Source organism: Spirillospora sp. NPDC127506 (assembly GCF_040302145.1).
Classification (GTDB): Bacteria; Actinomycetota; Actinomycetes; order Streptosporangiales; family Streptosporangiaceae; genus Spirillospora.
On sequence record NZ_JBEORG010000048.1, the window covers coordinates 1 to 45,373 of the forward strand.

Genomic DNA, 45,373 nt, shown 5'->3' on the forward strand with positions numbered 1-45,373 from the left:
ACGCCCTTGCCTCCGGCTCGGAGTTAGCACCACCTCTTCCTCCAGGGGACTTTCACCCCCAAGCAATCGCCCATGCTGGGCGCACCATGCGAAAGGGCCGGCGGTGCGGTCACCGCCAGCCCTCTCAGCGTGCCCGGTCAGCTGTTCTTGGCCGACTCCTCCTCGGTCGCGGGGGCCTTGGAGTCGGCGCCGACGGCCGCCTCCTCCGGGGCCTCGACGGCGTCGGCGTCGCCGGCGTCCACCGCCTTGCCGGGCTGCCCGCCCTCGACGGCCGGGTCGGCGGCCGGCTCGGCGATCGGGTCGGCGCGCCGCTTGGAGATGACGATCGCCGCGACGACGACCGCGACGGCCAGCACGGTCACCACGACGCGCAGCGCGGTGTTGCCCGCGTAGGTCACCACCGCGTCCGCGATCAGCAGCGCGACCAGGTTCATCACCTTGATCAGCGGGTTGATCGCGGGGCCGGCGGTGTCCTTGAACGGGTCGCCGACCGTGTCGCCGATGACCGTCGCCTCGTGCGCCTCGCTGCCCTTGCCGCCGAGGTGGCCCTCCTCGACGAGCTTCTTGGCGTTGTCCCAGGCGCCGCCGGAGTTGGCGAGGAACACCGCCATCAGCACGCCGGCGGCGATCGCGCCGCCCAGGTAGGCGCCGAGCGGCGCGTACCCGAGCGCGAACCCGACCGCGATCGGCGTCATGATCGCCAGCAGGCCGGGGGTGGCGAGCTCGCGCTGCGCGTCCCGGGTGCAGATGTCCACGACCCGGTCGTAGTCGGGCTGCTCGGTGTAGTCCATGATCCCGGGCTTGGTGCGGAACTGGTCGCGCACCTCCACCACGACCCGTCCGGCCGCCCGGCCGACCGCCATGATCGCCAGGCCGGAGAACAGGAACACCACGGCCGCACCGACGATCAGCCCGATCAGCACGTTCGGGCTGTCGATGGAGAGGTTGAAGTTGACGAACTCGTCGCCGATCGCGTCCTTCGCGCTGCTGGACGCGTCGTTGAGCGCGGCGATCACCGTCGTCCGGAAGGAGCCGAACAGCGCGGTCGCGGCGAGCACCGCCGTGGCGATCGCGATGCCCTTGGTGATCGCCTTGGTGGTGTTGCCGACCGCGTCGAGCCGCTCCAGGACGGCCGCGGCCTCGCCCTTCACGTCCCCGGACATCTCGGCGATGCCCTGGGCGTTGTCGGAGACGGGACCGAAGGTGTCCATCGAGACGATCACGCCGACCGTGGTCAGCAGCCCGGTGCCGGCCATCGCCACCGCGAACAGCGCGACGGTGGTGTTGCCGAAGCCGAGCAGGAACGCCCCGTACACCGCGCCGCCGATGACGAGCGCGGTGTAGACGGCCGACTCCAGGCCGAGCGAGATGCCGGACAGGATGACGGTCGCCGGGCCCGTTCGGGCGCTGTCGGTGACCTCCTTGACGGGCTTGCGGTTCGTCTCGGTGAAGTAGCCGGTGAGCAGCTGGATGACGCTCGCCAGCACGATGCCGATGATGACCGAGCCGAGGGCGACCCAGCGCGGGTCGGCGTCCAGGCCCCGGATGGCCTGGTCGGTGACGCCGCTCAGGTCCGCGAAGGACGAGGGCAGGTAGGTGAACGCGGCGATCGCGACGAGGATCGCCGAGATGCCCGCCGAGATGAAGAAGCCCCGGTTGATCGCCGTCATGCCGGAGCGGTCGCCGGAGCGGGGGGCCACCGCGAAGATGCCGATCACCGCGGTGATCACACCGATCATCGGGACGATCAGCGGGAACACCAGGCCCTCGGTGCCGAACGCCGCCGTCCCCAGGATGAGCGCGGCGACCAGCGTGACCGCGTACGACTCGAACAGGTCGGCGGCCATGCCGGCGCAGTCGCCGACGTTGTCGCCCACGTTGTCGGCGATCGTCGCCGCGTTGCGCGGGTCGTCCTCCGGGATGCCCTGCTCGACCTTGCCGACGAGGTCGGCGCCGACGTCCGCGGCCTTGGTGAAGATGCCGCCGCCGACTCGCATGAACATGGCGAGCAGCGCGGCGCCGAACCCGAAGCCCTCCAGCACCTTCGGCGCGTCGCCCTGGTAGGCGAGGACGACGATCGCGGCGCCGAACAGGCCCAGGCCGACGGTGAACATGCCGGCGACGCCGCCGGTGCGGAACGCGATCCGCATGGCGGTCTTCTCGCCGCCCTCCTCGCGCGCCGCCGCGGCGACCCGGACGTTGCCGCGGACCGCGAGCCACATGCCGGTGAACCCGGTGACGGCGGAGAACAGCGCGCCGATGACGAAGAAGACCGACCGGCCGATCCGCTCGCTCGTCGAGTCGGCGGGGAGCAGCAGCAGGACGAGCGGGATCAGCACGACGAATATCGCGACCGTGCGGAACTGGCGTTTCAGGTAGGCGCCCGCACCCACCTGCACGGCCCGCGCGATCTCTTGCATCTTGGCGGTGCCCTGGCCAGCGGCCAGGACATCGCGGACGAGACCCGCGGCGACGGCCAGTGCCAACAGTGCGATCACAGCGACGACGACGACCAGGGAGAGGTCGCCGCCGCCGAGATCCACTTCTGCGCTGGCCGGGCTTGACAGGGAAAACCCGGACATCCGTCCTCCTCGACAGGGGCATTGCGACTGGATCGTCACCTAGAAGACGATCTTTACCGCGTACCCCGCGAGTCATGATTTCGAACGCCTCGCACGGCAACGCGGGTGCCGGGAGTCTACGCAGGCGCAAGTCGAATGTTAAGGCCGCCCGGCCCTTGATGAAGATGTCACCGAAATGCAATGGCCGATACGCCGGAAATGGAGCCTAAGACCCGCACAGGGGTCATTGTCCCAGGTCAGCCTGGGTTAGACAGCCCTCACCCGGCGGCAACCTTCACACGCGCACGCGCCAATCGGCGCCGCGCCCCGGCGGCGGGCGTCGCATTCAAGGTAGGCATTAACACGAATTTTGTCCAGCCCCAAATCGCCCGAACCGAGTTCATCCGCCTGAGAATCTCACAACATCGGCAACACGGGCCCCACCACACCCACCCCGGTGACCGACGGCACGGCCTCCAGGTCCGGGGCCGGAAAGACTGAGGCCCCGCCGGTGGCGGGGCCTTCGGTCGTGTGGGGCGGGCGCGCGGCTAGATGGTCGCCTCGGCTTCGGCCGGCCAGCTCATCCGTATCTGGACCCCCTTGGGAGTGGAGGCGATCTCCACGTCGTCGGCGAGGCCGGCGATGACCGCCAGCCCCAGCTCCGCCGTGCCCTCGCCCCAGCCGCCGTCCTCGAACTCGCCGTCGTCCACGGCCGTCTGGAGGTCGCCCGGCGTGTCGTCGCCGGGGACGGTGTCGCTGACGGTCACCTCGAAGCGGCGGTCGGCGCCGCTCAGTTCGAGGCGGACGGGCTCGTCCGGGCAGTGCCGGCGGTGCGCCTCCACGGCGCGCGAGCACGCCTCGCCGACCGCAAGCCTGACCTCGTCCAGCAGCGGCTCGGCGACGCCACTGCGGCGGGCCACGGCGGTCACGATCAGGCGGGCGGTCCGCACGTGGACGGGCAGCGCGCTGAAGGACAGTTCAACGGTCGACATCTCAGCTGCAGGCCGCCTACTTGGCGTCCTTGCGCTTCGCCTCGGCATCGGCGATGGAGTCGTGGATGCCGAACACCTTGGTCAGCCCGGTGATCCGGAAGATCTTGAGGATGCGCTCCTGGGTGCACACCAGTTCCAGCGAGCCGTCGTGCGCGCGCACCCGCTTGAGCCCGCCGACGAGGACGCCGAGCCCGGTGGAGTCGAGGAACTCCACCTTCTCCATGTCCACGAGCAGGTGGAACTTGCCCTTGTTGACCAGGTCGATGAGCTTCTCGCGAAGCTTCGGCGCCGTGTAGACGTCGATCTCGCCCTCCACGTTGATGACGGTGAGGCCATCGTCGGTGGTGTAGTCGTTCACCTTCAGGTCCACAGATCCTCCACGCGCCGTGCAGCACTATCCGATCCCGATGCCCGGGCCACCGGACAGTGGCCGGCCATCGAGACTTCGCCGTGATTCAACCACGCTCCGGCGTCGTGCACGCACGTAATCGCCCACTCGGGCGAAAGTTCGCGCCATCCCGTCTGACCTGCTGCTCTACCGGCCAGGGCAGGGGGTACGGGCACCTCGGCGCCGGGGCGTTCCCGTAGTTCTGCCCAGGCTGGCAAACTGAAAACCTGATGGGCGTCCAAAGATCTTCAACTCCCCTCGACCGGCTCCTCGCCGACCCGTCGCGGCGCGACCGCATCACCCATGTGGAGCGCGTTCCCGCACGTCGGGGCCGCCGTGCCGGGTGGCCGGCCTGGGCGCCTCCGCTGCTGGTCGAGCGGCTCGCGGCGGCGGGCATAGAGGCGCCCTGGGAGCACCAGGCCGCCGCCGCCGAACACGCCCGCGCGGGACGCTCCGTGATCATCGCCACAGGCACCGCGTCCGGGAAGTCCCTCGCCTACCTGCTGCCCTGCATCGACGCGATCTATGCCGGGGAGGAGAATCCTCGCCACGAGGGGACGATCCTCTACCTGTCGCCCACCAAGGCGCTCGCCGCCGACCAGCTCCGCGCGCTCCGCTCCCTGCACCTGACCCGGGTCCGCGCCGCGACCTACGACGGGGACACCCCGCAGGACGAGCGGACGTGGGTCCGGCAGCACGCGAACTATGTGCTGACGAACCCGGACATGCTGCATCGGTCGATCCTGCCGGGGCATGCGCGCTGGTCCTCCTTCCTGCGCCGCCTCCGGTACGTCGTCATCGACGAGGCGCACGGATACCGCGGCGTCTTCGGGTCGCACGTCGCGCATGTCCTGCGCCGCCTGCGCCGGCTGTGCGGGCGGTACCACGCGTCCCCCACCTTCATCCTGGCGTCGGCGACGGCGTCCTCGCCCGCGGCCGCCGCGTCCCGCCTCACCGGCCTGGACGTCGTCGCGGTGGACGACGACGCCTCCCCGCGCGGGCCCGCGACCTTCGCGCTCTGGGAACCGCCCCTCACCGAACTCCGCGGCGAACGCGGCGCCCCCGTCCGCCGCACGGCCACGGCCGAGGCGGGCGACCTGCTGGCCGACCTCGTCGTCGAGGGCGTCCAGACGCTCGCGTTCGTCCGGTCCAGGCGCGGGGCGGAGTCGGTGGCGCTCGGCGCCAAGCGCGCGCTGCACGAGGTCGCGCCGTCCTTGGCCGACCAGGTGGCCGCCTACCGCGCGGGCTACCTGCCCGAGGAGCGGCGCGCACTGGAGGCGGCCCTCCGCTCCCGCTCCATCGTCGGCCTGGCGAGCACCAACGCGCTCGAACTCGGCGTCGACGTCTCCGGCCTCGACGCCGTCCTCGTCTGCGGCTGGCCCGGCACCCGCGCGTCGCTCTGGCAGCAGGCCGGACGCGCCGGACGTTCCGGGCAGTCCGCCCTGGCCGTCCTCGTCGCGCGGGACGACCCGCTCGACACGTACCTCGTCCACCACCCCGAGGCGATCTTCGGGACGCCGGTCGAGGCGACCGTGCTCGACCCCGACAACCCGTACGTCCTTGAACCGCACCTTTGTGCGGCCGCGTCCGAGATGCCGCTCACCGAGGAGGACCTCCCCCTCTTCGGCCCGGCGACCGCCGACCTGCTGCCCGACCTCGTCCGCCGGGGCTTCCTCCGGCGGCGCCCCGCGGGCTGGTACTGGACGCGCCGCGACAAGGCCGCCGACCTGGCCGACATCCGCGGGGCGGGCGGCGCACCCGTCCAGGTGGTGGAGATGTCGACGGGCCGGCTCCTCGGCACCGTGGACGAGGCGTCGGCGCACACGACCGTCCACGAGGGCGCCGTCTACATCCACCAGGGCGAGTCGTACATCGTCCAATCACTCGACCTGGACGACTCCGTCGCGCTCGTAGAAGCGGCCGACCCCGACTACTCGACGACCGCTCGCGACATCACCGACATCAGCATCGTCGAACGGCTCCGCTCGACCTCCTGGGGCGAGGCCACGCTCTGCTTCGGAACCGTCGAAGTGACCCGCCAGGTGGTCGCCTACCAGATGCGCCGCCTGCAGACAGGGGAGATGCTCGGCGAGAAACCCCTGGACCTACCGCCCCGCACCCTCCGCACCCGCGCCGTGTGGTGGACGCTCTCCGACTCGCAGATCGCCTCCCTGGGCGACCTCGACCTGGCGGGCGCGGCCCACGCAGCCGAACACGCCTCGATCGGCCTCCTGCCCCTGTTCGCGACCTGCGACCGCTGGGACATCGGCGGCGTCTCCACGGCCGTCCACCCCGACACGGGCCTGCTCACCGTCTTCGTGTACGACGGCCACGAAGGCGGCGCGGGCTTCGCCGAACGCGGCTACGCGGACGCCTCCTCCTGGCTGCACGCGACCCGCGACGCGATCGCCTCCTGCGAGTGCGACTCAGGCTGCCCGTCCTGCATCCAGTCCCCCAAGTGCGGCAACGGCAACGACCCCCTGGACAAACGAGGCGCGCTGACCCTCCTGGCGGCCCTACTGGCCCAGGCCCCCAAGTAGCACCGGCCCCGGCGGCGGGGCCTCCATCAATTCGGCGCGACGCGTTGGGCCGGAACCGACGGCTGGTCGCCCATCCCGCGGCGCGCCTGGGCGAGCGCCTGCTGCAGCCTCCGCCGCTCCATCTCCAGCGTCTGCAGGGACTCCTCGTGCTCGTCCCGCAGGTCCCGCAGCTCACGGCGCATGTTCATCGCCCGGCGGAAGCCCAGCGTCGCGACCGTCAGACCGGCCATGAACACGATCGCCACCACGGCGCCGGCCATGAAGACGTGCCACTCCTGCGTGATCCCCGGAATCTCGTGGCCGAACGCGGACATCTGGGCGCTTCCCGTGTTGTCCAGCACCACGGCGACACCCACCACGGCGGCGGCGAGCGCGACGATCAGCCCCAGGAAGATCATGCGGAGGGTCTCCTCTCCATCAGGCCCCCACTGACAGGGCCGAGGTCTCGGACGACAGTGACGCATTGCCGGACGATCCGGGCGATCCAGCACCGCAGCCTAGACCCTGCCCAATCCACCCCGCCAGCCTCCCTGATCAACCCACCTCCACCCTCACCACGCACATCACCCCAGACCGAAGCAACCCCAGGACAGCCGCGTCTTGCCGCCTGACATGCATGAGGCCGAGAGTACGGACGCAGGGGCGCCGACTCCTGGAGTCGGGACGGGCTACTTGCGGCGGTGGCTGCGCTTGGTCTTCTTGGGGGCGGGCTCGGCGATGCGGACGTTCACGCCGCTGGACCCCTTGCCGAGGGTCGCGGGCCGGCGAGCGGGCTTGGCCTTCGTGGCCACGCCCGACTTCTTAGCGGCCTTCGACTTCTTGCGTCCGGCGGACAGGACCGGGGCCGTCTTGGCGACGGCCTCGGCGCGTGCGATCTGCTCGCGCGCCTTGGCGACCCGCTTGCGGCCGGTGCCGCTGCGCGCGGCCCGGGCCGCCATGCCGTTGCTGCTCGTGCCCGCCTGGGCGACGCGCAGGCGGCGCGTCCACGTGCCGAGGTGAGCGGCGACGATCAGCAGGATCAGCGCGATGCCCACGCTCTTGCCCCACTGGAGGCGGTCGGTGGCCGCGACGTTCTGGGCCTTCGGCGAGTCGGTGGCGATCTGCGGCGCGGGGTAGGTGAGGCCGGGCGTCGCACCGTCCGGCTGGACGGACGGGAGCGTGACCGGCGACTCGTCGTTGAACGGCGTCAGCGGCGTATTCGCGCTGGGCACGGTCGAGTTCGTGGGGAGGGACGGAGCGGTGCCGCCGGGAAGGGCCGCCGACCCGCCGCCCAGCGTGGCGGTCGCGGTCGAGGTGCTCGAGTACAGCGACCCGCCCGTCCCCGTGGCCCGCCGTGCGCGGACGCCGACGGAGACGGCGCCGCTCGACCGGGTCAGCGAAAGGGTGGCGGAGCAGCTCGTCCCCTGGCAGAGGGAGTCGACCGAGCCCGACTTGCCCTTCACGCCCGACCCCGAGATCGCGTAGCCGGTGAGGTCGTCCTCCAGGCCGCGGTTCCACTTCACGACGAGCTTGCCGCCGGACGCGCTCGCGGACACTCCCGTCGGGGCGGCCGGCGCGATCCGCACGGTGAAGGTGTTGGAGTCGTAGATGTGGCCGGTCTGCTTGCCCTTGAGGAAGACCTTGTAGCGGCCGTTCCGGGTGATCGGGAAGGTTCCGGTCAGGTCTCCGGAGAGGCCGCGCTCGGCGAGGAACGTGTCGCCGATCCCGGGGCCGCTCACCCGCAGCTGCATGGTGATCGCGAAGTCGAAGTGGGCCTTGGCGGTCAGCTGGGAGCCGCTGGTGATGACCGCTCCGTCGGCCGGGGAGATGACACTCGTCGTGGCGGCCTGCGCCGGCAGGGCGCCGAGCACCGGGAAGCTCATCGCAAGGGGCGCCGCGAGCGCGACTGCACCGATCCTGCGAATGATGGTCACGCCTCAATCCCTTCGACAGCGTTCTGCTCGTCTCGTCCCGCTGAGGTCAACGCGGGGGGCTCACGCGTCCGGTGGTAACCATGGGCTTACAGCAGCGTAACGTACCACTGGGTAGCAGAAGTCACAGGACGATGACAATGCGCCGTTCGCGCGATTCCCCCACCCTATTGACATTGAGTGCAACGAACTGTGTCGCGTCAGGGTACGCCGTCTCGTCCCACAGGGCCAGCTTTTGCCCGGGAAACGACTCGCAGGCGTCCGATGCCCATCGGCACCCTCAGGCGGACGGTCACCGAGACGTCGACGACGCCTCCGCTCACCCGGCACCGCGACAGCCGGGCGCCGGACGCCGCCGCGATGTCGCCGGCCCGCCCGCAAGCGGATCCGCCGCCTTCCGCGATCCGCGCGGCCGCCGCCAACGCCGCCATGTCGGCCGCCGCATCGCCCCGGTGCCGCGCCGCCCGCACCCCGCCCACAGCGATCGCCGCCGCTCCGGTGATCCACACGAGAGCCGCGAACGCCACCACCCAAACCGTCCCCGACCCCCGATCCCCACCGCCGCCCCAAGCCCGCCCCACCAACACCCGCCTCCTAGCCATCAGGCCGATCCCCCTCTCCCACGCCGTCACTCCGCAGAGCTGCCCCCACTCCTCCTCATCCCTGCGGTCGGCGGCACTCCGGGTTCGACGGCGGCGGCTGTGCGGGCGTGGACGATCAGGGGCGGGAGGCCGACTGCCGCGGGAGGCGCGACCGGGGCGGAGACGTCCACGTGGACGGTTGCCTCGTCGCGGCGGACCCGGACCGTCGCGCCCTTCGGGACGGCCCTCACCACGAGTTCGCGAACCGCGGTGAGGGACTCGCCTCGCGCCGCCGCGCGGGCGCCGGACCGGGCGGCGTCCGTACAGGTGAGCTGCACGGACACCGCCGACAGCCCCCACAGCGCGACGGCCGTGATCAGCACGAGGGCGGGGAGGGCCGCGGCGACCTCCGCAGTCGCCGTCCCGCGATCCCTCAGCCCGCGAGTTTGAGGGCCTTCTCGATGATGTGAAAGAGCAGGGTCTTCACCTGGGAGCTCGTCACGATCTTGAACAGCAGGCCGGCGAAGGCCGCCGCGGCGATCGTGCCGACGGCGTACTCCGCGGTGGACATCCCCCGGTCCCCGCGCAGACTGGTCCATCGCCGCACCACCATCTTCATCGCCCGCATGGGGCTCCTTTCGCTCGTCGTTCTCCTCAAGGCTGGGGGGCGGCGGCCCGGCGCGGCAGGTGAACGCGGTTCTGTGGAAAACCCCGGATGACCAGGCAGCAGGGTGACCAGGCAGCAGGGTCACCAGGGCAGCAGGGTCACCAGGGCAGCAGGGTCACCAGGGCAGCAGGATCGTGGCGGCGATCCCCGCGATGGCCGGGACCACGCCGAGGAGCACGAAGGCGGGCAGGAAGCACAACCCCAGCGGGGCCAGCGCCCGGATGCCGGCCGCGCGGGCCCTGGCGGCGGCCGCCGTCCGCGCCACGCGGCGCTGGTCGCGCGCGAGGCGGCTGAGGGAGGGCGCCAGAGCCGCACCCGTGGACGCCGCCCGCACCGCCGTCCGCGCGAGCGGCGCGAGAGATGGCTCCTTTGTCAGCGCGAGCCACGCCTCAGCCGGGTCCGCGCCCAGCCGGATCTGCACGGAAACGGCCTGCAGCTCCTCCCCCAGCGGCCCTCCCACCGCTTCCGCGACAGCGGTGACGGCATCGTGCCAAGGGGCGCCGCCGCGTAGGCAGGCGGCGAGGAGATCCACCGCGATGGGCAGGTCCGCGATGAGGCGCGACTGCCTGCGGCGGCGTTCCGCGCTCCCGAGCCGGCCGAAGGAGAACCAGACGGCCGCAGCGGCGAGCACCCCGACCACGCCGCCCGTCAGACCGCCCAGCGCCACCAGGCACAACACCCCCGCGGCGCCTGCGGCGGCACGCCGGAGAAGTACCTCTCTGCCTCGGCCCGCCTGTGAACGCTCGCGCTCCTCCGAGCCGGCGGGAGACGGCCGCCCTTGCCCTCCCAGCCCCCGGCCTGCTTGGGCAACGTGTTTCTCCGGGGGTCCTCGAAACTGCCCCGCCAGCCTCCTCGCCGCGACGTTCGTCCCCCTGGGCAGTAGAAAACCCGACACTGCCGCGCAGAGCACCGCCGCGAACACCGTCATCACTCACCTACTTCCTTTGGGGGGGTGGGGCGGGGGCTGGTGATGGGTGCCGTTGCTCAGGGGTTAGGGCGGGTGCTCAGGGGTTAGGGCGGGGATTCAGCGGACTTGGCCAGGTGGCGGGTCCAGTGGAGGCCCAGGAGGTTGAGGGTTGTGCCTGTGATCAGGCAGGCCAGGCCGGGGAGGGTGCCGCAAAGGAACGGGATCGGGTGGGCGCCCAGGGCGGCGGCCATGGCCAGGCCCAGGAGGGGGAGGAAGGCCAGCAGGCGAGCCGTGGCGCGGGGGCCGGCCAGCTGGACCGATACGTCCTGGCGCTGGGCCTCTTCGTCGCGGAGGGCCCCGGCCAGGCCGTCCAGGACGGTGGCCAGGGCGCCGCCGCGTTCCGCGCCGATGCGCCAGCAGGCCGCCAGCAGCCGCAGCCCCTCGGCTCCCGGTCTGGTCGCCAGTTCGTCCAAGTGGTCGGGTGGCGGACGCGGGATGTGCAGGAGTTCCCGGGACACATGCGAGTCCAGGACGGCGGCGGCCGACTTGAACGCCTCGTCGGGGGTTCGGCCGGCCGCCAGCTCGGCGGCCATGGCGTCGCAGAGTTCGATGACGGACGTCCGCCAGCGGTGCGGCCGGGTCCTGCGCTCGCGGACGGCTTCGATCCTGGTTCTCACGGCGCGCCACGGGTCGGTCGGCGGGGGTGGTGCCAGGCGGTTCAGGCGGCGGCTCGCGGGAGTGGGGCCGAGGAGCGTCCAGATGGCGGCGGCTAAGCAGAGGGTGGCGAGTGCGATGGTCATCCGGCTCCTCGCAGGCAGGCTTGCAGGGCGTCGGCGCCGTGGGACGGGACTACCTCGCCGGTTGCGGTGAACGAGACGGCGGGGACGACGCCGACCAGGCCATCAGGCGCCCGGTGCAGGAGGCAGATCTCCGCTACGCGGCGGCGGCCCCCGCCCGGGTCGCGGACCAGGTGGACGACGACGTCCAGCGCGGCGGCCAACTGGCTGTGGACGGCCTCGCGGCTCAGCCCCGCCGCGCAGGCGAGCGCTTCGAGCCGGGCCGGCACGTCCGCGGCCGTGTTGGCGTGGAGGGTGCCGCAGCCGCCTTCGTGTCCGGTGTTCAAAGCCTGAAGGAGGACTACCACTTCCGAGCCGCGGACCTCGCCGACCACCAGACGGTCGGGGCGCATGCGGAGTGCCTGGCGGACGAGGTCGTTCAACGTCACGCCCCCGGCGCCCTCCACGTTGGGCGGGCGGGCCTCCAGCCGCACCACGTGCGGATGGTCGGGTTTCAGTTCGGCGGAGTCTTCTACGAGGAGCAACCGTTCGTGCTGGTCGGCCAGCGAAAGCAGGCTGCTCAGGAGTGTGGTCTTGCCGGTTCCCGTGCCGCCGGTGATGAGGAAGGCGGCGCGGGACTCGATCAGCGCGGCGAGCAGCGCGGCCCCTTCGGGCGGGACGGTCCGCGCCGCGACCAGCTCGTCCAGGGTGAACGCGCGGCGCCGGGGCAGGCGCAGGGACAGGCAGGTGCCTCCCGCCGCCACCGGCGGGAGGACGGCGTGGAGCCGGACCCCGCCCGGCAGCCGGGCGTCGGCGTACGGGGCCGCGTCGTCGAGGCGCCGGCCGGCGGCGGCGGTGAGGCGCTGGGCCAGGCGGCGCAGCGCCGCCTCGCCGGTGAACCGCACCGGGGTGCGGACGAGGCCGGACCCGGTGTCGGCCCAGACCTCGTCCGGGCCGTTGACCAGCACGTCGGTGACGTCGGGCGAGCGCAGCAGCGGCTCGAGCGGCCCGGCCCCGACGAACTCCGCGCACAACTCGTCCGCCAGCGCCAGGACCTCCCGGTCGCCGAGCAGCCGCTCCTCCGCGCGCAGCGCCGCGGCGACCCGGCCGGTCGTCGCCTCCCCGCCGCTGCCGGCCAGCCGGTCGCGCACCGCGCCGGACAGGCGGGCCGCCCTCATGCCGCTTCCCGGTAGGCGTAGGGCTGGAGGGCCAGGTCGGCGAGGGTCTTCGCGCAGAAGTCGGCGAGGGGGCCGCGGCGGCAGGCCCGTTCCAGGTCGCCTTCGTCGGTGGCGGCGGGAAGGCGGCGGTCGCGGTCGAAGGCGCCGGCGGACGGGAGGTCCAGGGCCTGGGCGACCGCATCGGGGGTGAGGCCGCCGGGAGCCGGGCCCTGGACGACCAGCCGCAGGTCGGCGGTGTCGCGGCGGAGGGCGGCGGCCAGGCCGTCGGCGGCGACGGTGGCGCGGACCTCGGCGGGGACGAGCAGGAACGTGACGTCGGCGGAGCGCAGGGCGGCGCGGCCGACGTCGCCCGGGTAGCGCGGGACGTCCGCGACGACCAGGTCGAAGCCGCGGGCGGCGGCGTCGAGGAGGGCGCGGACGGCCTCGTCGGAGACCGGGACGGGTTCGCCGCGCCGCCAGGAGAGGACGGACAGGTCGCCCGAGCGGGGCAGGGTCTCGCGGAGCGTCGCGGTGTTGAGGCGGCCGCGGCGTTCGGCGAGGTCGTGCCAGCGGACGCCCTCGTGCTCCTCCAGGCCGAGCATGAGGTCGACGCCGCCGCCGAACGGGTCGGCGTCCAGCAGGAGGGTGCGCAGCCCCTGGCCGGCGGCGGCCAGGCCGAGCGCGGTGGCGAGGACGCTGGCGCCGGCGCCGCCGCGGGCCCCGACGACGCAGAGCGTGGTGGCCCAGCCGCCCTCGGGTTCGCAGGCCGCGGCGAACGCGTTGATCAGCCAGTCCTCGTGGTCGGGCAGCGCGGCGACGTCCTGCGCGCCGGCCTCGACGGCGAGGCGGTACGCCTCGGCGGTGGCGGAGTCGGTGACCAGGACGACGCCGGGGCGGCGCTGGAGGCCGGCGGCCGCGACGTCGGCGGCCATGTCGGCGCCCACGAGGATGAGGGCCGGCCACGTCCAGGCGGGTCTGGCCTCGTCGGCCCCGTAGGCGACCTCGGCGTGGGCGTCGGCGGCGGCCGCGAGCCGGAGCAGGCCGTCGGCGAGGGCCTGGTCGCCCGTGACGATCAGTGCCGCGAGGTTCATCGGATGCTCCTTCGACGTTCGGAGGCATCCACCTTGCGGCGCGGCGCGGGGCGGGCGAAGAGGTTCGGCGAACTGTGGATAACTTCGCCGGGCGGCGGAGCGGCGGGCGGCGGCGGTGACCGCCGCCGCCCGCCCGACGCCTGGGCGACCCCCGCCGGGGGGGAGAGCGGAGGTCGCCTTACGGTCCGGCTCCGGGGGGGTAGAGCCGGTCCGTTTTCCCAGGAAAGTCTCGGTGGGAGTTCAGCATGAGCCGTGCGTAAGTCCGCCCTATGGCTGAGGCAAACTCACGACCCAGTCTAGGCAGATACAACATATGCTGCCCGATCGTCGAGAGTTCCGTCGAGGCGCAAACTCGTCCGGTGCATGACGATTTTTCTCATACTGCCGGACGGCGCGCGCTGGACGGCGCGATCCCCCTCCCCCGCACGGCCGCAAGGGGCGTCGCACGGGCTCGGAAGTGGGAGCGTACAGCAGAACTGGAGATCCTTCCCGCCGCACCGGTGATCGGCCGCCTAAATGAAACGATCACGGTGAGTGATCAATTTCGCGACCCCCAACGGAGTTACGGATAGTCCGGAATATCACCCGGCTGCCTCATCCGGCACCGGTGTCCCGTCCGGCGCCGCCGGCCACAACGGTCCGGCCTTTCCGAAGAGGGGCTTGTCAACTGCGCAGATGAGGCGTAGACAGGTTGCTACGGACCACGTGTCCGTGCACGGCAGCCGGGCACCCACGCGCGACCAGCCGCGGGAGGCGCGTCGAGACGGGCTTGACCCGATCCGACGGATTTGAGGTGCACGCTTGGTAACCCGGTGTGACGTGACTGGCGGCGGCGTCCCAGCGCGGGGCGCCGTTCGCTTCGTGTCGGGCGGGTGCTACTCGCGGACGTCCAGCCCCAGGGCCGCCGCCAGCACGACCGCCTGATACGGGTCGATCACCGCGCGCTTCAGCTCGGCGGCGGACGGGTCCAGCGCCGAGAGGTCGCTGCCGCGCAGGTCGCAGCCGGAGAAGTCCGCCCGGTGCAGGTACGCGCCCGACAGGTCGACGCGGCGGATCTCCGCTCCCGCGCAGCGCGCGCCCGTGAGGTCGGCCTCGCGCATGCGCACGTCCGTGAAGGACGCGCGGCGCAGGTCGGCGCCCGGCAGGCCCGTGAACGACCAGTCGCCGCCCTTCACCTTCAACAGGTCGTATGTACAGGCGTCGAACATGCTGCCCACGAGCTTGCACCCCGAGAAGGCGGCGTCGAAGAAGCCGCATCGCACGAACGTGCAGTTGACGAACGCGGCATCGGTATGGGTGGACGCGTTGAAACGCACCCCGCGGAACGTGCAGTCGGTGAACACGGCACCGGTGCCGGTGGCCTCCGTCATATCGACGTCCACGAACAGGACGTTCTCGTGGTTCTCGCCCGTCAGGTCACGCGAATCCCAGTTCGCCGACGAGATCGTGGTGTCGGTGGGCGCGGCTGGACGTCCGTGCATGCGTTCGGCCATGCGCACAGCATGGCGGCACCGGCCGACAGGATCAGCCCCGCATGAACGCTTCGCAGATCGCCTGCGAGTCCCGCGCGGCGGCGGCCACCGCAGACGAGCAGTGGGCGATCCACCGCACGACGCCCTCGGACGTGCCGGACGCATAGTCCCGCAAGGCCGACCGGTACTCGTCCTCCAGTTCCAGGTGCCCGACCTCGGGCGCGACCAGGGACTTGGGGTCGAGCCCACGCGACACCAGGGTGAGGCGCTGAGCGGCACGGGCGACCAGCCCGTCCCCCCAGCCGAAGGGGCGCAGCGCCATCAGTTCGCCGTGCACGATGGCCGCGACCACCAGCGCCGGCGCCTTCGTCGGGGAAGTCAGCAGCCCGCTGAGCGCGTCCAAGCGCGCCGCCACCTCGGACGGCGAGGGCGCCTCGCCCAACCCCAGGTCGTCCTTCACGGCACCCTCGTCCGTGCGCGGACGTCCCAGGTCGGCGCTGTCGACGGCGTCCGCGGCGGCGAGGACGTGCAGCCGGGCGAGCGCCTGCCGCGGCGCCTTGCGCCAGGTCTCCGTCAGCGTCCCCAGTTCGGCCGACACGCGCAGCGACCCCTGGACGACGGGGTCGGACGGGCTGTCGGCGGTGCGGAGCTCGTCCAGCGTGACCGCCGCCCCCTCCAGGACGGCCGACGCGCGGGCGCCCCGCAGCGCGGACTCCGTGGACACCTCGGCGCTGCGCCGCCGCAGGATGCGGTGGCCGAGCAGCCGGTCGACGGCCTTCCGCGCGTCGTCGACGGCACCGGCCACGCCGGGCAGGTTCGCTACATCAGCAAGGGCATCGGTCACGGCCCGACCCTATGCGGTCCGCGCGGACGCCCGGGAGACGCCCCCGGCCTCGCGAAACGTCCCCGGCCGCCGTGCGAAACGTGCCCGGCCGACCCGTGAGACGACCCGGACACTCGCGAAACGCCCCACAGAAGCGTAGAACGGAGACGGTTCCCGGATAGCGGACCTGGGAAGGCCAGTTGTGTCGGGGATCACAACAGCATCCGGATTCGTGGTGGCCGTCGAGTTCGTCTTCCACCTGAGGGATTCCGGCCTTGTGGAGACCGGGTCTTTCCTGGTGGAGTGGGGATACCGGGCGACCCCGCATCACCTGACAAGGAGTTCGCGTTGAGCCAGAGCCAAGAGACACTGTCGAACCTTCTGCAGGAGACGCGCCGCTTCGCCCCGCCCGCCGACCTCGCCGCCTCCGCCAACGTCAAGGCCGACGCCTACGAGCGGGCGTCCGCAGACCCCCTGGCGTTCTGGGCGGAGCAGGCGGACCGGCTCACCTGGACCAAGCGGTGGGACGAGGTCCTCGACTGGAGCAACCCGCCGTTCGCCAAATGGTTCGTTGGCGGCGAACTGAACGTCGCCTACAACTGCGTCGACCGGCACGTCGAGGCCGGGCACGGAGACAAGGTCGCCTACTACTGGGAGGGCGAGCCGGGCGACAGCCGCACGATCACCTACGCCGACCTCCAGCGCGAGGTCAACAAGGCCGCGAACGCCCTGCTCGAACTCGGCGTCCGCAAGGGCGACCGGGTCGCGATCTACCTGCCGATGATCCCCGAGCTGCCGATCTCGATGCTCGCGTGCGCGCGCATCGGCGCGACGCACTCGGTGGTGTTCGGCGGCTTCTCTTCCGAGGCCCTCCGGACCCGCATCGACGACGCGGACGCCAAGCTCGTCATCACCGCCGACGGCGGCTTCCGCCGCGGCAAGCCGTCCGACCTCAAGGGGATCGTGGACGAGGCCGTCGCGCAGACGCCGTCGATCGAGCACGTCCTCGTGGTGCGCCGCACCGGCGAGCAGGTCACCGAGAACGACCGCGACCTGTGGTGGCACGACGTCGTCGACCGGCAGAGCGAGGAGCACACCGCCGAGCCCATGGACGCGGAGCACCCGCTCTACATCCTGTACACGTCCGGGACGACGGGTAAGCCCAAGGGGATCCTGCACACGACCGGCGGCTACCTGGTCCAGTGCGCCTACACCCACTGGGCCGTGTTCGACCTGAAGCCCGAAACGGACATCTACTGGTGCTCGGCCGACATCGGCTGGGTGACCGGGCACTCGTACATCGTGTACGGGCCGCTCGCCAACGGGTCGACCAGCGTCATCTACGAGGGCACCCCCGACACCCCCAACAGGGGACGCTGGTGGGACGTCATCCAGAAGTACAAGGTGTCCATCTTCTACACCGCGCCCACGGCGATCCGGACGTTCATGAAGTGGGGCGACGACATCCCCGCGCAGTACGACCTGACGTCCCTGCGCGTCCTCGGGTCGGTCGGCGAGCCGATCAACCCGGAGGCCTACATCTGGTACCGCAGGGTCATCGGCGGCGACCGGACCCCGGTCGTCGACACCTGGTGGCAGACGGAGACCGGCGCCATCATGATCAGCCCGCTGCCGGGCGTCACGGACGCCAAGCCGGGCGCGGCGATGCGCCCGCTGCCGGGCATCGCCGCGGACGTGGTGGACGACCAGGGCCAGTCGGTGCCGAACGGCGGCGGCGGGTTCATGGTGCTCCGCGAGCCGTGGCCGGCCATGCTCCGGACGATCTGGGGCGACGACGAGCGGTACATCAAGACGTACTGGTCGCGCTTCGACGGCCTGTACTTCGCGGGCGACGGCGCCAAGAAGGACGAGGACGGCGACATGTGGCTGCTCGGCCGCGTGGACGACGTCATGCTCGTGTCCGGGCACAACATCTCCACGACGGAGGTGGAGTCGGCGCTGGTGTCGCACCCGAAGGTCGCCGAGGCGGCGGTCGTCGGCGCGACCGACCCGGTGACCGGGCAGGCCATCGTCGCGTTCGTCATCCCGCGCGGCAGCGCCGGCGAGGAGGTGGAGGGCCCCGAATTCGCCAAGGAGCTGCGCGACCACGTCTCCAAGGCGCTCGGCCCGATCGCCAAGCCCCGGCAGATCCTGATGGTGCCGGAGCTGCCGAAGACCCGCTCCGGCAAGATCATGCGCCGGCTGCTCCGCGACGTCGCCGAGAACCGCAGCATCGGTGACGTCACGACCCTGGCCGACAGCACGGTCATGGACCTGATCTCGGAGAAGCTCCCCGCGAGCAAGTCCGAGGACTGACCGGCCCCGGAACGGCCCGCGCCCGCACAGGGACGCGGGCCGTTCCCATGCCCGCCCACCGCGCGGGTCCGGCTGCCGCGCGCGGGCGGCAGGCGCCCTCTCTGGCCCGCGGACGGGTGTCCGAGTAGTCGTGTTCTGGGCGGGTAAGGTGGAATCCGGTGCGCCGGGAAGTCTGGTCGGCAGGGGCTTCCCGTAATGGCGCGGGCCGGTCCCTCGAAAGGAGACCGTTCACCCGCCCTACCGGGAGTCCTGCATGGCGCGCCCCTCTGTGAAGCGCCGCGTCGCCACGACGTGGCCCGTCCGCCCGACCGTCCGCTACAAGACGCAGGTCGCCACCGCCTTGCGGACGGAGACGCTCGGCGGCGTCGTGATGCTGCTGGCGGCGATCGCCGCGCTGGTGTGGGCCAACACGCCCTGGGCGGGCGCCTACGAAAGCCTGCGGACGTTCGAGATCAGCCCGCACTGGCTGCACCTCGGGCACATGGACGTGCAGCACTGGGCGTCGAGCGGCCTGCTCGCGGTGTTCTTCTTCATCGCCGGCCTGGAGCTGCGCGAGGAGCTGACGCACGGCGAGCTCCGCAACCCGCGGGACGCGGCGCTGCCCGTCATCGCGGCGGCGGCGGGCGTGCTGGTGCCGGCGCTGGTCTTCCTCCTGGTGAGCGCCGGGGAGCCGGGCGCGCTCCGCGGATGGGCCGTGCCCACGGCGACGGACATCGCGTTCGCGCTCGCGGTGCTGGCCGTGACGTTCACCTCGTGCCCGGCGCCGCTGCGCGCGTTCCTGCTCACGCTCGCAGTGGTGGACGACCTCATCGCCATCGCCGTCATCGCGCTCTTCTACACCGCCACCGTGCACTGGACGTGGCTGGGGCTCGCGGCCGTTCTCGTCGCCGCGTACGGGGTGCTGCAGAGCAGGAACGTCCGGTCGCCGTGGGTCTACGTGCCGCTCGCCGTCCTCGCCTGGTACTTCCTCCAGCGGAGCGGGATCCACGCTACGGTCGCGGCAGTCGCACTGGGGATGCTCACCAGCCCCAAGACGACCGCGGACGAACGGCCGACGAACGCCGAGCGCACCGACCACGTGCTCAGGCCGTTCTCGGCCGGCGTGTGCGTGCCGGTGTTCGCGTTCGTGTCGGCGGGTGTCGGGCTCGGCCCGTCCCAGCTGGGCGCCGTGTTCACCGACCGGGTGGCCCTCGGCGTCGTCGCCGGACTGGTGGTCGGTAAGTTCTTGGGAGTCTTCGGCGGCGCGTGGGCGGCGGCGCGGCTCGGCCTGGCGACCCTCGGCGAGGACCTGCACTGGCACGAGATCGCGGGCGTCGCGCTCCTCGCCGGGGTGGGTTTCACCGTTTCGCTGCTGATCGGCGGTTTGGCCTATACCGACCCGTCACAATTCGAGAGAGTGACGACTGCGGTCCTGATCGCGAGCGTTCTCGCCTCGGCGGCCGCGGCCGTCGTCTTCCGGAGAAGGGTGCGTGTGCGCGCGCGCCCGAACTAAGGAGTAGAGCGATATGTCCGAGGCACTACCGGGCGAGCGCATGGAGGACAAGTCCGTCGGCGAGTTGGTCGCGCTGGCGTCCGGCAACATCTCCGATCTGGTCAGGGCCGAGATGGCACTGGCGAAGATGGAGCTGAAGGCCGACGCCAAGAAGGCCGCGCTCAGCAGCGTGATGCTGACCATCGCCGCGGTGATGGGCGGGCTCATCGTCATCCTGGCGTCGATCTCGCTCGCGCTGGGGCTCGCCGAACTGGGCCTGTGGCCTTGGCTCGCGTTCGCGGTGGTCGCGGTCTTCTACGCGCTGCTCGCCCTCCTCCTGATGTGGATCGCGAAGCGGATCGTCAAGCGGATGGAGGGCGCGAAGCGGACCCGGAAGACGCTGAAGGACGACTTCGCCGCGCTGCGGAGCCGCGGCAAGGACGACTCAGGCACGCCCGAGCTGACGGACTGACCGGCGCCATGTCCGGGCACGACGCGTCGCTGATCGAGGTCGACGGGCCGTGGACCCACCGGCAGGTCAGCGCCGGGGGGACGCGGTTCCACGTCGCCGAGGCCGGTGAGGGGCCGCTCGTCCTGCTGCTGCACGGCTTCCCCGAGTTCTGGTGGTCGTGGCACAACCAGCTCGTGTCGCTGCCCGCCGCCGGCTACCGCGCGGCGGCCGTCGACCTGCGCGGCTACGGCGGCAGCGACAAGCCGCCGCGCGGCTACGACCTGGTCACGCTGGCGGGGGACGCCGCCGGGCTCGTCCGCGCGCTGGGCGAGGCGAACGCGATCGTCGTCGGGCACGACTGGGGCGGGCTGCTCGCCTGGACGACGGCCGTGTACCACCCGAAGATCGTCCAGCGGCTGGCGGTGGTGAGCGCCCCGCATCCGCTGCGGCTGCGGCAGGCCGTCGCGGGCGACCCGCGCGGCCAGGGCTGGGCGGCGCGGCACACGTTCGGCTTCCAGCTGCCGCTGTGGCCGGAGCGGCGCCTGGTCCGCGACGACGCGGCGCTGGCGGGCAGGCTGCTGCACGACTGGTCCGGGCCGGGCTGGCCGGACGAGCGCACGGAGCAGCTCGTGCGCAAGGCGGTGCAGATCCCCGGGGCGGCCCACAGCGCCCTGGAGTACCACCGCTGGCTGATCCGGTCGCAGGCCCGCCCGGACGGCATCCGCTACGCGCACCGCATGCGCGCCCCCATCCAGGCGCCCACGCTCCAGCTGCACGGTGCGCTCGACACGTGCACCCTTCCGGCGAGCGCGCAGGGATCGGGCCGCTACGTGTCGGCCCCCTACCGCTGGAAGCTCATCGAGGGCGCGGGCCACTTCCCCCACCAGGAGCGTCCCCGCGCGTTCGACGCGCAGCTCCTCGGCTGGCTCGCCGACCCGGAGCCCGATCACTGATCTCCGGGCGTACGGTGGAGCCATGCGGGATCGGGACGAGTCTGGACGCCCACGCAACGCACGCCCTCGGGACGCCTACGGGCGGCCGCTGCCTCACGGCGCCACCGGCATCCCCACTATGCCGGACGACCTCGACATGCCGCCGGACGAGGCTTTGAAAGAAGCCCAACAACTCCTGGACGCCGACCGTCCGTTCCATGCGCACGAGGTACTGGAAGCGGTCTGGAAGTCCGCCCCGGAGCCCGAACGTGAGCTGTGGCGGGGCCTGGCGCAGGTCGCCGTGGGGATAACCCATCTCCGCCGGGGAAACGCACGCGGTGCCGAGGCGCTGCTGAGCCGCGCCGCCGAACGTCTCGTCCCGTACGAAACGAGCGCCCCCTACAACATCGACATACGGGGAGTCGTCCAGCGCGCACGCGACCTTGCCGCGAGCCCGGAGAACGGCCCCGTGCCCCTCCGGCTCACGCTCTAGCCGAGCGGATCCGGCCGAGCGGATCCGGCCGAGCGCTGCTGCACGCGGCCCGCCCGGCCCGGCCGTCCAGCCGTATCGGCTAGTCGGAGCAGCTCTGCGTGGACACCGGGTTGGTGGCCGCCGCGCCCGCGCGCGCGTCGGGCGCGACCTCCTCCGCGGTGAGCGCGTAGCCCGTGGACGCCGTGTCGAGCGCCGCCGCGAAGATGACGCCGTAGACGCGCCCGTCCGTGGACAGCAGCGGCCCGCCCGAGTTGCCCGGCTCGACCTTGCCGCGGATGGCGTAGATCTCCCGGCTGACCTGCCCGGAGTGGTAGATGTCCGGGCCGCGCGCCGTCTGCCGGGCGCGGATCCGGGCGGCCCCCGCCGTGAACGGCTGGTTCTTCGGGAACCCGGCGATGATCGCGTCGTCGCGCACGCGGGCCTCCGGCGCGAACTGCAGCGTCGGCGCCCGCAGCCCCGGCACGTACAGGACGGCGACGTCGCGCTTGGGGTCGTAGAGGACGACCCGCCCCCGGTTGGTGGCGCCGTTGATCGTCGTCACCTTGGACGCGCCGCGCGCCCCGGCGACGACGTGCGCGTTGGTCATGATGTGCTGCGGCGCGAACACGAACCCGGTGCCCTCGATGCGGCGCTGGCACTGCGGCGCCGTGCTGACCACCTTCACGATGCTGCTCTTGGCGGCCTTCAGCCCCTTGGTGTTCAGCACGGACTCGTCCGGCGGCGGCACCTGCACCACCGACTCGCCGCCGAGGCCGTTGAACACCTGCGGGAACTCGCTGCTCTTCACGAAGCCCTGGAACGAGGTGAACCAGGTCTGCGCCTGCTGCGGCATCACGTCGTTGATGCCGTTGATGATCGAGGAGCCCTTGACCTGCGTCCGGACGGGCTTGAACTCGGAGTTGGCGACCAGGCTGCCGAAGAACCACGCGACGATCAGCAGTGACATCGCGCTGACGAACGTGCCGCCGACCGCGTCCGCGGTGCGGGCGTTCAAGCCGGTCACCCGGTTACGCAGCACGGCGCCGAGGGACGAGGCGATCAGCTGCCCGAGGGTGGCGGCCAGGAACGCGATCACGATGGCGAGCAGCGCCTGCTGCGCGGCGCCGTCCACCGCCGCCTCGGCGATCGGCGGCGCGATCAGGACGCCGATGACGCCGCCGCCGACGAAGCCGACGAAGCTCAGCAGGCTCACGATGAAGCCCTGCCGGTAGCCCGAGACTCCGAACAGCACGACGAGCACGAGCAGGATGAGATCGAGAACGTGGTCGTGCAGCACCGCTTCACCGTACTGTGCCGGGCGGCCGCTTCACGTCCCCTCGATGTACCAGATTGGGGTGCGCCGGGTAGCCGTCAGGTGTGACACACGCCCGTGACCAAGGGATGACCGTCCGGAAAGGCCGCGCTGACCAGGCGCATCATTTCCGGCGCGATGGAACGTACCAGTTCAATCGCAATTCAGGAGATTCTCAGCTGCGTGCGGCGAGGTCCAGCACCTCAGGCGGCAGGTCCTCCACATGGGCGGCGTTCCACGGCCGGTTCCAGCCGCCGGCCTCCAGGACCTGGGTGAGCAGCGCGGCCGTGAACCCCCACACGAACAGGTCGCGGACGCGGAACGCCGGCCCCATCCTGATCCCGGACGGATGCCGGACCGTGAGCCGGTTCGCCGGGTCGACCAGCTCGTCCAGCGGGACGCGCGCGACCGTCGCGACCTCCCCCGGATGGCCGGGCGCGATCTCCGACGGCTCCCGCCACCAGCCGGCGACGGGCGTGACGCGGTGCCGGCTGTGCGACAGGTACAGCTCGGGCAGCGTGCAGATGACGTCCACCCCGGCCGGTTCGACGCCGGCCTCCTCCTTCGCCTCGCGCAGCGCCGCCGCGACCGGGCCGTCGTCCTCGGGGTCGATGCGGCCGCCGGGGAAGGCGCACTCCCCGGCGTGCTTGTTCAGCGTGGCGGCGCGCTCGGTGAGCAGGACGTCCGGGCCGTGCGGGCCCTCTCCGAACAGGATGAGGACGGCGGCGGCGCGGGCGTCCGGCACCGGCCGGAACATCGGCGGCACCGGCAGCCTGGGGCCTTCCAGGCGGAAGCGTTCGAGCCACTCGGGGGTGCTCGGGGCGGTCTCGGTCACGTCCGTCCCAACCGCGGAACGGTCGCGTTCCTTCCCGGCGCGCCCTCCTGCCCGGCCGTCACGAGAACGGCCCGGGCTTGACGAGCTTGCGCGCGGTCTCCTCGTCGGTCGGCCCTTCGCCGAAGGACGGGCACAGCCGGGCGAGCGGGCACACCCCGCAGGCGGGACGGCGCGCGTGGCACATGCGGCGGCCGTGCCAGATGAGCCTGTGCGACAGCATCGTCCAGTCCTTGCGCGGGATCAGCTCGCCGACCTCCTGCTCGACCTTCACGGGGTCGTCCTCGGTCGTCCAGCCGAAGCGCCGCGCGAGACGGCCGAAGTGGGTGTCGACCGTGATCCCGGGGACGTCGAACGCGTTCCCCAGGACGACGTTGGCCGTCTTGCGCCCGACACCGGGCAGCTTGACGAGGTCTTCCAGCCGCGCTGGGACCTCCCCGCCGAACTGGTCGCGCAATGCCGCGGACAGCCCCATGACCGACTTGGTCTTGGCGCGGAAGAACCCGGTGGGCTTCAGGATGGCCTCGACGTCCTCGGGGTTCGCGGCGGCGAGGTCCTCCGGGGTGGGGTACTTGGCGAACAGCTCCGGCGTCGTCATGTTGACCCGCGCGTCGGTGGTCTGCGCCGACAGGACGGTCGCGACGAGGAGCTGGAACGGCGTCCCGAAGTCGAGCTCGCAGTGCGCGTCCGGGTAGGTCTCGGCCAGGATCCGGTTCATCTTGCGCGCCCGCCGGACGAGCGCCAGCCGGGACTCGTCCTTCCACTTCCGGGCACGCGCCTTCGGGGCCGCCTCCGTCGCCATACCGGCCAGCCTACGGTGTCCGCGCGGCGGGGCGGCCCGCCTTCCCGCCCATTGGACCGATCTTAAAAAGACGGGCATGTTCATTAATGGTAGGGTCGCGGCATGATCCTTGACTCCCTCCGGTGGGATTCGTCCCCGTGGCCGGCGACCCTCGCCGGGCGGCGCGTGCTGATCACCGGCGCCGCGCGGGGCATCGGCGCGGCCCTCGCCGCCCGGCTGCACGGGCGCGGCGCCCGCGTCGCGCTCGCCGGCCTGGAACCCGGCCTGCTCGCCGGCGTCGCCGGGGAGTGCGGGCCGGCGCCCTGGTGGACCTGCGACGTGACCGACCGCGCCCGCGTCGAGGAGGTCGTGGACCTCGCCGTCCGGGAACTGGGCGGGCTGGACGTCGTCGTGGCCAACGCGGGCGTGGCCGCGCAGATGCCCGTCATCGGGGGCGACCCGTCCGTCCTGGAGCAGAGCCTCCGCGTCAACGTGCTCGGCGTCTACAACACGCTCCGCGCGGCCGGGCCGCACATCAGCCACGAGCGCGGCTACGCGCTGGCGGTCGCGTCCCTCGCCGCGGCCGTGCACGCACCCCTGCTGGGCGCCTACAGCGCGTCCAAGGCGGCGGTCGAGGCCCTCGGCAACACGCTGAGGGCCGAGCTGAGGCCGTACGGCGCGAAGGCGGGCGTCGCCTACTTCGCCGAACTCGACACCGACATGACGCGGCGCGGGTTCAGCACCGAGGCGGCGTCGGCCCTGACGAACTCGGGCCGCGCGAGCAGCCTCATCTCCGCCGTCACGCCGCTGAAGGTCGGGATCGACGCCCTGGAGCGCGGGATCGCCCGCCGCTCCAAGCGGGTCGTCGCCCCATGGTGGGTCGGCGGCGTCCTCCCGGTCCGGATGCTCGCGCAACCCGTCGTCGACGGCGCCGTCCAGCGCGGGCTGCGCGAGATCCTGGAGATCGCGCGGAAGGAGCGGGTCGAGCTGACCACGCCGCAACCGGACTCCCGCCGGTGACGGCGCCGCGCGTCCGGCCCGGCGGCGTCCGCGACGTCGGCGCGGTGAACTGGCTCGCCTGCCGCGTCGCGGGCCGGGCGGCCGGAACCGGCCCGCCGAACCTCTTCCTGACGCTGGCGCGCCGCCGCGGCCTGTTCCGCGGCTGGCTGTGGTTCGCCGGGCGCCTCATGCCCGGCGGCACCCTGCCGCGGCGCGAGACCGAGCTGGTGATCCTGCGGGTCGCGCACCTGCGCGACTGCCGCTACGAGTTCGACCACCATGTGCGCATCGCCGGGCGCTCCGGCGTCCGGAAACGGGACGTCGAGCGCGTCAAGGAGGGCCCGTCCGCCGACGGCTGGACGCCGCGCGAACAGGCGATCCTCGCCGCGACCGACGCACTGCACGCCGACCGGGACGTGGACGACGACACCTGGGCGCGCCTCCGCGCCCACCTCACCGAGGGCGAGTGCGTGGAGCTGACCGTGCTCGTCGGGCACTACGAGATGCTCGCCACCGTGATCACCGCTCTCCGCGTCCAGCCCGACCGCCCCCGTCGCTCCGGAGCCCGCTGAGAGGGACGCCCCACGTCACTTCTCCGCGCCGTCCAACACCCCTGAGCGGAGCAGGAGGCGCACATGGTCGACGACCGGGGGGCCGACCGCGCGCAACGCCTCCATGTCACCGGCCGCGACCGCCGGCGTCACCATCGAGCTCACCGCCGACACGACGACCTGGCACGCGAACCGACCCGCCGGACCCGGCACGCCCATCAGGCCCGCCAGGGCCTCGGCCAGGTCGTGCTGTATCTCGGACCGCCGCCGGATGGCCTCCGGTCCGGCCGCGTACACCTCCACCAGGAACAGCCGCGCGTACCCCGGCTCGGACGCCAGCGCCTCCAGGTACGTGGTGACGGCCCGCTCGAACCGGGCCGCCGCGTCGCCCCCGCCCTCCGCGGCGCCCTCCAGCCGGCGGATCACCAGTTCGCTCGCCTGGTCGAACGCCGCCATGAAGCAGTCGAGCTTGGACGAGAACAGGCCGTAGAAGCTCTGCCGCGACACACGGGCCCGTTTAAGGACGTCCTCAACCGACGTGCCGACGTACCCTTTCTCCGCCATCGCCGCCGCCATGGCCGCGCAGAGGCGGTCACGGTGCACCCGCTCGACCTCCTCGCGGGACAGCGCGTGACGGCCCCGCGGCAGCCGGCGCGGCACGGGGCCGGACCCGGAGCTCTGCATCCGCTCAGGTTAAGGCACCCGCGCCCGCCGCCCGGCTCGTCCGATAACAGGCGATGAGACCGGTGTGATGGCATTCACCCGCCGGTCCGTACACTGGGCGAACGGGACCGTGACCCGCCGCGGGACGAACACTCCCGGTTCCGCGTTTCGGCGCGCCGTGACCCTGCCTTCACGTACGCGGTGGGACGTACGTCACACTAGGCATGTAGGTGTTCGAGGAGGAGAAGCGTGACCGATCGCGACGTGGACGTTCTGAGCAGAGCCCCGCTCTTCGAGGCCCTCGACGAGCAGGGCGCCAAGGCGCTGCGCGCCAACGTGACCGAAGCGCGTCTCGCGCGCGGTCAGACGCTGTTCAACGAGGGCGAGACCGGAGACCGGCTGTACGTCGTCCTCGAAGGCAAGATCAAGCTGACCCGGACGGCGCCGGACGGCCGGGAGAACCTGCTGAGCGTGCTCGGCCCGTCCGAGATGTTCGGGGAGCTGTCGCTGTTCGACCCGCGGCCCCGCACCGCGAGCGCCATAGCGGTCACCGAGTGCCGCCTCGCCGGGCTCGGCCACGACGACCTGCGGCCCTGGCTCACCGGGCACCCGGAGGTCGCCGTCCAGCTGCTCCGCGCCCTGGCGCAGCGGCTCCGCAAGACCAACGACGTGATGGCCGACCTCGTCTTCACCGACGTGCCCGGACGCGTCGCCAAGGCGCTGCTCGACCTCGCGGAGCGGTTCGGGCAGCCGTCCGAGGCGGGCCTGCACGTCCACCACGACCTCACGCAGGAGGAGCTGGCGCAGCTCGTCGGCGCCTCCCGGGAGACCGTCAACAAGGCGCTCGCCGACTTCGCCCAGCGCAACTGGCTGCGCATCGAGGCGCGCGCCGTCGTCATCCTCGACATCGAACGCCTCCGCAAGCGCTCGAAGTAGCCGCGGCCGTGTCCGGCGCCGCGTGTCCGGCGCCGCGTGTCCGGCGCCGCGTGTCCGGCGCCGCGTGTCCGGCGCCGCGCGTCCGGCCCGGCCGCGCCGCGCGTGCGGCCCGCCGGCGCCCGGAGGGCCGGCGGGTCAGCGGCGGGAGTCGAGGTAGTCCAGCTGCGCCTGCACCGACCACTCGGCCGCGGGCCACAGCGACTTGTCGACGTCCGCGTAGACGCGTTCGACGACCTCGCGCGCCGTGCGCGCGCCCGCGGCCACCGCCGCCTCGACCTGCGCGAGACGCTCGCGGCGGTGGTCGATGTAGTGGTCGAGCACGGCGATCGGGTCGTCCAGCTTGGGGCCGTGACCGGGGAGGACGGTGGCGGCCTCGACGTCGGCGGCGAAGCGGCGGAGCCGGTCGAGCGACGCGAGGTAGTCGCCGAGGCCGCCCTCCAGCACCGTCGTCCCGTAGCCGAGGACGGTGTCGCCGGTGAGGACCGCGCCGTCCGCCGGCAGCCAGAAGGTCAGCGAGTCGTCGCTGTGGCCCGGCGTCTCCATGATCCGCAGTTCCAGGCCGCCCGTGGTGACGACGTCCCCTTCCGCGAGCCCCTCGTCGCCGAGCCGGTGCCTGGGGTCGAGCGCCCGCACCTTGACGGACCCGCCGGCGAGCTTCGCGAACTTCCCGGCGCCCGCCGAATGGTCCGGATGGCCGTGGGTCAGCAGGACCAGCCCGACGCGCCGCCCCTGCGCCTCGACGACGTCCAGGACGCGCCGCAGATGCCTGCCGTCCTTCGGCCCGGGATCGACGACGACCGCCTCGTCCGACCCCGGCTCGGCGATGATCCACGTGTTCGTGCCGTCCAGGGTCATGGCGGACGGGTTCGGAGCGAGCACGCAGGTCGCCCGCTCAGTGCCCATCCCGTCGATCTCCGTCATGTCTCCCATCCTGCCCGAGGCCCGATCCGGGTGACGGGCCGGGTTCCAGCCGAAACGGTCGAGATGCCGCAGCGCGGACGTGCCGGCGAGCCGCCACATGGCGGCCTGCCGCCACGCGGCGGACCGGGCACCGGGCACGCGCCTCATCCCCGGTAGTGCCGCTCGACGCCGTCCGGCAGGACGAGATACGCCTCGCCGTCGATGATCTCCGCCGTGGGCTCGTGCACGACGATCTCGCGCCGCGCGGCCAGCACGTCCGCCACCGTGTCGAACTCCGCCAGCTCGGCCAGCGTCGCGACCGTCGGCGGCAGCATCATCCACTCGCCCTTCGCCGCGCGCTCGGCCGCCTCCGCGGGACGCACCCAGGCGACCTCGTCGGCCTCGGTGCTGACGTCCCTGGCCCGCTGCCCCTCCGGCATCGCGGCGACGAAGAAGCGGGTGTCGTAGCGCTTCGGCTCGATCGCCGGGGTGATCCAGTGCGCCCACGGGCGCAGCAGGTCGGCGCGCAGCACGAGGCCGCGCCGGTCGAGGAAGCCGCCGAACGACTGGGAGCGGTCCAGCAGCGCCCGCCGGTCGGCCTCCCAGTCGTCGCCGCGGGTGTCGTCCACGACGGTCTCGCCCGTCGGCCCGGCCAGCAGGACCAGAGTCTCCTCGAACGTCTCCCGGACCGCCGCGCACACCAGCTCGCGGGCCAGCGTCTCGTCCGCCTTGAACGCCGCGCCCCACTCGGCGGGCGGCGGCCCGGACCAGGCCAGGTCGGCCTCGCCGTCGCGCGGGTCGACTGACCCGCCCGGGAACACGTAGGCGCCCGGCGCGAACGCCATCGACCGGACGCGGCGCAGCATGAACGCCTGCAGCCCGTGCCGGTCGTGGTCGCGGAGCACCACGACGGTCGCCGCGTGCCGGGCCGGAGCGGGCTCGGCCCGGCCCGCCCGGATGTCCTCGATCCGATCCCGGAAGCTCGCCGGCAGCTTCAGCCCGTGCACAGTGCCCATGGCGAGTCATTCGGACATACCGAATGGCGTTCCGTCAAGCCTCGGTCCTACTCGACCTCGGCGATGAGCTCCACCTCGACGGGCACGTCCCGGGGCAGGGCGGCGACGCCCACGGCGCTGCGCGCGTGCTTGCCCGCGTCCCCGAACACCTCGACGAGCAGGTCGCTCGCCCCGTTGACCACCTCCGGCTGCCCGGTGAAGTCCGGCGCGCTGGCGACGAACCCGAGGACCTTCACGATCCGGACGACCCGCGACAGCTCGCCGACCTCCGCCTTGAGCGCCGCGACGCAGTTCAGCGCGCAGATCCGCGCCTGCCGGGCGGCCTCCTCCGCGCTGACCTCGGCGCCCACCTTCCCGGTGGCGCCCAGCTCGCCCTTCACCAGCGGGATCTGGCCCGCCGTGTAGACGAGCGAGCCCGTCCGCGCCGTCGGCACGTACGACGCGACCGGCTGGACGACGTCCGGCAGCTCGATCCCCAGCTCCCGCAGCCGCTCCTCGGGGGTGCTCATGACTGGACCTCGCGCTTGAAGTAGGCCACGAGGTTCTCCGGGTTCGGGCCCGGCAGGACGGTGACGAGCTCCCACCCGTCCTGGCCCCAGTTGTCAAGGATCTGCTTGGTCGCGTGCACCAGCAGCGGAACGGTCGCGTACTCCCACTTCTTCATGGCGTTCACCCTAGCGACGCGCCTGCTGGAACCTCGTTCGACCTTGCCTTGGCCGAGGTCGCGTCATAGCGTTCGCGGGCGTCGTGCACGTCGTCCATGTGGCGGTTCGCCCAGTCGATCATCGTGGCGATCAGCGGGACGATCCGGTCGCCCAGCGGCGTCAGCGCGTACTCGACCTGCACCGGGACGGCCGGGGTGACCGTGCGCGCCACGAAGCCGTCCCGCTCCAGGGAGCGCAGCGTCTGCGTGAGCATCTTCGCGCTGACGCCCGGCATGGCCCGGCTGACCTCGGCGTACCGGCGCGGCCCCCGCGCCAGCTCCCACAGGATCAGCGTGCTCCACTGCTTGCCGACGACGCCCAGCAGCTGGTTCATCGGGCACGCCTCCATGAAGGCGCCGAACGCCTCCCGCTCCTTCTCGCGGCGCTGCGCCGCCGTCATCGTCGCCATGCTGCGGGCTCACCTCCGGGTACCGAACGCACTCGGAGGTAACTTCTTCCGGACGTGCGCTGTTCCGACGACAGTGATCGGTGCGGGGGTCCTCCCGCGTCATCCCACTTCACGCAAGGAGTACCGGCATGCGCGCGATCATCGTCACGGCGCCCGGCGGGCCGGAGGCACTGCAGGACGCCGACGTCCCGGAGCCCGTCCCGGGGCCCGGCCAGGTGCGGATCAGGGTCGCGGCGGCGGCCGTCAACCCGGTGGACGCCGCCGTCCGCTCCGGCGGGCTCGCCGGCGCCGGCCTCATGGCGTTCGGCACGCGCCCGGCGTTCGGCATCGGGATGGACGTGGCCGGCACGGTCGACGCCGCCGCCCCGGACGTCACCGGCCTCGCGCCCGGCGACCGGGTCATCGGCCTGCAGGACCGGCTGGACGTCCCCGTCGCCGGCTACGCGGAATCGATCGTCCTCGACGCCTCCGCCGTCGCGCACGCACCCCGCTCGGCGTCACCGGCCGAGGCGGCGACGCTGCCGCTGAACGGCCTGACCGCCCTGCAGGCGCTCGACCTGCTCGACCTTCCGCCGGGGGCGACGCTGCTGGTCACGGGCGCCGCCGGCGCCGTCGGCGGCTACGCCGTCGAACTCGCCGCGCACCGCGGGCTGCGCGTCGTCGCCTCCGCCTCCGCGGCGGACGAGGAACTGGTGCGGGGCCTCGGCGCGGAGATGTTCGTCAGCCGCGACGCCCACCTCGCGGACGCGGTGCGCGCACTCGTCCCCGGCGGCGTCGACGGGGCCGTGGACGCGGCGCTCCTCGCCGCCGCGGCGCTCGACGCCGTCCGCAACGGCGGCTCGTTCGCCGCGGTCAACGGCGGCCCGGCCGTCCCCGTCCCGCTGCGCGGGATCACCGTCCGCAACGAATGGATCCGCGCGGACGCCGCGCAACTGGCCTACCTGGCCGACCTCGTGGACAGGGGCCGCCTCACCCTCCGCGTGGCCGACACCCTGCCCCTCTCGGAAGCCCGCAAGGCCCACACCCGCCTGGAATCCGGCGGCCTCCGGGGCCGCCTGGTCCTGATCCCCTGACCGCGCCTCTTGATCCCACGGCCGGCCCTGGAGAACGGGCGTCCCGCAGTCTCGGGCGCCGTAAGGGGATCGGACGGATGCTCGGCGCGGAGGGGCGCAAGTCCACGTCGAGCACCCTCAGCAGCCGCTGCCCCGCCCTGCCGACCCCGGCCAACGCGTCCCGCCGAACGGCGCGCCCAGGTCGAGACCGCAGGCTCAGCAGGAATCAGACGGGCGCTCGGCGCGGAGCATGACGCGGCGGAGAAGGTCGGAGAGGGTACGGCGCTCATCCGGGTCGAGCACGCCCAGCAGCCGCTGCTCCTCCCTGCCGACGCCGGCCAACGCGTCCCGCCAGGCGGCGCGCCCGGCGTCGGTGAGTTCGACGATGACGCGGCGGCGGTCGGCGGGGGACGGCGTCCGCCGGACGAAGCCGCGCCGCTCCAGGGCGTCCAGCCGGCCGGTGATCGAGTTGGGCGGCATGCCGAGGTCGGCGGCGAGCTGGGACGGCGCGGCGGTGCCGTGCCGTCCGGCGAGCGCGTGCAGCGTGTCGTACTCGTGCCAGTGCAGGCCGATCGCTACGAGCGACTCCTCGCGGACCTGCTTGAGGTGCCGGACGAGGTACCCCATCCGGGTGACGGCGCCCTCGATGTCGGGATCGAGGTCGGGCAGGACCGGCGTCCACCGCGCCACATGCTCGTCTACCCGGTCTCGCGCCGTGTCGCCCATGCCGACGATCCTAGCGTCGCCTTCGACAGCGAATAATTCGTTGACGAATAGTTCGGTACCGAACTATATTCCACGGCATGGCTCACCCACTGCGCGGCCGGGACTTCCGGCTGCTGTTCGCCGCGCGCGTCCTGTCCATGACCGGCGACGCCGCCGTGCCCGCGGCGCTCGCGCTCGCCGTGCTGCGCGCGACCGGCTCCACCTCCGCGCTCGCGCTCGTCCTCGGCTGCGCGATGGCGCCGCGGCTGCTCCTCCTCCCGGTCGGCGGCGCCGTCGCGGACCGCTTCAACACGCGGGCCGTAGCCCTGACCACCGACCTCGCCGGCGCCGCCGCGCAGCTGTTCGCCGCGCTCGAACTCCTCGGCGGCGAGCCCCGGCTCTGGCATCTCGCCGCGGCCCAGGTGATCGGCGGCGCGGCCTCCGCCTTCCAGATGCCGACGATCTCGCCGCTGATCACCGGGACCGTCGAGCCGTCCGGGCTGCACAGGGCGAACTCCCTCATCGGCGCGGCCAACGGCGCCACCCGGCTCGCCGGTCCCGCGGTCGCCGGGACGTTCGTGCTGACCGTCGGCCCGGGCTGGACGTTCCTGCTCGACTCCGCGTCCTTCGCCGCGAGCGCCGCGCTCCTCGCGATGACGCGCGTCCGGAACGTCCCGGTGCCCCGGCGCCCGCTGCGCGCCGACCTCGCCGAAGGCTGGTCGGAGGTGCGCTCCCGCGACTGGTACTGGACGAGCCTGATCGCGCACGGCATCTGGAACGGCGCCTCCGCCGTCCTGCTCACCCTCGGCCCCGCCATCGCGGTCGAGCGGCTCGGCGGCGAGGGGACGTGGATCGCCACCGTCCAGACCGGCGCCGCCGGGCTCCTCGCCGGGGCGCTGATCGCCGGACGCGTCCGCCCGCACCGTCCCGTCCTGGTCGCGAACGCGGGCCTCGCCACCCTGGCGCTGCCCCTCGCCCTGCTGGCGGTGACCGCACCCGCGCCGCTGGTCGTCGCGTCCTACGGGCTGGCGATGACCGGGCTGGGCGTTCTCAACCCGACATGGGAGACCGTCGTCCAGAAGAGCATCCCGCCACACGCCCTGGCGCGCGTGACCTCCTACGACTGGCTGCTCTCCCTGGCCGCCGCCCCTCTGGGCTACGCGCTGGCTCCGTGGGCGGCATCAGAGTGGGGCGCATCCACCCCCTCTTGACCGCGGCCCTCCTGGTGGCCGCCGCGTGCCTCGGCACGACGGCGATCCCCGGCGTCCGCCACCTGACCACGCACGCCCCCGCAAAGCCCCTGCAACCCACCGCCTAGCCGCACAGCAGGCCCGGACGCCCGGAGAACGAACGCAAGCGGCCCCGATCTGCACGCCCGCAAGCCACTACCTGGCGCTTTGGAGGCCCGCTGCTTGGCCAGGCGTGTCAGCTGGGTCGGCGGGTTTCGTGGGAGCGGTCGGGTGCCAGGTCGGACGCGGGGTCGCCGCTCGTAATGCCGCGGCGGTCGTCGGACGACGAGGACTCGTGCTTCGGCTCGTCCAGGCCAAGGACCGGCGGGACGTCCTCGGCCGACTGCAGCGACGAGGGCTGCTCCGCCGCCTTGGCCAGGTCCTCCTCGGCCCTGGCGAGGCGCTCGGCCAGGCCGGGCTTGTCCTTCTCGTCGCCGGCCTCGGACTGCCGCCCGGAACCGCCGGCGGCCCGCTCGAAGAACCGCAGGATCTCCACCGGCAGCGGCATGACCAGCGTGCTGTTCTTCTCGGCGGAGACCTCCACGACCGTCTGCAGCAGCCGCAACTGGAGGGCCGCCGGGTCCTGCGACATGATCTCCGCCGCGGCGGCGAGGCGCTTGGACGCCTGGAACTCGCCGTCCGCGGTGATGATGCGGGCGCGGCGCTCCCGCTCCGCCTCGGCCTGCCGGGCCATCGAGCGCTTCATGCCCTCGGGCAGCGAGACGTCCTTGATCTCGACCCGCTCGATCAGCACCCCCCACGGGCCCTCGGTGATCTCGTCCATGATCACCCGGAGGCGCTTGTTGATCTTCTCGCGCTCGCCGAGCAGCTCCTGCATGTCGGCCTGGCCGATCACCGACCGCAGGGACGTCTGCGCCACCTGCGACACCGAGTGCCCGTAGCTCTGCACGTTGACGATCGCCTTCACCGGGTCGACCACCCGGAAGTAGACGACGGCGTCGACGCGGACGCTCACGTTGTCCTGGGTGATGCCGTCCTGCCCGGGCACCCCCATGGTGATCGTCTGCCGGCTGACCTTCTGCATCCGCTCCATGATCGGCACGATCGCGGTCAGGCCGGGCTCGCGCACCGCGCGGGGACGCAGCTGCCCGCCCCGCTGGACCTGCCCGAACCGGAACACGACCCCGTGCTCGTACTGCTGCACCACGCGGACCGACGACGCCAATACCAGCAGGCCGCCGACGAGGATGATGAGCAGGATGATGAGTGCCACCGCTTCCATCACGGGCACCTTTCTCGCGTGGACGGCCGGGCCCGGGGATCGCCCGGACGCCGGCGGAACTCTGAACCCGCGAGGATCCAGACGGAACCGCCCGCGGACGGCTCACGTTTCCCAGCTAACCGCGCGGGCACGCCCGTGTACAACGCCAGCACGGATGATCTTGCACGGAACCGTGTCAGGGATCACTTGCATACGGGCGGGCGCCCTCTGAAGTGTTTGTCGAGTGAACGATATGGTCGATCGGGTGAGCGCGAGAGACACCGACTGGGACGGCGTACGCCTCCATGTGGTCACCGGGAAGGGCGGCACGGGCAAGACGACCGTCGCCGCCGCCCTCGCCCTTGCCCTGGCCGCCGGGGGACGCAAGGTCCTGCTCGTCGAGGTCGAGGGACGCCAGGGCATCGCCCAGCTCTTCGACTGCCCGCCCCTCCCGTACGAGGAGCGCCGCGTCGCGGTCGCCCCGGACGGCGGGGACGTGTACGCGCTCGCCGTCGACACCGAAGAGGCGCTCATCGAGTACCTCGAGATGTTCTACAACCTCAAGCGCGCCGGGAAGGCGATGACCAAGCTCGGCATCGTCGACTTCGTCACCACCATCGCCCCCGGCCTGCGCGACGTCATCCTCACCGGCAAGACGTCCGAGGCGGTGCGCCGCAAGAAGAAGGACGGCGCCTTCGTCTACGACGCCGTCGTCATGGACGCCCCGCCCACCGGCCGCATCACCAAGTTCCTGAACGTCAACGAGGAAGTCTCCGGGCTCGCGAAGGTCGGCCCCGTCCGGAACCACGCCGACACCGTGATGAAGGTCGTCCGCAGCCCCGAGACCGCCGTGCACTTCGTCACCCTCCTCGAAGAGATGCCCGTCCAGGAGACGATGGACGGCATCCGCGACCTCACCGCGGTCGGCCTCCCGGTGGGCGGCGTCATCGTGAACATGGAGCACGAGCCCGTCCTCAGCGAGGACGACCTCGCCGCGGCCGCCGCCGGCACCCTCGACACCGACGAGATCGTCCGCGGCGTGAAGGCGGCCGGCCTGGAGCACGACGCCGAGCAGATCGCCGCCGTCCTCGCCGCCGAGGCCGCCGACCACGCCCGCCGCACCGCCCTCCAGCGCCGCGAGAAGGAGCGCCTCGACTCGATCGACCGCCCCCGCTACACCCTCCCGATGCTCTCGGACGGCATGGACCTCGCCGGCCTCTACGACCTGGCCGCCGCCCTCCGCGCCCAAGGCGCCGCATGACCACCCGCCCCGCGGCCCGGAGGCGCCTCCCGCCGGCCCCACCTGACCACGCCGCAGAACCGAGGAAGCGCGACCGGGCACCGACCGGCGCCGCGTCGCGGCCGGGCGTCTCCTGGGTCGCCTCGGCGGCGACGCACACGACGAAACCCGCCGCGGTACGCCGGCGTGCGGAGCGAGCCCGGCGGGTCGCCGGACGCGGAACGGCAGAGGTGAATCGATGAGCCCGACCAGCAAGACTCCTCCCGTCCTGGACGTCGACGCGCTGCTCGACGACCCGCGCACGAAGATCATCGTGTGTTGCGGTTCCGGCGGGGTCGGGAAGACGACCACGGCCGCGGCGCTCGGGGTGCGCGCCGCCGAGCGGGGGCGGGACGTCGTCGTCCTCACCGTGGACCCGGCGCGGCGGCTCGCCCAGTCGATGGGGCTGTCGGAGCTCGACAACAACCCGCGCAAGATCGAGATCGAGGGCGACGGCGAGCTGCACGCGATGATGCTCGACATGAAGCGCACCTTCGACGAGATCGTCGAGGCGCATGCCGACCCCGACCGCGCGAAGCAGATCCTCGCCAACCCCTTCTACCAGTCGCTGTCGTCCAGCCTGTCGGGGACGCAGGAGTACATGGCGATGGAGAAGCTCGGGCAGCTGCACCGCTCCGGCGCCTGGGACCTGATCGTCGTGGACACGCCGCCGTCCCGGAACGCCCTGGACTTCCTGGACGCCCCGGAGCGCATGGGCCGCTTCCTCGACGGCCGGTTCATGAAGATCCTCGCCGCGCCGGCCAAGACCGGCGGCCGCTTCGGCGTCAAGGTGATCAGCGCCGGGTTCGGCATGTTCACCGGGGCCATCAACAAGGTCCTCGGCGTCCAGCTGCTCCGCGACGTGCAGACGTTCGTCGCCGCGTTCGACACGATGTTCGGCGGGTTCCGGGAGCGCGCCGAGAAGACCTTCAAGCTCCTGCAGACCCCCGGCACCGCGTTCCTCGTCGTCGCCGCCCCGGAGCCGGACGCTCTCCGCGAGGCGTCCTACTTCGTGGAACGCCTCGCCGAAGAGCGCATGCCGCTCGCCGGGCTCGTCGTCAACCGCGTCCACGAGTCCGCGGGCGACGCGCTGTCCGCCGCCCGCAGCCAGGCCGCCGCCGAGACGCTGGAGGAGCGCGGCGAGCACGCGCTGACCGCGGCCCTGCTGCGCCTGCACACCGACCGCATGCAGCTGGCCGCCCGCGAGGAGCGCCTCCGCGACCACTTCGCGTCCGCGCACCCGACCGTCCCGGTCACGGCGGTCCCCGCCCAGGCCGAGGACGTCCACGACCTGGACGGCCTCCGGCAGGTGGGCGAGGACCTCGCCGCCCCGACCTCGGCCCCCACCGCCGCCTGACCCGTCCCATGCGTCCTCCCCGGAGCCGGTCGTTCCCTGCCGCCTCCACGGTGGCCCCGGCTCCGGGCGCGCACCACTAGAACTCGCTTCTGTGGATAACCTGCCCGCCGCCGCGGGGGGCTATTTGGCGTCCTTCGGGACGTACAGGCGGATGTCGTCCACATATGCCGAGCCCTCGTAGTAGTTGAGGTGCGGGTCGCCGATGATGAAGGAGTCGGGGTAGGCCGAGCCCTTGGGCCAGGTGTGCTCGGTGACGTACGTCCCGGCAGGGCCCTTGTGGAGGAGCCGCCGGTCGAAGCGGCCGTCGTACTCGCCCGGCGTCTGGTTGTAGTGCCAGATCGGACGGCCGTCCTCCACGAAGTCATGGTGGACCCGCAGCGTGGCCTGCCCGATGTGGAGGAACGGGCCGCTCATCTCCAGCGTGTACCCGGTGGCGTCGCGCTCCACGGCGAAACGGTACGCGGCCTTCGGCATGAGCTCCGGCCGGATCTCGGCGCTGGCCAGGTGCTCCTTGAACCGTCCGCCGGGGCCGTACGGCTCGTCCATGGAGACGTTCCCGCAGGCCGTCTTGATGTAGTACTCGTTGCTGATGTTGTTGTTGGCGGCCTCGCGGAACTTGTCGCCCCGCACGAACAGCGCGTTGATGCCGTTGAAGGTGCCGTCGAACGTCCGGTAGATCTTCCCGGTCTTCGGGTTGCAGGTCCCGGCGTTCTTCCAGCGGGCGTCGTCGCTGTAGTAGCCGTCCATGATGACCTTGCGCCGGTAGTGGATGCCCGGGTTGCCGTGCGGCGCGGGCGTCGCGTAATCGAGGATCGTCAGGTAGTAGAACCCGTTCTCCCTCGTCACGTCCGGGTACTGGCAGCGCGACTTGCCGGGCAGCGCGCCCTGGAACGTCCACGGGTAGCGGGTCTTGCACGGCTCGCGCCGGTAGCCGTTGTGCTTGCCGCCGTAGTCGAACGTGCCGTGCCGCTTGCCGCCGAAGTCGATGCCGCGCAGCGTCATCTCCACGCGGTAGCGCGGCGGCAGCGGGCGCGTGGGTCGGATCAGCACCCCGGCGTCCCAGCTCGGCTCGGAGATCCGCGCGACCTTCTGCCCGCCCGGCAGGGACGCGCTGGACAGCCCCGGACGCGAGTCGGGACGGCCGTCGCGGTCCTTGTCGACGGCCGCGATCTCGGCGGTCAGCCATCCGCCGCGGCCGAACTCGACGCGCTTGCGGAACACGTTCAGGGTGGCCAGCTGCTTCTTGAACAGGGGGCCGCTGATCTTCGTCCACGCCTCGCCGTCGTCGTCGAACGCGTCGACGTTCCACGGGCTGTGCGGCCCCTGCGGGTCGAGGCGCCACGTGGCGCCGTCGATTCGCAGCGGCCGGTCGAAGCCCTCCTGGGCCATCAGCACCCACGGCCCGGTGCGGTCGGACGCGGTCCCCGCGGCGGCCGGCCAGGCCGCGGACGCCGCGGCGGTCGCTCCGGCGGCCACTCCGGCGGCCGCGACGGTGATCTTCCAGCGTCCCCTCAAGACGTGCCCCCTCGGTCCGGTGAACGAAGGCGCGCCGCCTCCCAAGATCGGCACGCCGGCACGGACACTACGGTGATCACGGCCCCGACCTGCGGCGATGCGCTGCACGGCGGCGCTATCTTGATCGTCCCTTGGCGAACTCCGAGGGGACGCTCATGCCCGGAGGCCAACGATCCGAGCGCCGGTCACGCCTCCGGAACCATGCTCCGCCCAGCAACGGACGACCCGCTCCCCGGAAGCACCGCCGAGCCGGAAACAGGACGCGGCCGCGGGCCCGCACCGCGAAAACGGTGCGGGCCCGCGGCCACGCTTTATTGGACTGTGCCGCTGCCGGACGCCAGGACGAGCCGCGCACGGCCCGCCCCGAAGGTCAGCTGGCGACGAGCTCCTGCTCGTCCTCCGTCTCGACCGACCGCTCGTACTCCTCCTTCGCGGTCTCCAGCAGGTCGCGCCAGGACCGCACGTCCGGCCGCCGCCGCAGCAGCGCCCGGCGCTCGCGCTCGGTCATCCCGCCCCAGACGCCGAACTCGATCCTGTTGTCGAGGGCGTCGGCGAGACACTCCGTCCGCACCGGGCAGCCGCGGCAGATGAGCTTGGCCCGGTTCTGCGCCGCTCCCTGCACGAACAGGGCGTCTGGGTCCGCGTTACGGCAGGCGGCGCGGGCGGTCCAATCCGTGATCCACATCTTGGCCCCACTCCCCTAGGGTCTGTGTCGATTTGCGCTCCTTGGCCGGACGGGCGCGGACGTCAGGCCGCCAAACGAAAGCCGTGGGGAAGAACTTACGGAAGCGAGGGACGTTTCAACAGCCCCCGATGGGCCCATTCTCGATATAGCCCACCGGGGCCATACCGCCGGAACGGACTAGTTACCTGTAGTTGACGCGCCAGACACGACGCAGGTTGTCATGATGAGGGCATACCGGACGAACGTCTCACCCGGAGCGGCCGGCGGCCGGAATCACCGGCGGACGCTGGGGGACGTGTCCCTAATGCACCTCTCGTCCCGCGTACCCTAGACCCCGTGCGCGTTGCGAAAACAAACCGGGTCAAGGATGCCTCCACCCTGCTCAAGCTGCTCGGAGCGGCAGGAGTGGCGGGCCTCATCGTCGCCCTCATCGCGCTGCCGGCCGTCGGCAGCGCCGGGCTGACCGCCCGCGACGCCGCGAACAACTTCGACGACATGGACAGCCAGCTGAAGACCGCCCCGCCGTCCGAGAAGACGGTGATGTACTCGGCGGACGGCAAGCAGGTCGCCACGTTCTTCGACAAGTACCGCGAGTCCGTCCGGCTCGACCAGGTCGCGCCCATCATGCGCAAGGCCATGATCGACATCGAGGACTCGCGGTTCTACGAGCACGGCGCGCTCGACCTGAAGGGCACCATCCGCGCACTGGCGTCCAACGTCGAGTCCGAGCAGACGCAGGGCGGGTCCACGCTGACCCAGCAGTACGTCAAGAACCTGCTGGTCGACAGTGCCCGGACGCAGAAGGAGTACCGCGACGCGACGGCTCCCACGGTCGGACGCAAGCTCCGCGAGCTCCGCTACGCGCTCGACATCGAGCAGCGCATGACGAAGGACCAGATCCTTGAGGGCTACCTCAACATCGCCTACTTCGGCGCGGGCGCGTACGGGGTCCAGGCGGCCGCGAAGCGCTACTTCAGCGTCCCCGCGTCCAAGCTGAACCTGGGCCAGGCCGCACTGCTCGCCGGCATCACGCAGAACCCCACCGCCTACGACCCCATCCGCAACCCGAAGGACGCCCGTCACCGGCGTGACGTCGTCCTCTACCGGATGGCTCAGCTCGGGCACATCACCAAGGCGCAGGCCGACGAGGAGGCCGCCAAGCCGATCCAGCTGAACCGCACCGACCCGGTCGGCGGCTGCCAGACCAGCAAGGCGCCGTACTTCTGCGAGTACGTCAAGTACGACATGCTCAACATCCTGTCGGACGGCAAGTACTGGTCGCTCAAGCCGAAGCAGCAGCAGAACATCGTCAACGAACTGAACCGGGGCGGCTACACGATCCGCACCACGATCGACATGAAGAAGCAGCGGGCCGTCGACAAGACGCTCCGCAGCAACGTCGCCCCGGGCGGGAACCGCGTCGCGGCGGAGGCGATGGTCGAGCCCGGCACCGGCAAGATCAAGGCGATCGGCGTCAGCAAGCGGTTCGGCCCCGGCAAGGGCCGGACCACCATCAACCTCGCCGCCGACTACTTCCACGGCCGCAACAACGGGGTATCGGCCGGCTCGACCTTCAAGGTCTTCACCCTCGCCGCCGCCATCGACCAGGGCATTCCGGTCAGCACGACCATCAACTCGCCGCAGACCGCGACGATCGGCGGATACCAGCCGTGCCGCTACACCGGGACCTGGAAGAACAAGAAGTACGACAACGACCTGATCGGCGGCGGCCCGCCCTGGACGGTGTCCAACGCGGGCGACAGCGAAAAGGGCAACTTCAACCTCAAGACCGGCACCTGGCACTCGGTCAACACCTTCTACGCCTACCTGGAGAAGCGCGTCGGCGTCTGCAACGCGGTGAAGATGGCGGAGAAGTTCGGGATGAAGCAGGGCAACGGGAACCCGCTCCTGCCGATCCCGTCCCAAGTCCTCGGCGTCAACGACATCGACATGGTGCACCTCGCCGCCGCGTACGCGGGCTTCGCGGCCCGCGGCAAGTACTGCGCGCCCATCTCCATCACCGAGGTCGTCGACCCGCAGGGCAAGAAGCTGAAGCTGCCCAAGCAGGACTGCCACCAGGCCCTGGACGAGGACGTCGCCGACAAGGTGAACTCGATCCTGCAGGGCGTCCTCACCAAGGGCACCGCCGCCGGGCTCGGCATCGGCCGCCCCGCCGCCGGCAAGACCGGAACCTGTGAAGAGTTCACCTGCGCCGTGTTCGCCGGCTTCACCCCGAACCTCGCCGCCGCCGTCGCCTACTGGGACTACCGCGGCCCCTGGCAGTACAAGGTGTACGGCGTCTACGGCGCGACGATCCCCGGCCCCCTCTGGCGGACCTCGATGCAGCGGGCCCTGGCCGGCGAGCCCGCCCCGGGCTTCCGCACCCCGTCCCGCGACTTCGGCGACACCACCCGCGTCCCGAAGGTGAAGGGCGCGACCGTCGCGGACGCCAAGTCCAAGCTCGCGGCGGCCGACCTGCAGGCCAGGGTCGCGTCCGGATCCGTCGACTCGGACCAGCCGCGCGGGACGGTCGTGTCCACGTCACCCGACGCGGGCACCGAGGTCCCGCCGGGCACCACGGTCATCCTGTACATCAGCAGCGGCAAGAAGCCCGCACGAGGCCACGACGACTGACCCGCAGGGCCCGGCGCTCCCGCCGGGCCCTCCGTCATTCAGCGAGCTGCCGCTTGACCTCGGCCGCGACCCGGCCGCCCTCGGCGCGCCCCGCGACCTTCGGGTTCACGACCTTCATGACCTGCCCCATCGCCCGCGGCCCGGCCGCGCCCGTCTGCGCGATCGCGTCCGCCACCAGCGCGGTCAGCTCCTCATCGGACAGCTGCGCCGGGAGGTACTCCTCCAGCACCGCGCCCTCGTCCCGCTCCGCCTGCGCCTGCTCCTCGCGCCCCGCGTCACCGAACGCCGCCGCGGCCTCGCGGCGCTTCTTCGCCTCCCGGGCGAGCACCTTGACGACCTCGTCGTCCGACAGCTCGCGCGACTGCTTGCCGGCGACCTCCTCGTTCTTCACCGCGGTCAGCGCCATCCGCAAAGTACGCGTGCGCACCTCGTCCCGGGCCTTCATCGCGGACGAGAGGTCGGTCTCCAGCTTCTCCTTCAGGGTCATGCCGAACATCATGCCCGTCCGGCACCTTCTGCCTCATCAGGATTACCGCGCGGTGCCCATCTCTGAAAGCATGGGACCCTGAGAAGGGAGAGTCGTGCGAAAGATCTACGCCGTGCCCCTGGGCCTCCTGGGCGCGGGGGCCGCGACCTTCGGGTACGCCTCGGTGATCGAGCGGAACTGGTTCCGCCTACGCCGCGTCGACGTGCCGGTGCTGCCGCCAGGCCGTCCGTCGGTGAAGATCCTGCACATCTCCGACGCGCACCTCACCCCCGGGAGGACGCGCCTCATCCACTGGGTCCGCTCCCTGGACGCCCTGGAGCCCGACCTCGTCGTCAACACCGGCGACACCCTCTCCCACCGCGACGCGATCGGCCCCTTCCTCGAAGCCCTCGGCCCCCTCCTCGACCGTCCCGGCGTCTTCGTCTACGGCTCCAACGACCTCTTCTCACCGATCTTCAAGAACCCCCTGCGCTACGTCTGGCGGACGAGCAAGTCCGACTACGAGCGCAACCACCGCGAACCCGACCTCCCCTACCGCGAACTCGGCTCCGCCCTCCAGGCCGCCGGCTGGCTCGACCTCAACAACCGCATTGGCCGCCTCAAGGTGGGCGAGCTCGACGTCGAGTTCGGCGGCATCGACGACTCCCACATCGACCGCGCCCGCTACGACAAGATCGCCGGCCCCGTCGACCCCCAGGCCGACGTCCACATAGGCGTCATGCACAGCCCCGAGCCCCGCAACCTCGACCGCTTCGCCGCGGACGGCTACGACCTCCTCCTCGCCGGCCACACCCACGGCGGCCAGGTCTGCGTCCCCTTCTACGGCGCCCTCGCCACCAACTGCGGCATCGACCGCCCCCGCGTGAAGGGCCTCCACAGGCACCGCGGCTCCTGGCTCCACGTCTCCGCGGGCCTCGGCACGTCCCCGAAGGCCCCGATCCGCTTCTGCTGCCCCCCGGAGGCGTCCCTCCTCACCCTCGTCCCCCGGTGAACTGGCAGACCGCCACCCTGCTCGCCACCCTCTACGACTATGCCGTCCAGACCCGCACACTCGCCCGCATAGGCGCCCGCGTCCTCTGGAACTACGACATAGCCAACCTCCGGGGCGCAATCGCCGCCCAGGACCCCAACGCCCTGACCCTCGACATCCCCTGCGGCGGCGGCCTGGCAGTCGGCGACAACCCCCGCCACATAGCGGCCGACATCTCCCGGCACATGCTCACCAGAGCCCGCCGCAAGACCCGCACCCTCCTCCAGGCGGACATCTACGCCTTGCCCTTCCCGCCCTCCACCTTCGACGTCTGCGTCACCTACAACGGCCTCCACTGCCTGGACGACCCCGCCGCAGCCCTGCGCGAACTGGCCCGAGTCCTACGCCCAGGAGGCACCCTGACCGGCACGACCCTCGTCCGAGGCGCCGGCCGAGACCCCCTCATCACCGCCATGCAACGCGCAGGCATCTTCGGCGCCCCCGGCACGGCAGCCGACCTCCGCACCTGGCTGACCACCGCCGGCCTGACCGCCATAGAGCTCACCCCGTCGGGCGCCGTGACCGGCTTCACAGCCCGTAAATAGGGACGCAGCACCCCTCACCATCCGCTACAGTGGTCTAGGCGCCGGGAGCACGTACGACCTCCCGGGCAGCCACCACCGGGGTGTAGCGCAGCTTGGCAGCGCGCTTCGTTCGGGACGAAGAGGTCGTGGGTTCAAATCCCGCCACCCCGACAGAAACCGCCATCTCAGAGGCCGGATCTCCACCACGGAGACCGGCCTCAACCTCTTTCCTCCGTCATCCACCCGCGAACTCCGCCCCCACCCACGGACACCGTCCACCCCGAACCAGCACCGCGCGGACCTGCTCAACCGCCCCCATGTTCAGATCTGCGGCCCGTTCGCTTGCTCCAGGTGACCCGTCCGGACGTACCCAGAGCTGCCCGACGCATGACCATCGCCAACCCCCATGCCGCAACAGGCCCAGGCTCCTCGGTGGGGGCAATTTGCCGGGATTGTTCCCCTCGGTGCCCTGGTTGGGTCGGCCGGCGGGCTTGTGGGGAGCGCCGTGTCGACTGGCCGTCAGGTCGATCGTTCTACCCAGCCGTACTGCTCAAGCCGCTCGCGCGCCTTCTGGCGGTCCGCGTCAGTGAAGAGTTCCTCATACTCTGGGCGCAGAACGTGAGCTTCCACGCTGAGATCCAGCCGACCGTGGTTCCAGAGGGTTGTGAATCCATCCGAGGGCGTCTCGGACCAGAGGAGTTGCTTGGCCGCGGCCAACCCGCCTTCGTTGCTGACCATCTGCAGGAACCGAGTGGCGTTGTACCCCAGCTCTCGCTTGGCCGTCTGATAGATCGCAACCATGGCCCGATGGAATTCGCGCTCGCGTTCGTCCATTCTTCTCTCCTACGCCAGAGGCCGGTCGGTCGCTCTCTCCAACATCATCCTCAGACAAAGGCTCCGTGCCACCCGCGACTTGGTGACCAGCCTCCTGCTGTCCGGCCGAAGGTCCTGTCGACGACGCGTGAAAACTGACCCCCAGGCGACGGCCGAAATCTGACCCCTTTGCTGTCACTGTGGAGGGTGATCAAGGTGGAGGACTGGGCG

At 72.0% G+C, this 45,373-nt stretch carries 45 protein-coding genes and 1 tRNA gene; 17 read left to right on the forward strand and 29 right to left on the reverse strand.

Annotation, left to right across the window (positions count from 1 at the left end; genetic code table 11):
• Positions 1–137 precede the first annotated feature (137 nt).
• The 3 genes from ABTW95_RS30770 to ABTW95_RS30780 form a co-directional block, all read right to left on the reverse strand.
• A complete protein-coding gene (locus ABTW95_RS30770) occupies positions 138–2,582 on the reverse strand; it encodes a sodium-translocating pyrophosphatase (RefSeq protein ID WP_500228145.1) in 2,445 nt (814 codons plus the stop codon).
• Positions 2,583–3,109: 527 nt separating this feature from the next.
• On the reverse strand, positions 3,110–3,553 hold the full coding sequence (locus ABTW95_RS30775) for an ATP-binding protein (RefSeq protein WP_500228146.1): 444 nt from the start codon (positions 3,551–3,553) through the stop codon (positions 3,110–3,112).
• A 16-nt stretch (positions 3,554–3,569) separates the two neighbouring features.
• Entirely contained in the window at positions 3,570–3,923 is a 354-nt protein-coding gene (locus tag ABTW95_RS30780) for an STAS domain-containing protein (protein WP_067628471.1), read from the reverse strand.
• A 248-nt stretch (positions 3,924–4,171) separates the two neighbouring features.
• Here ABTW95_RS30780 and ABTW95_RS30785 point away from each other — a divergent pair, with 248 nt between their 5' ends.
• Positions 4,172–6,481: a DEAD/DEAH box helicase gene (locus ABTW95_RS30785; RefSeq protein WP_500228147.1), complete on the forward strand. Its 2,310-nt coding sequence runs from the start codon at positions 4,172–4,174 to the stop codon at positions 6,479–6,481.
• Positions 6,482–6,507: 26 nt separating this feature from the next.
• Here ABTW95_RS30785 and ABTW95_RS30790 read toward each other — a convergent pair whose 3' ends face one another.
• The 11 genes from ABTW95_RS30790 to ABTW95_RS30840 form a co-directional block, all read right to left on the reverse strand.
• Positions 6,508–6,879 carry a hypothetical protein gene (locus ABTW95_RS30790; protein ID WP_396449763.1) on the reverse strand — a complete coding sequence of 124 codons (372 nt, stop codon included), beginning with the start codon at positions 6,877–6,879 and terminating at the stop codon, positions 6,508–6,510.
• A gap of 270 nt (positions 6,880–7,149) precedes the next feature.
• The gene (locus ABTW95_RS30795) at positions 7,150–8,394 is read right to left on the reverse strand and encodes a hypothetical protein (RefSeq protein WP_500228148.1); all 1,245 of its coding nucleotides are present in this window, start codon (positions 8,392–8,394) and stop codon (positions 7,150–7,152) included.
• A gap of 197 nt (positions 8,395–8,591) precedes the next feature.
• Positions 8,592–8,993 carry an Rv3654c family TadE-like protein gene (locus ABTW95_RS30800; RefSeq protein WP_396449761.1) on the reverse strand — a complete coding sequence of 134 codons (402 nt, stop codon included), beginning with the start codon at positions 8,991–8,993 and terminating at the stop codon, positions 8,592–8,594.
• A gap of 26 nt (positions 8,994–9,019) precedes the next feature.
• On the reverse strand, positions 9,020–9,409 hold the full coding sequence (locus ABTW95_RS30805; RefSeq protein WP_500228165.1) for a TadE family type IV pilus minor pilin: 390 nt from the start codon (positions 9,407–9,409) through the stop codon (positions 9,020–9,022).
• Positions 9,406–9,600: a DUF4244 domain-containing protein gene (locus tag ABTW95_RS30810; protein ID WP_396449760.1), complete on the reverse strand. Its 195-nt coding sequence runs from the start codon at positions 9,598–9,600 to the stop codon at positions 9,406–9,408. Before ABTW95_RS30810 ends, ABTW95_RS30805 begins: the two co-directional genes overlap by 4 nt.
• 154 nt (positions 9,601–9,754) lie before the next feature.
• A complete protein-coding gene (locus tag ABTW95_RS30815) occupies positions 9,755–10,306 on the reverse strand; it encodes a type II secretion system F family protein (RefSeq protein ID WP_500228149.1) in 552 nt (183 codons plus the stop codon).
• A gap of 344 nt (positions 10,307–10,650) precedes the next feature.
• The gene (locus ABTW95_RS30820) at positions 10,651–11,346 is read right to left on the reverse strand and encodes a type II secretion system F family protein (protein WP_500228150.1); all 696 of its coding nucleotides are present in this window, start codon (positions 11,344–11,346) and stop codon (positions 10,651–10,653) included.
• A complete protein-coding gene (locus tag ABTW95_RS30825) occupies positions 11,343–12,500 on the reverse strand; it encodes a TadA family conjugal transfer-associated ATPase (protein WP_500228151.1) in 1,158 nt (385 codons plus the stop codon). Before ABTW95_RS30825 ends, ABTW95_RS30820 begins: the two co-directional genes overlap by 4 nt.
• Entirely contained in the window at positions 12,497–13,570 is a 1,074-nt protein-coding gene (ssd, locus tag ABTW95_RS30830; RefSeq protein ID WP_500228152.1) for a septum site-determining protein Ssd, read from the reverse strand. The genes ABTW95_RS30825 and ssd overlap by 4 nt, the downstream gene beginning before the upstream one ends.
• 875 nt (positions 13,571–14,445) lie before the next feature.
• Positions 14,446–15,063: a pentapeptide repeat-containing protein gene (locus ABTW95_RS30835; RefSeq protein ID WP_396449756.1), complete on the reverse strand. Its 618-nt coding sequence runs from the start codon at positions 15,061–15,063 to the stop codon at positions 14,446–14,448.
• A 31-nt stretch (positions 15,064–15,094) separates the two neighbouring features.
• Positions 15,095–15,886 carry a Fic family protein gene (locus ABTW95_RS30840; protein ID WP_500228153.1) on the reverse strand — a complete coding sequence of 264 codons (792 nt, stop codon included), beginning with the start codon at positions 15,884–15,886 and terminating at the stop codon, positions 15,095–15,097.
• A gap of 327 nt (positions 15,887–16,213) precedes the next feature.
• Here ABTW95_RS30840 and acs point away from each other — a divergent pair, with 327 nt between their 5' ends.
• The 5 genes from acs (at position 16,214) to ABTW95_RS30865 (ending at position 21,528) form a co-directional block, all read left to right on the forward strand.
• Positions 16,214–18,181, forward strand: coding sequence for an acetate--CoA ligase (acs, locus tag ABTW95_RS30845; RefSeq protein WP_500228154.1), 1,968 nt, complete (start codon positions 16,214–16,216; stop codon positions 18,179–18,181).
• A 253-nt stretch (positions 18,182–18,434) separates the two neighbouring features.
• Positions 18,435–19,673 carry a Na+/H+ antiporter NhaA gene (gene nhaA, locus ABTW95_RS30850; RefSeq protein ID WP_500228155.1) on the forward strand — a complete coding sequence of 413 codons (1,239 nt, stop codon included), beginning with the start codon at positions 18,435–18,437 and terminating at the stop codon, positions 19,671–19,673.
• Positions 19,674–19,686: 13 nt separating this feature from the next.
• Positions 19,687–20,124, forward strand: a complete 438-nt coding sequence (locus tag ABTW95_RS30855) for a phage holin family protein (RefSeq protein WP_396449752.1) — start codon at positions 19,687–19,689, stop codon at positions 20,122–20,124.
• Positions 20,125–20,132: 8 nt separating this feature from the next.
• On the forward strand, positions 20,133–21,056 hold the full coding sequence (locus ABTW95_RS30860) for an alpha/beta fold hydrolase (RefSeq protein WP_396449751.1): 924 nt from the start codon (positions 20,133–20,135) through the stop codon (positions 21,054–21,056).
• Between the two features lie 118 nt (positions 21,057–21,174).
• Positions 21,175–21,528 carry a DUF309 domain-containing protein gene (locus ABTW95_RS30865; RefSeq protein WP_500228156.1) on the forward strand — a complete coding sequence of 118 codons (354 nt, stop codon included), beginning with the start codon at positions 21,175–21,177 and terminating at the stop codon, positions 21,526–21,528.
• 79 nt (positions 21,529–21,607) lie between these two features.
• Here the strand turns inward: ABTW95_RS30865 and ABTW95_RS30870 are convergent, their stop codons facing one another.
• The 3 genes from ABTW95_RS30870 to nth form a co-directional block, all read right to left on the reverse strand.
• The gene (locus ABTW95_RS30870) at positions 21,608–22,804 is read right to left on the reverse strand and encodes a MarP family serine protease (RefSeq protein ID WP_500228157.1); all 1,197 of its coding nucleotides are present in this window, start codon (positions 22,802–22,804) and stop codon (positions 21,608–21,610) included.
• A gap of 190 nt (positions 22,805–22,994) precedes the next feature.
• On the reverse strand, positions 22,995–23,576 hold the full coding sequence (locus ABTW95_RS30875) for an NUDIX hydrolase (protein WP_396449768.1): 582 nt from the start codon (positions 23,574–23,576) through the stop codon (positions 22,995–22,997).
• Between the two features lie 136 nt (positions 23,577–23,712).
• On the reverse strand, positions 23,713–24,453 hold the full coding sequence (gene nth, locus ABTW95_RS30880; protein ID WP_396449748.1) for an endonuclease III: 741 nt from the start codon (positions 24,451–24,453) through the stop codon (positions 23,713–23,715).
• 102 nt (positions 24,454–24,555) lie between these two features.
• Between nth and ABTW95_RS30885 the strand changes: the two genes are divergently transcribed.
• Together ABTW95_RS30885 and ABTW95_RS30890 are read left to right on the forward strand one after the other, a co-directional pair.
• On the forward strand, positions 24,556–25,452 hold the full coding sequence (locus ABTW95_RS30885; protein WP_396449747.1) for an SDR family NAD(P)-dependent oxidoreductase: 897 nt from the start codon (positions 24,556–24,558) through the stop codon (positions 25,450–25,452).
• Positions 25,449–26,003: a carboxymuconolactone decarboxylase family protein gene (locus ABTW95_RS30890; protein WP_396449746.1), complete on the forward strand. Its 555-nt coding sequence runs from the start codon at positions 25,449–25,451 to the stop codon at positions 26,001–26,003. The genes ABTW95_RS30885 and ABTW95_RS30890 overlap by 4 nt, the downstream gene beginning before the upstream one ends.
• 15 nt (positions 26,004–26,018) lie before the next feature.
• On the opposite strand, the gene ABTW95_RS30895 is transcribed toward ABTW95_RS30890, so the two are convergent.
• Positions 26,019–26,666, reverse strand: coding sequence for a TetR/AcrR family transcriptional regulator (locus tag ABTW95_RS30895; protein ID WP_396449745.1), 648 nt, complete (start codon positions 26,664–26,666; stop codon positions 26,019–26,021).
• Between the two features lie 228 nt (positions 26,667–26,894).
• Between ABTW95_RS30895 and ABTW95_RS30900 the strand changes: the two genes are divergently transcribed.
• Complete coding sequence (locus ABTW95_RS30900; RefSeq protein ID WP_131935942.1) at positions 26,895–27,581, forward strand: Crp/Fnr family transcriptional regulator; 687 nt, start codon at positions 26,895–26,897, stop codon at positions 27,579–27,581.
• Positions 27,582–27,716: 135 nt separating this feature from the next.
• On the opposite strand, the gene ABTW95_RS30905 is transcribed toward ABTW95_RS30900, so the two are convergent.
• The 5 genes from ABTW95_RS30905 to ABTW95_RS30925 form a co-directional block, all read right to left on the reverse strand.
• Entirely contained in the window at positions 27,717–28,502 is a 786-nt protein-coding gene (locus ABTW95_RS30905; protein WP_396449767.1) for an MBL fold metallo-hydrolase, read from the reverse strand.
• A 143-nt stretch (positions 28,503–28,645) separates the two neighbouring features.
• Complete coding sequence (locus ABTW95_RS30910) at positions 28,646–29,497, reverse strand: NUDIX hydrolase (RefSeq protein WP_396449744.1); 852 nt, start codon at positions 29,495–29,497, stop codon at positions 28,646–28,648.
• A gap of 47 nt (positions 29,498–29,544) precedes the next feature.
• Positions 29,545–30,006 (reverse strand): RidA family protein, encoded by a 462-nt coding sequence (locus tag ABTW95_RS30915; protein WP_396449743.1) that lies wholly within the window; start codon positions 30,004–30,006, stop codon positions 29,545–29,547.
• Positions 30,003–30,161, reverse strand: coding sequence for a Sp36 family protein (sp36, locus tag ABTW95_RS30920; protein ID WP_021591512.1), 159 nt, complete (start codon positions 30,159–30,161; stop codon positions 30,003–30,005). Before sp36 ends, ABTW95_RS30915 begins: the two co-directional genes overlap by 4 nt.
• 5 nt (positions 30,162–30,166) lie before the next feature.
• Positions 30,167–30,610, reverse strand: a complete 444-nt coding sequence (locus ABTW95_RS30925; protein ID WP_396449742.1) for a winged helix-turn-helix transcriptional regulator — start codon at positions 30,608–30,610, stop codon at positions 30,167–30,169.
• Between the two features lie 128 nt (positions 30,611–30,738).
• On the opposite strand from ABTW95_RS30925, the gene ABTW95_RS30930 reads away from it, so the two are divergent.
• Positions 30,739–31,683 (forward strand): NADP-dependent oxidoreductase, encoded by a 945-nt coding sequence (locus ABTW95_RS30930; protein ID WP_500228158.1) that lies wholly within the window; start codon positions 30,739–30,741, stop codon positions 31,681–31,683.
• Between the two features lie 195 nt (positions 31,684–31,878).
• Here ABTW95_RS30930 and ABTW95_RS30935 read toward each other — a convergent pair whose 3' ends face one another.
• The gene (locus ABTW95_RS30935; protein ID WP_500228159.1) at positions 31,879–32,388 is read right to left on the reverse strand and encodes a MarR family winged helix-turn-helix transcriptional regulator; all 510 of its coding nucleotides are present in this window, start codon (positions 32,386–32,388) and stop codon (positions 31,879–31,881) included.
• Positions 32,389–32,465: 77 nt separating this feature from the next.
• Here ABTW95_RS30935 and ABTW95_RS30940 point away from each other — a divergent pair, with 77 nt between their 5' ends.
• On the forward strand, positions 32,466–33,578 hold the full coding sequence (locus tag ABTW95_RS30940) for an MFS transporter (RefSeq protein ID WP_500228160.1): 1,113 nt from the start codon (positions 32,466–32,468) through the stop codon (positions 33,576–33,578).
• Between the two features lie 214 nt (positions 33,579–33,792).
• On the opposite strand, the gene ABTW95_RS30945 is transcribed toward ABTW95_RS30940, so the two are convergent.
• The gene (locus ABTW95_RS30945; RefSeq protein WP_500228161.1) at positions 33,793–34,839 is read right to left on the reverse strand and encodes a slipin family protein; all 1,047 of its coding nucleotides are present in this window, start codon (positions 34,837–34,839) and stop codon (positions 33,793–33,795) included.
• A gap of 244 nt (positions 34,840–35,083) precedes the next feature.
• Here ABTW95_RS30945 and bagA point away from each other — a divergent pair, with 244 nt between their 5' ends.
• Positions 35,084–36,079 (forward strand): ATPase BagA, encoded by a 996-nt coding sequence (bagA, locus tag ABTW95_RS30950; RefSeq protein ID WP_396446355.1) that lies wholly within the window; start codon positions 35,084–35,086, stop codon positions 36,077–36,079.
• A gap of 217 nt (positions 36,080–36,296) precedes the next feature.
• Complete coding sequence (gene bagB / locus ABTW95_RS30955) at positions 36,297–37,454, forward strand: ATPase BagB (RefSeq protein ID WP_396446356.1); 1,158 nt, start codon at positions 36,297–36,299, stop codon at positions 37,452–37,454.
• 120 nt (positions 37,455–37,574) lie between these two features.
• Here the strand turns inward: bagB and ABTW95_RS30960 are convergent, their stop codons facing one another.
• Together ABTW95_RS30960 and ABTW95_RS30965 are read right to left on the reverse strand one after the other, a co-directional pair.
• Positions 37,575–38,969, reverse strand: a complete 1,395-nt coding sequence (locus tag ABTW95_RS30960; RefSeq protein ID WP_500228162.1) for a hypothetical protein — start codon at positions 38,967–38,969, stop codon at positions 37,575–37,577.
• A 370-nt stretch (positions 38,970–39,339) separates the two neighbouring features.
• A complete protein-coding gene (locus tag ABTW95_RS30965) occupies positions 39,340–39,654 on the reverse strand; it encodes a WhiB family transcriptional regulator (RefSeq protein ID WP_396446358.1) in 315 nt (104 codons plus the stop codon).
• A gap of 336 nt (positions 39,655–39,990) precedes the next feature.
• On the opposite strand from ABTW95_RS30965, the gene ABTW95_RS30970 reads away from it, so the two are divergent.
• Positions 39,991–42,288, forward strand: a complete 2,298-nt coding sequence (locus ABTW95_RS30970) for a penicillin-binding protein (RefSeq protein ID WP_396446359.1) — start codon at positions 39,991–39,993, stop codon at positions 42,286–42,288.
• A 34-nt stretch (positions 42,289–42,322) separates the two neighbouring features.
• Here the strand turns inward: ABTW95_RS30970 and ABTW95_RS30975 are convergent, their stop codons facing one another.
• Positions 42,323–42,775, reverse strand: a complete 453-nt coding sequence (locus ABTW95_RS30975) for a GatB/YqeY domain-containing protein (RefSeq protein WP_396446360.1) — start codon at positions 42,773–42,775, stop codon at positions 42,323–42,325.
• A gap of 94 nt (positions 42,776–42,869) precedes the next feature.
• On the opposite strand from ABTW95_RS30975, the gene ABTW95_RS30980 reads away from it, so the two are divergent.
• The 3 genes from ABTW95_RS30980 (at position 42,870) to ABTW95_RS30990 (ending at position 44,500) form a co-directional block, all read left to right on the forward strand.
• Positions 42,870–43,766, forward strand: a complete 897-nt coding sequence (locus ABTW95_RS30980) for a metallophosphoesterase (RefSeq protein WP_396446361.1) — start codon at positions 42,870–42,872, stop codon at positions 43,764–43,766.
• Positions 43,763–44,350 (forward strand): class I SAM-dependent methyltransferase, encoded by a 588-nt coding sequence (locus ABTW95_RS30985; RefSeq protein WP_500228163.1) that lies wholly within the window; start codon positions 43,763–43,765, stop codon positions 44,348–44,350. The genes ABTW95_RS30980 and ABTW95_RS30985 overlap by 4 nt, the downstream gene beginning before the upstream one ends.
• Positions 44,351–44,426: 76 nt before the next feature.
• Positions 44,427–44,500, forward strand: a tRNA-Pro gene (locus ABTW95_RS30990).
• Between the two features lie 348 nt (positions 44,501–44,848).
• Here the strand turns inward: ABTW95_RS30990 and ABTW95_RS30995 are convergent.
• Positions 44,849–45,163, reverse strand: a complete 315-nt coding sequence (locus ABTW95_RS30995) for a hypothetical protein (RefSeq protein ID WP_500228164.1) — start codon at positions 45,161–45,163, stop codon at positions 44,849–44,851.
• Between the last annotated feature and the right edge of the window lie 210 nt (positions 45,164–45,373).

Excerpts from the sequence above, each read along its gene's own strand:
- ABTW95_RS30770 (WP_500228145.1), bottom strand. The coding sequence starts at position 2,582 with ATGTCCGGGTTTTCCCTGTCAAGCCCGGCCAGCGCAGAAGTGGATCTC.
- ABTW95_RS30775 (WP_500228146.1), bottom strand. The coding sequence starts at position 3,553 with ATGTCGACCGTTGAACTGTCCTTCAGCGCGCTGCCCGTCCACGTGCGG.
- ABTW95_RS30785 (WP_500228147.1), top strand. The coding sequence starts at position 4,172 with ATGGGCGTCCAAAGATCTTCAACTCCCCTCGACCGGCTCCTCGCCGAC.
- ABTW95_RS30790 (WP_396449763.1), bottom strand. The coding sequence starts at position 6,879 with ATGATCTTCCTGGGGCTGATCGTCGCGCTCGCCGCCGCCGTGGTGGGT.
- ABTW95_RS30800 (WP_396449761.1), bottom strand. The coding sequence starts at position 8,993 with ATGGCTAGGAGGCGGGTGTTGGTGGGGCGGGCTTGGGGCGGCGGTGGG.
- ABTW95_RS30810 (WP_396449760.1), bottom strand. The coding sequence starts at position 9,600 with ATGCGGGCGATGAAGATGGTGGTGCGGCGATGGACCAGTCTGCGCGGG.
- ABTW95_RS30820 (WP_500228150.1), bottom strand. The coding sequence starts at position 11,346 with ATGACCATCGCACTCGCCACCCTCTGCTTAGCCGCCGCCATCTGGACG.
- ABTW95_RS30825 (WP_500228151.1), bottom strand. The coding sequence starts at position 12,500 with ATGAGGGCGGCCCGCCTGTCCGGCGCGGTGCGCGACCGGCTGGCCGGC.
- ssd (WP_500228152.1), bottom strand. The coding sequence starts at position 13,570 with ATGAACCTCGCGGCACTGATCGTCACGGGCGACCAGGCCCTCGCCGAC.
- ABTW95_RS30835 (WP_396449756.1), bottom strand. The coding sequence starts at position 15,063 with ATGGCCGAACGCATGCACGGACGTCCAGCCGCGCCCACCGACACCACG.
- nhaA (WP_500228155.1), top strand. The coding sequence starts at position 18,435 with ATGGCGCGCCCCTCTGTGAAGCGCCGCGTCGCCACGACGTGGCCCGTC.
- ABTW95_RS30855 (WP_396449752.1), top strand. The coding sequence starts at position 19,687 with ATGTCCGAGGCACTACCGGGCGAGCGCATGGAGGACAAGTCCGTCGGC.
- ABTW95_RS30860 (WP_396449751.1), top strand. The coding sequence starts at position 20,133 with ATGTCCGGGCACGACGCGTCGCTGATCGAGGTCGACGGGCCGTGGACC.
- ABTW95_RS30865 (WP_500228156.1), top strand. The coding sequence starts at position 21,175 with ATGCCGGACGACCTCGACATGCCGCCGGACGAGGCTTTGAAAGAAGCC.
- ABTW95_RS30875 (WP_396449768.1), bottom strand. The coding sequence starts at position 23,576 with ATGTTCCGGCCGGTGCCGGACGCCCGCGCCGCCGCCGTCCTCATCCTG.
- nth (WP_396449748.1), bottom strand. The coding sequence starts at position 24,453 with ATGGCGACGGAGGCGGCCCCGAAGGCGCGTGCCCGGAAGTGGAAGGAC.
- ABTW95_RS30885 (WP_396449747.1), top strand. The coding sequence starts at position 24,556 with ATGATCCTTGACTCCCTCCGGTGGGATTCGTCCCCGTGGCCGGCGACC.
- ABTW95_RS30895 (WP_396449745.1), bottom strand. The coding sequence starts at position 26,666 with ATGCAGAGCTCCGGGTCCGGCCCCGTGCCGCGCCGGCTGCCGCGGGGC.
- ABTW95_RS30905 (WP_396449767.1), bottom strand. The coding sequence starts at position 28,502 with ATGACGGAGATCGACGGGATGGGCACTGAGCGGGCGACCTGCGTGCTC.
- ABTW95_RS30910 (WP_396449744.1), bottom strand. The coding sequence starts at position 29,497 with ATGGGCACTGTGCACGGGCTGAAGCTGCCGGCGAGCTTCCGGGATCGG.
- ABTW95_RS30915 (WP_396449743.1), bottom strand. The coding sequence starts at position 30,006 with ATGAGCACCCCCGAGGAGCGGCTGCGGGAGCTGGGGATCGAGCTGCCG.
- sp36 (WP_021591512.1), bottom strand. The coding sequence starts at position 30,161 with ATGAAGAAGTGGGAGTACGCGACCGTTCCGCTGCTGGTGCACGCGACC.
- ABTW95_RS30925 (WP_396449742.1), bottom strand. The coding sequence starts at position 30,610 with ATGGCGACGATGACGGCGGCGCAGCGCCGCGAGAAGGAGCGGGAGGCG.
- ABTW95_RS30930 (WP_500228158.1), top strand. The coding sequence starts at position 30,739 with ATGCGCGCGATCATCGTCACGGCGCCCGGCGGGCCGGAGGCACTGCAG.
- ABTW95_RS30935 (WP_500228159.1), bottom strand. The coding sequence starts at position 32,388 with ATGGGCGACACGGCGCGAGACCGGGTAGACGAGCATGTGGCGCGGTGG.
- ABTW95_RS30940 (WP_500228160.1), top strand. The coding sequence starts at position 32,466 with ATGGCTCACCCACTGCGCGGCCGGGACTTCCGGCTGCTGTTCGCCGCG.
- ABTW95_RS30945 (WP_500228161.1), bottom strand. The coding sequence starts at position 34,839 with ATGGAAGCGGTGGCACTCATCATCCTGCTCATCATCCTCGTCGGCGGC.
- bagB (WP_396446356.1), top strand. The coding sequence starts at position 36,297 with ATGAGCCCGACCAGCAAGACTCCTCCCGTCCTGGACGTCGACGCGCTG.
- ABTW95_RS30965 (WP_396446358.1), bottom strand. The coding sequence starts at position 39,654 with ATGTGGATCACGGATTGGACCGCCCGCGCCGCCTGCCGTAACGCGGAC.
- ABTW95_RS30975 (WP_396446360.1), bottom strand. The coding sequence starts at position 42,775 with ATGACCCTGAAGGAGAAGCTGGAGACCGACCTCTCGTCCGCGATGAAG.
- ABTW95_RS30995 (WP_500228164.1), bottom strand. The coding sequence starts at position 45,163 with ATGGACGAACGCGAGCGCGAATTCCATCGGGCCATGGTTGCGATCTAT.